The organism is Cuspidothrix issatschenkoi CHARLIE-1 (genome assembly GCF_002934005.1).
GTDB classification, from domain to species: Bacteria; Cyanobacteriota; Cyanobacteriia; order Cyanobacteriales; family Nostocaceae; genus Cuspidothrix; species Cuspidothrix issatschenkoi.
On sequence record NZ_PGEM01000013.1, the window covers coordinates 1 to 42,429 of the forward strand.

Here is a 42,429-nt window from a genome sequence, read left to right on the forward strand (position 1 = left end):
TGAAGTGCGGAATGTGGGATAGAAGAAGCCAAACTATATTTAGACGAAAAGGCCACACAGCTAAATGCTCATTCTAAAGCGAGTGATAAAGAAGGAATTATTTACAGATTTCCAGGATAAATAAAAGAAAGGATATATTCCTGATTTGTATAAAATTTATCTAAAATTAAATTTTTCTTATTCAAAGCTTAACTTTTGAGGTGTTCAGTGATAATAATTCACTTTTTGCTGCAACATAAAAATTCCCTCATTTCCTTAAAGTGAAAAGGTTTGGGGGATTATTTTTGACAACCCCATGAAAAATAGCGGCAATTCATCAATTACCGCTACTTTAGAACAGAATTTTTAGTATTTTCTGATTTTATCCACAGGGAAGATCAGAAAGTAATTCCACTGAATGTACTGGAAACTGCCAAAAGAAAACATAAAAATGCTTTACTTAACCTCTATGTAATAGAGTGGCAGATCCAGTAGTCTTCATTTCACGGTTTTGCCCGTATTTTTTATTAAATTTTAGTCCTAGACAGCAGTTAAGGTTGTAGTATCTACAACCAAAGTTGACCACTGGCTAGATTCTGAACTCCATCAGCATGACTTAATGGTACGTTGCTTTCATTATCATAAAAAGTAGAGATGTGATAAATCACACTACAATCTTTATCAATAATTTCAGCTTGTGAACTGGAGGCGTGAGACCTAGAATTTTAGACTCTTGCCAACAGATTTAGATTTCACCATTAACCTGCATTTGATGAACTTGATCCGCTAACTCTTGGCAGTTTTGATCATCTAACTTATCAATTGCCAACATTCCCATGAGAATAACCTCTTTTAAGGTTAAGCGAGTTGAATGTGCCTGTTTTTGCACAATCTCCTTGATGATGGGACTTACACCGATTGCTGTACTAGCTCTAGCCACAGAATTAAAGGAAACATTAATGACTTCGGATAAATCTTAGCACTTTTTGCGAAGTTATTCTACATTCCCAGAATTGATCTGTTTTAGTTTCGATAAATCTTTATATGTCTAATCCAAACTATAAACAGCAAACAGATTTACTAATTCTGCAAATATAACTTTCTGACGATGAGTATAACTTAGTTGTAGCAAGCACTTTGAGTATTTACTTATTTTGCTGCATATAACTCTGTATCTGAAAATACAAATATAAATACTAGGTTAAAATATAAGTTTTTTATACTTTTTATTTTTTAAGTAAGTGTAAATAAACGTATTTATAGTTTATAACTATAATCTTTATAGAATAAGCATTATAATTATTTTTTCTATTTTTTTTTTTAAACAAATATTTATACTGATGTAATGAATTATTAAATTTTCTTATCAATAGCAACATAAATGGTTTGTAATTGTCATCTACCAAAAGTGGTAGACGCAAAAATGAGGTAATTAACAACATATACGAATTTAAAAAACAAAGGTGAGGCATAGATTAATAAAAGCCTATAAAGCTTATTTAGAAAGAGTTTTAAAATTAATATCGAGAAAAAATAGCATTTATTAATCATAACTATAATCTATAACTTATAGGTAAGTCTATCGGATGCAGTTAGACTTGTTAACAATGTTAAATCTTATGAAGTGCTATTACAAAAGTTAATACAAGTTCAATCTTTCTTGATTAAAAATATACAACCTTGTTTTTTCTAGTTAAAATAAAACTAGTAGCGATTAAATTAGTTGCGACAGAAAACGGCTAGATAAGTCTAGCAAAAGTCAAGCAACTAACTCAGTGTCTAGACTTTTTCCAGCCACAGTAGGCAATTTGACATTTTTAGTTGTCATTAAACTTTATTGCAGCGAAATTTTCCTGAATTTACTGACTTAACCCTGTCATAAGAAACAGCAGTGAATACCCACAAGGAATAAAACAACGATGAGTGAACCTTATCTGTTGGCCGCCGGTTTATTAACGGGATTGGTAATACCAACATCAGCACTCCCACAGATAGCTGATATCCCAGACGATTCTCTATCCTCACCCTTGCTAGATTTAGTAGCGGGTTTCCAATCTTATGAGAGTGAAAAAATCTCCCATGGGCAAGTTGCTGTGCCTGAATTTAGCACTGATACTCAAAAATCAGTAGGAAAAGGAAAAAGTTTTGCTAAAGTTGATAACTCATTACCAGAATTTAGTGGACAAAGCTTGTTTCCAAAAGAACAATTATCGGTCATTTCCAAAAATATCCCCAGTTTGGGTATTTTCTTGTCAGAATTTAGACAGCAACGCCTATCAACTGTTAAATCCTCATTTAACTTCAATTCCCAACCTACTAACACTAAAATTAAGTCACCTGTTTCTGGTAGTGAATTCTATCAGCAAAGATTAGCACTTCTCAGAAGTGGTCAAATTTATACCCGGGCAGAAAATGAAGACAATTTAGAATTTTCCTGGGAGTCTAATAAAACATCTCAATTAACTTATCAAGATTGGAAAAGCTTACTAGCTATGGAAGCTAAAGCTATTACTAAAGGTCAAGGTGCAAATCGTTTGAGTATCTTGGTTGGTGATTCTTTGAGTTTGTGGTTTCCTAAAGAAAAACTACCTACGGGTAAATTATGGTTAAATCAAGGTATATCTGGAGATACTTCCGAGGGTGTATTAAAAAGATTGTCGGCGTTTGCAACCACTCGACCAGATGTGATTTATGTAATGATTGGGATTAATGATTTACGTAAAGGTACAACTGACAAATCAATTTTGGTGAATTCTTCTCGTATTATTCGCAACTTACGTCAAACTCATCCCAAAAGTCAGGTTATTGTCCAATCTATTTTACCTGTGCGTTCCCAAAAAATTCCTAATAGTCGTATTCGTCATATTAATGCTCAACTTGCTATCATTGCTAAAAAGCAACGAGTTGATTTTCTCAATGTTCACAATTGGTTTACCGATATTGATGGTAACTTACGTCCTGAATTAACCACAGATGGATTACATTTATCTCCAGCAGGATATCAAGTCTGGCAATTTGCACTGGAACAAATAGAATATAGAGTTGCTCAAACTTACAATTGATACGGCAGGAGTACAGGAGTCAGTCAGTAGGGGCGAACGGCCACGCCGCGCTATCAGAATTAAGGATGAAGGATGAAGAAGATTTTTCTTTTATCTTCCCTGTTCCCCGTTCCCTATTCCCTGAATCCTTACCTTAAGTAATTGGACAAAAATATTTACAGTCATTGCGAGCGAAGAGAAGCAATCACAACCCTTGCGATTGCTTCATTTCACTTCGTTCTATGTAGCTAACGCCATGCTGCGCTAACTCAATGACATTGTGTAATTAATTCTGTCTCACTACTTATTACCAATTATGTTGTTTTCACTGACTGCTGATAGTTGATTAAGAATAATCAAAAACTACACGGCCACCAGCACGCCAGTCAATATGGACGAAACCCCGGTGCATACCGCGTCCTAACCCTGTGCAATCAGAAGCACGACAAACTTCAAATAGTCGTTTCATATTGCCATCCACTGGAGAGATATCTAAGGCTAGTCCTTTGATATGTTGAGATGTACGAGAGCCACCTACTCTGACGTTCTCGGCGGACGGACGATAACCAGAATTAATGCGGAGTGGACTTCCATAGGTTTGGCGAATTTTACCAAATCCTTTCGTTGCCTTAATGATATTGGTAACGATTTCATTGGACTCTGGAACTCTGGTACATCCTTGAGTAAATTCTCCCCATGTCAGAGGGATACCTTCAACTATTAATTCCCGTTCATAAACAATATTTCCATTTGGTAACTTCAGAGTTTTACCAGTCTTATTACCTAGACTTGATTCTGGTAGAGGTTCTGCTTTGGTCTCTTGTATTTGTTCGCTCACACCATGATCTACTGCGATTTCCAGTAATGCACTGGCAACAGATGGGCCTATTAGTTCAGGGGAATCCAACCATATACTCTCTTTGAATTTGGCAAATCCTTCGATGGTTAATTTGCCAACTTTACCATCAATATCACTGGGGTAAAGACCTTTGCGTTTAAGTAGGGTTTGGATTTCTATAATAGTGGCAGCATCAGCATCTACAAGTTTAAGGACTTGGCCTGATGACTGGATCTTAGTTAAATTGACGAAATCTTCTACAGAGTCTGCCATTGAGTGTAGTCCCGATATTTCTTGTTATTACTATATTCATTAGAAAAGTCCCAGTAATTACTGGCAAATTCTCTTAAAAATATCATACTATGAAAATTAATTTATACCAATAGATAATATTCTATATGTTGCAACACTTTTTATCTATGTTTTAGGATTGTATCTTTCCTATTGCCTAATTTTGTCAATATAGTTTATGATACTTGTATAGGAATTACACAAAAGAAAGAAAAAATCCGGACACTGCAAACCCTAGACCCAGCCCTGATAATATTTATGCGTAAGTGTTGTTTTATGCGTAAGTGCTGTTATATCAATAAACAGGGCTGAGGCAAGAGGGAACAGAAGAGAAAAAGGTTTTTTCTCCTTCTTTATTTCTGCTTTCTAAATCCTAACTCATGATTTGAACTATGACTTATAAATCTCTAGAAAATGATAATGATATTCCTGTCAATAATGGTAATTCTCATCCCGCAGATGAACATGAAATATTATCTGTAGACAGCAATGACAAAATTGAAGTGTTTACGGCCATTAATCAGAGTTTTAGTTATATCAACTCAATTGATGATTCTATCCAAAGAGAATATAAAATGATTCAGGAATGTAAACGTTTAGATATTCCGTTAGAGAGTTATCGCCGACTTTTAGAAGAGTACCTCAGAGCTAATGAGGATGCAAAATTAAATAATAAATTGTTGAAGCCTGTTAAATTCATGGATCAACGATTGGGAGATTTTGTTGCTTGGTGTGAACAAATTTCTCTATATAAATTATCTGTAGTTGTGGGACAGGCAACTCTATTATTAGCAATGGGATCTTATGTTATTGATGCACCTCAACGTCAACAACAAGAATTAAATGATGCGAAAAAAATGATTTTAGATAATGTCAATTTACGCTACAACGAAAGTAGAATTGATGCATTTGAATTTCTCAATCAGAATTGTACATCAATTGTTGGTATTCAATCTCCTAATGCTGATATATCTAATATAGCATTAAATAAATGTTATCAGTTTCATATAGATTTTGAGAATTTTTTGAAGAAACCAACACTTTTTCATTATAAAGGTGCAAAGTTGAGTTATGCCAATTTAGCGGGAGCAAATTTATCTGGGGCAAATTTAGAAAAAGCAGACCTATCTGGGGCAAATTTAGAAAAAGCAGACCTATCTGGGGCAAATTTAGCAGGGGCAAATTTAGCAGGGGCAAATCTGAAATATACGAATTTTCGCCGAGCTAATTTAGAAGGTGCTAATTTAGAAGATGCAAATATTCAGTACAGCTTTTTGAGTCGCGCTAACCTGAAGAATGCTAATCTTTCTGAAGCTAATTTACAAGGTTCGGACTTATTGTGGGTTGATCTTTCCCAGGCTCAACTTTATTATACTAATTTATCTCATACTCTATTAAGTCGAGCTAATTTGCAGGGTACTGATCTTTACCGAACAAATCTAGAAAATAGTTTATTATCCTATGTGGATTTACAAAAAGGGGCAAATTTACGTGGTGCTAAACTCACAAATGCTAATTTAAAAAATGCTTATTTTTCATCAATTTCCCAACTGGAAAGAGCTAATGATTGGCAAACTGCATTGGTAGATTTTAATTGGCAAGAAAAAATTGTCAAACCTCGGAAATTACCTAAAATTGGGGTGGTTATTCCTTCGCTGGATAGTATATTTGAATCTTATTTAGAGGGGTTGTCGTCAGTTCCGGGAGTTGAAGTAATCACAATGTATTCTGATGAAACTGTAGAAGGAGAAGCTAAAACTATCCAGAATTTAGCTAAGGAAGGAGTGGATGCTATTGTGGTACGGCCACAAGAACCAGAAGGATCTGTTTCTGCTATTAAAGCAGCATTTCAGCAAGGGATAATCACCATTACTATTGGTGACTGTATTGATAGAAATTCCGAATACGTATTTGGTTGTTATGAAAGTGACTCATTTAAAATGGGTTATGAATCTACTCAGGCATTACTGGGGTATATGAAACAGAAGTATCCTGAGCAAATGATTAATGTGGGACTTGTAGATGGTACAAAATTGGGAAGAGTTTATCCCTATTTCCAAGGATTCAAACAAGCTATGGAAAAGTCAGGAGTTCAATGGCAAGAAGTTGCTTCTACAGATGCTATTGATGGGAAAGATATTAGTAAAATTAAACAAATGCTGCAAAGTTATCCGCAAATTAATGTTATTTGGTCGGGTTCTGATAGAACTACAGATATAGCCATCCAAGCTATTCAGCAATTAGGTTTAAACAGTAAAATTAAGGTGTTTGGGATCATGGATTTGACTCCAGAAAAAGCTAAGATGCTAGCAGATCCAACAAATCCTTTACAGTCAATTATTGATCAATCTCCCACTGAAGCTGGTAAGAAAGCTGCAGAGAGAATTTTGCAAGTGATCAACAGAGAAAATTTAGAATATCAATATCAACTCATCCCCTATAGACTGATGAGTAATTCTAACTAGGGTGAATTGTCAATTATTAACGTCATGATTATCAAAAATAAAGGGTAATTGCTAGGAGTTCAGGAGGAAAGAGAAAGGAAGAAGAAGATAATTTTCCCTCCTGCTCCCCTCCCCCTACTTCCCATCACCTTTCACCTGTCATCTTGCGAGTATATCTGTGTTTCACACCTACAGGAAAATATTCAGCATCACCAGTAGATTTTAATTCTACTAAAGGAGTTTGATATTCTGGGGGAACATAATTCGCAAATTCACTATTTAAACGCAATAATTGACTGAGAATAGAATTAGTAATAGATAATCTTTTCTCTTCTTGATTTTCTACACCTGGTGCTAATTCTACTACCACAGATAAAAGGCGATTTTTGTCTACATCTTCCTGAACTTGTAACACAAACTTACCCGTTACCCATTCTCTAATAGTTGGTTGTTCTAATCCTACTGTGACATTTTCAGGATAGATGTTTGCACCAAAATAGGAAACTGTAAAATTAGAACGACCGAAAATATAGACAAAAGGTAATTGATGAATTCCCCGATGATCCTTTAATTCTCCAAGAGGATCAAAACCCCAATTTGCTAAAAATTCGATCATGTCTGCGTAAGTAATTAAACCACCCTGATCGAAAATGCTATATCTAATTAAAGGAATACCATTGTTACCAGAAAATAGTAAATTTCTCTCTTCAACTTCAAAAAACCGACTACTAGGATCATATTGCACTAAAGTGGGTAAACGAGACTCCCCAAATAATGCTTTAGCGGCTGCTGGGGTGGCTGCTAAAAATCGTCGAATACTTATACTTAAAGGGGTTTCATTCCCTAAAACTCCTGCATCTGCTGTTCCATACATAGAAGCAAAATCATAGGCAGGATTTTCAGAACCTATCCTGTGGGCGACTAAATTGCGCCATTCTTCACTAAATACTTCTCCCGCCATAACTAACTTAGTTTGATATTGTTGCCACTGCATACCATTAGCAATACCTGTATCAATCACATCCTTGAGAAAGGGTGGATATCCTAATAAAATAACTTGTTCAAAATTACCGCCTAATTCCTGAACAATTCGCAAAATTTCAGTTTTATGATTGCCTGGAGTAATAACAGTAATCGGATAACCTTTAGCAGCTAAATGACGACAACAATTAGTAGTAAATATTCCGCCTACCCAAGTTCCTAAAGCAAAACAAACCACGGCTAAGGTAGTTTTATCATCTGCTTGAAAACTATCATAAAAAATTTGTTCAAACCGGGTGGCTATTTCTAGTTCATCTGTCAAGGAACGTGGCCAAAATGTAGATTTACCTGTAGAACCAGAAGAGGCAGCGATAAAATCACAGTTTTCTAATTTGCCGTGATAACATAATTGAGATAAAGGATATTTTGATATATAATTTTCCTTATTTACTTTTGGTAATTTCTGAAAATCTGCTAAACTTTGAATACTCTGTGATTCAATTCCCTGGTTTGCTAAAAATTCCTGATATGCAGGTACATTATTAGCTACATTTTGAAATAAGTTGATAACAGTTGCTGCTATCTGATCATCAGAATATGGTTGCAGTTTTGACTCTAAAGGAAGAGAGACAAAATTTGTTAGTTCTTGAATTACTTTTTGTGTTTGTGATTCTGGTTTCATCATATAAAAATCTGATTGAATTTGTGAATCTTACCAGAGTTAGATCCTCTGAGATCGAATATTTTTATTTATCAAGGGTGCTTTTTATTTTATATTATTTTTTAATAAAAATTAATATATAGTTGCTATTGTATTACAACATATATAGCAGTATGCACTTGAATGAGACAGGACTTTCAAATCTCTTCCCTGTTCCCTGCTGTAAACAAAAACCCCGAATCATTAAAAATTTGCGTAAATAGTTTCGATCATATTGTATAACTTGATTAGGCTTAATTTATCTTCTACCATCATGCAAGTATATTGCAGTCAACAGCACGTAAATAGTGGTAATTATCGTTTTTGTACTCATTGTGGTGAAGCATTACCTTTGACTGTGGGACAAGTTATTAATAATAGGTATGAAATTGGGCGTATATTGGGACAAGGTGGCTTTGGACGCAGCTATTTGGCGATTGATAGACAAAAATATGGGAAAATCTGCGTTTTAAAGGAATTTGCGCCCCAAGTTGCCAAACCGCAAGATTTACAAAAGGCCAAAGAACTGTTTGAACGGGAAGCAAGTGTTCTGAAGAAAATCCAACATAATCAAATTCCTTGTTTTCACGCTTATTTTCAGGCAAAGATTGGGACTAAAGATTTTTTCTTTTTAGTCCAAGATTATATTGAGGGTGATAATTATTACCAATTATTTAAACAACGCCAAAGTGAGAGTAAGTCCTTTAGTGAGGAGGAAGTAATTAATTTACTCCATAATATTCTGCCTGTATTGACTTATATTCATTCTCTGGATATAGTTCACCGTGATATTTCCCCAGATAATTTGATTTTACGCAAAAGTGATAATTTACCCGTGTTGATTGATTTTGGTGGTGTGAAACAGTTACCAGCTTATCAGGGTTTGTGGCAGACGAAACTGGTGAGAAATGGGACTGCATTAGGTAAAAAAGGATATGCACCAGAGGAACAGTTAACACAAGGGAAAGTCTATAAAAATAGTGATCTTTACTCTTTAGCGGTGACAGCTTTAGTATTAATTACAGGCAAAGAAACACATTTACTTTATGATAGTTATAATTGCCTTTGGCGTTGGGGTCAGGAAATTAGAGTTAGTCCCAAATTAGAAGCTGTTTTAAAAAAGATGTTGGCATATAAGCCAAGCGATCGCTATCAAAAAGCTGAACAAGTGATTAAAGATTTGCCTTTACCATCTATTTCATCTATACCAAAAACTATGCAAACTCCTAGTAATAATCCTCATCCTTATATTAGTAAATTCAAAACCCAAATAGTCGCGCCAGGTGTGCAAAAAGCCCGGAATATTGGTGGCGGTGTCCACAATAAAACGACGTTATTTGTACAGAAGATACCGATGCCTATATGGTTACGTCCTTTTGCTGTTAGCTTTATCATCACTTCAGGGGTAACTGTGGTAACGGCGGCGATGTTTGCTTTAGGGAATGTTGCTGTTAAAGGAATTGCCTCTATTAAAGTTCCACAAATGGAAATTCCCAAAATACCTAATATTGATAATCCTCTACTTGGAAGTAATAAACGCACAATTGAACAAGTTTTTACTCGTGTAAAAGAGTTAGAAATTTCTACGGTATTTTTTACTAAAACTGTTAATGAAATTTTCTATAATCAAAAGCCAGAATTAAAGCGACGTAAGTTAACTGCAAAGCCAGAAGATGCAGCTTTGCGGGAACAATGGAATCAGGCGGCTGATCACTTATTAACTAATTTAGAAAAGGCAAATTTAAGTGAAACAGCTAGAAAGAAAATAGGTAGTTATAGTCAAGAAGATTCCCAACGATGGGATCAACTAGCTAAAGCTGGAAGACTGGGTAAATATACATCTTTTCAAGATTTGCGTGCAGACACGTATCAAATATTTGAACCGTTGTTTCCTGGTCAAGAAAGGGGCAAACTCAATCAAGAAACTTTTTTGCAAATTTGGTATGCGATCGCATCTGATAAAGTAGGTAATAGATGACGCTTGACCGTTGACTGTTAAGAAAGAACAACTAACAAAGAACAACTGACAACTAACTAATGACTAATCTTTATTGTTCTCAAGGACATCAAAATCCAAGTAATAGTAGGTTTTGTCTTCAGTGTGGGGAGAAAATTATACAAAACTCTGTGATTTCTGGTTTACAACTAGGGCAAACCCTAGGCGATCGCTATACTATTATCCGGCAAATTGGCCAAGGAGGATTTGGCCGGACTTATTTAGCAGAAGATATTAACCGTTTTCGAGAAATTTGTGTTTTAAAAGAATTTTCGCCCCAAGTACAAACTCCCTATGTTGTACAAAAAGCTGAAGAACTGTTTCAGAGAGAAGCAAGTGTTCTTTATAAATTACAACATCCTCAAATTCCCCGATTTCGGGAACTCTTACGCATCAATTTTCAAGGTAAAGAAAGTCTATTTTTAGTTCAAGATTATATAGATGGAGAAACTTATAGTTCCTTATTAAAAAGTCGTCAACAAAGAGGCTTAAAATTTACAGAGGCAGAAATCCGCCAATTATTAGTGCAAATTTTACCAGTTCTGGAATATATTCACGCCTTGGGTGTAATTCATCGTGATATTTCTCCTGATAATTTAATGCTTCGCAGTGGTGATCAATTACCTATATTAATTGATTTTGGGGGTGTAAAACAAGTCGCCGCAACTGTAGCTTCTCAATATTACCAATCCGGGGCAATGCCATCTCCTGCTAATAGAACTTTATTAGGAAAAGTAGGATTTGCACCGCCTGAACAAATGCAAACCGGTGTTGTTTCTGCCCAGAGCGATTTATATGCTTTAGCTGTCACCATGTTAGTTTTACTGACAGGGAAACAACCCCATGAATTAATTGATACTTATAATTTAACTTGGCAATGGCGGCAGGAAGTGAGTATTAGTCCTGTATTTGGGCAAATCATAGATAAAATGTTATCACCAATGGCGAACCATCGCTATCAAACAGCAGGGCAACTTCTCCAAATCCTCAACTCCCAAACCTCTAATTATCAGCCAACTCAACCCCCTACCTCCGCAACCGTCGCCTTTTTTCGACCTAAACCTCCAACTCCCACTTCTGCACCTACAACCATCGCCAAAGATCCAGGTATTTGGACGGGAACAAATATATCTATTATGACTGTAGCTGCATTTACCAGTTTTGGCCTACTGGCTTGGGGATTTAGAAACCCCAGTGACAATACACAGAAAGATATAGCCACAATTATAGCTAGTTCTATGCCTACAAGTACACCTAAACTTGAGTATAATTATTCACCGGAGGAAAAACGACGTAAACAAAAATTGAGCGATCGCCGGGAAGAATTAGGTATAAATTATAAATTTTACGTAGCATTAGTTAACCAAGTTTTTCGGGAAAAAGATCCCAGTTTAGTGGGACGAGTTCTCAAAGATACTCCAGAAGATGAAAGCTTGCGGGCAGAATGGGATCAAACCGCCGCCACCCTTCTGGAAAAACTCTCAGTAATTACTTCTAACTCTCGCCGTCAACTGGGAAATTATACTGGTGATGAACGCGCAATGTGGCAATTTAAAATTAATCAAATCAATGTAGGTAGTCGTTCTTTGTATGATTTAAGCGATGCAGCTTTTTTCCATCAATTTCCTGAACAAAAGGGTAAAAAGTTTATCAAAGAACCCATTGGACAAGTTTGGTATGCTTTAGTTAAGGATAAACTTAACGACATTTTAAATCAAAGTGCAGTTGAAAAAATAGTTTTTGATCAAGGTGCAACAGGTAAAACAGTTAGCGGCACACTACAACCAGGAACAGGGAAAGTTTTCATCACCAGTCTAGGACAAGATCAAACTATGGAAGTGCAGCTAGAAGCAGATGAAAAAGCTTTAATATCCGTCTATTCTCCCTCTGGAAAAATCGTATTTTTAGAAGACTCTTCAGAACGGAATTTGTCGCAAACATTGCCAGAAAGCGGATTTTATGAATTTGTCATAGTTTCTACAGCCTCCGCACCCATAGATTATCAATTAACTGTCACCGCCGAAAATCCTCCCGAACCAGAACCCATACCCATCATACCCACACCCATACTCATACCCACAGACACACCTGGATAAGCTTCACCACAACCGAGAAAAACTCCAATTCGTGCTATTTGGTAATGGTAAGCTGTTATATCAGTAAGTTGGCGTTAAAAATTCTGAACTCCTAAACCCCTGCCTTAGTTCACGAATCTACATCTTGACAACAGCACTTTTTTTTCACATCGGGAACAGGATCATAACCGCCGGGATGAAAAGGGTGACAGCGTAAAATTCGCATAATAGCCATCCAGCCACCACGGAACGCCCCAAACCGTTCAATTGCTTGGATAGCATACAGAGAACAAGTAGGTTGAAAGCGACAAGTGGGGGGAAACAGGGGAGAAATAAACAAACGATAACCCTTAATTAGCCAAATGAATAATATTTTCATGTGCAAATCGCATAAAGTAGAATCAAACCTTGAAAATTATTTGTGAGATTATTCTTGAATACATTCCTCAGTTTAGAAACCCTTTTCCCATTATCCCTAGAAACTGCTATCGCTGGTGCTTGGGTAGGATTAATTATCTGCATTGCTTGGGTAGTTAGTCGTTTTACGAATAGCGAACCAGAAATCATTAGAAAAATCGTACATATTGGCACAGGTAATGTAATTGTCATAGCTTGGTGGTTAGATATTCCTGCCTTTGTCGGTATTTATGCTTCAATTTTAGCCAGTATTATTACTTTATTATCCTATAAATTTCCCATTCTGCCTGGTATTAATAGCGTCGGTCGTCACAGTTGGGGAACATTTTTCTATGCTGTCAGTATTGGTGTTTTAGTCGCTGTTTTTTGGCATTTACACCAACCCCAATATGCTGTTTTAGGAATTATGATTATGACTTGGGGAGATGGATTAGCCGCTTTAATTGGTAAACGCTTTGGCAAACATAAATATATAATATTTGATTCTACAAAAAGCTGGGAAGGTTCTTTAACAGTTACTTTAATTAGTTATTTCATTTGTGTCACTCTCTTATTACTGACCCAAGGTAATATTTGGCAAACTTGGATAGTTTCCTTAATTGTTGCCTGTATCGCTACCATTTTAGAGACATTTTCTTATTTAGGAATAGATAATTTAACAGTTCCTATCGGTAGTGCAGCCTCTGCTTATATATTAATGCAATTACTCTCATGATTTCAGGAGTCACCGAGTCACCGAGTCAGAATATTTGTTTGTACCAATAATCTAGACCGAAAACTCTGATTCATTCTGTGGCCTGAATCCTTACATTTTTATAATATACAAGATTCAGATCCAGATTCAGATCCCCGACTTCTTGAAGAAGTCGGGGATTTTATTGTTTTGCAACTATGGGAAATTAATTCTTAAATAATCATGGAATACTCTACTATCTTAGTGATCACAAATTATTTTGTCTCTATATTTAGAGGTAAATTTAAAAACTTGACTTTCTACCTGTAGATTTATGAATTATGAAGCAACAATGCTTATAGTTAAATTGTGAGGTGATAAAACCCTGGTTTTCAGTCATTGAGGCTAATAATTATGTCAAATCAAATCAACACATCCAGTTTATTTCTTACCTTATCCGATCAACAACAAGAGATCATAGCTGGTAGTGCTGACTTTGAACTAGCTGCGAGAAGGTAGCAGTGCTACATCCGCAGGTAAAGCTAATACCAGATTGACTGCGGGACAAGATTTCTTAGGTTTAGGCGCAGATCCTCCGGCGGGTATCGGAACTTTAGGTTCAGCAGTCCTACCCACAGATGGTGGAGATTTGCCTACAACTACACCTTCAATTATCGCCAGTGGAGGAGTGCTTTCCACCCCTTAACCGCGCAATAACCCGGGGTAAACCCTTTAATGACATTGAGAAAGTTTTATTTTTCACCATCTGAATGAATAAATCTACTTGTTTTTATTTTCGGCAATTTATTGTCTAAGATAGTTATTTTTCAATGGCATGATCTTGGTAATTGCTATCTTGGGCTAGAGTATTTCAGTTCTAACGAAAGGTATAATACCGTGAACTCCTTACAGAGTCAAAACAATAATCATAATTCTTCCTATCACTTCAATAATACCAGAACAGAGGATTTACATATACTAGAAACAAATGAATTTCTCCCCCAAATTGGTCAATGGATTCAGATTTGTGGGGGAATCATGATCACTATATTTGTAGTTGCTGTTAGTCTCACATCGGTTCTCTATTACAACGTCACTGTTAAAGTTCCGGCCACTATCAGACCCTTAGGAGAATTAAGATTAGTTGAATCTGCAATTACAGGAACTATCAAAAAAATCCTTGTTCAAGAAGATCAGCTAGTTAATCAGGGGCAAATCATTGCATATATTGATGATTCTCAATTGCAATCACAAAAAAGACAATTGCAAAATATCATTGAGCAAAATCAATTACAACTCATACAAATTGATGCTCAAATTAACCAAATTAATAGCCAAATTATTGCTCAAACTAACTTAAATGAGCGCACAATTAAAGCTGCCCAGGCTGAATTAATAGGAACTGAACGCAACTATATAGATCAGCAAACTAAAGCTAAATCAGAAATGACACAAGCTCAAATAACTATCAATTTAGCCAAAGAGCAATTAATCAGATTAAAACGAGAAAAGGTATTAAGAGCCACTATCCAAGAAGCAGAAGCAGCCTTAAAATTGGCAATTTTACAACGCGATCGCTTGCAAAATATAGCCACATCAGGAGCAATATCCCAAAACTTATTAGAGGAAAAAGAACAAGATGTAAAATCTGCCAAAGCTAAATTAGAGCAAGCTAAATCTAATGCTAAAAATCTCCAAGAAGAAAAAGAACAAGCCGTTAAATTAGCAAAAATAAATTTAGAAAAAACGAAAATTTCTCTCAATCCTAGTAATGCTAGTGTTACAGTAGCCCAGGAAAGAATTAAACAAGAAGAATCTAGAGGTGAAGGGACTTTAGCGGCTTTAAAAAAAGAACGAGAACTATTATTTCAGCAACGTTTAGAACTCCAGAAACAACAAATTCGCACCCGTCAAGAACTCCAACAAATAGAAAATGATTTGAATAAAACAGTGATTCGTTCACCAGCTACAGGAATATTAATGCAGCTTAAACTCCGTAACCCTGGACAAGTTGCACAACTGAGTGAAGCTGTAGCACAAATAGCTCCAGTGGATGCTCCTTTAATTATTAAAGCTCATGTTTCCGCACAAGATATTGACAAAGTAAAAACCGGTCAATCAGTGCAAATGGAAGTTTCCGCTTGTCCCTATCCAGACTATGGAACTCTCAAGGGAACTGTGAAAATAGTCGCCGCAGATACACTAGCAGATACACAAAATAATCCTATTATTAGTACCCCACAAATTGCTACATATCAAGTCAATATTCAACCAGAAAGTTTGTTTTTAGGTAAAGGAAATCACCTATGTTATCTCAAATCTGGTATGGAAGGTCGTGCTAATATTATTTCCCGTCAAGAAACTATACTACAATTTATCCTCAGAAAGGGCAAATTAATCACCAATTTCTAACTAAAATAGGACTTACACAAAATATCTCTCAAACCCTTATTTCTCTATGAACTCTATGCCTGGAGTGGTTCGTTTTTCAGTAAAAGTGTAGGTTGGGTTAAGCCATAGTTCAACCCAACAAAGGTATTAATAAAGTTAGGTTTCCTTACGTCAACCCAACTACTCAATTCTTATTATTAACTATGTTGAATATTTTCAAAAATTATCAAAATATCCCCTGTATTTTACAGTTAAGTGAGGAAGACTGTGGCGCAGCTTGTTTAGTATCTATTAGTAAACATTATGGACGATTTATAAGCATGATCAAAAGTAGAGAAGCCGTAGGAACTGGACAATTAGGGACAACATTATTAGGTTTAAAACGAGGATCAGAAAATCTTGGTTTTAATGCTAGGGCAGTCAAAGCTTCCCCAGAAATTATAGATAGAATTACAGAAATTACATTACCTGCAATTATCCATTGGCAAGGCTATCATTGGGTAGTTTTATATGGTAAAAAAGGTCAAAAATATATTATTGCTGATCCTGCTGTGGGAGTACGTTATCTCACCAAACAAGAATTAAGTGATGCTTGGAACGGGGTAATGTTATTATTAGAGCCAGATCCAGATCGCTTTTTTGAACAACCCCAAGAAGAAAGCAAAGGAGGAATAACTCGCTTTTTTCACCGCATTTTACCTTATCGTGGCTTACTAACTCAGGTATTAATGATTAATATTGTTCTGGGTTTACTAGCATTAGGAACTCCGGTTTTAATTCAATTACTCACAGATGATGTTCTTGTGCGTGGAGATACGCAATTACTTACAGTTATTGTTTCCGCAGTTGTTGTCATGAGTTTATTTAGTGGAGGTTTGCAAGCATTCCAAGCTTTAATGATTTCTCATTTTGGACAAAGATTACAATTAGGTTTAGTCTTAGAATTTGGGCGCAAACTCCTACAATTACCCTTAAATTACTATGAATCTCGACGCAGTGGAGAAATTACTAGCAGACTTCGAGATATTAGCGAAATAAATCAATTAGTATCCCAAATTGTCATTGTTTTACCTAGCCAATTTTTTATTGCTATCATCTCTTTATGCTTAATGTTATTTTATAGTTGGGAATTAACAATAGCAGTGTTATTAATCGCCGTCTTAATGACTTTATCTACCTTGCCTTTTTTACCCGTTTTACAACAGAAAAACCGCACTCTTTTAGTTTTAGGTGCAGAAAATCAAGGGGTGTTAGTAGAAACATTTAAAGGCGCACAGGTAATTAAAACTACAAATGCTGCTCCTCAATTTTGGGATGAATTTCAAAGTCGGTTTGGTCGTTTAGCTAATCTGGCTTTTAGTACCATTCAGTTAGCAATAATTAACGGAACTTTGGCTAAAATTCTTTCTACCATTGGAGGTGTCATCTTACTAGGATTCGGTAGTTTGTTAGTTATTAAAGGTAAATTAAGTATTGGACAAATGTTAGCTTTTAATGCACTGCAAATTAATGTCTTAGCTTTAATTAATTCCTTAGTTGGTTTTGTAGATGAATATTTTCGATCCCAAACCGCAGTTTCTCGACTTTTAGAAGTGATTGATGCAACTCCAGAAGTTATAGGTGGTAGTCCTAAACCAGTTGCTCAAATTTCCAGTCATGCAGATATTTATTGTTCCCATATTAAATTTCATCATCCTGGAAGAGTAGAATTATTAGATGATTTTTCTTTGCAAATTCCGGGAGGAAAAATCATTGCTTTAATTGGTAAATCTGGTTGTGGTAAAAGCACTTTAGCTAAACTTTTATCTGGGTTATATGTACCTGACTCCGGTAACATTCGTATCGGTTTTTTTAATATTCAAGATATTGCTTTAGATTGTTACCGACAACAAGTAGTATATGTCCCTCAAGAACCGCATTTTTGGAGTCGTTCAATTATCGAAAACTTTCGTTTAGGATCACCTAGTATTTCCTTTGCAGAAATAGTTCAAGCTTGCGATATTGCCGATGCAGATGATTTTATTAGTCAATTACCTAATAAATATCAAACGGTTTTAGGCGAATTTGGGGCAAATCTTTCCGGTGGACAAAGACAAAGATTAGCGATCGCTCGCGGCATTCTCAACAACCCTCCCATCCTCATTTTAGATGAAGCTACTGCTGGATTAGATCCTATGAGTGAAGCTCACGTCTTAGATCGTCTTTTAGAATATCGCCAAGGTAAAACCACAATTTTAATTACCCATCGTCCTAGTGTCATTCATCGAGCTAATTGGATTGTTCTCATCGAAAAAGGTCAAGTGCAAATTCAAGGAACTCCTGATACTTTTTTATCAAAACCTGGAGAACATTTGCAATTTTTAAATGTATAGATCAACGTAGCAGTGTTGAATCCTACAATAAAACTTTACAGTGTTTGGGTTTGTCATAAAATAGCTAGAGTTAAATTTAAAAATTTTCTTGTAGAGGCATCCAGTAAAAAGAAAGAATTTGATCTAAATAGATATCTTCCACCGGATTCTGTTGTGGTGCATTTGGGGCAAATCTCAAGCAGGTAATCAGCCATTGTCCTAGTTTTAACCCATCAATCCCCATTTTAAAAAATGCTTTTTTATAGGTACTAATAAAGCCAGATGAGACACCTAAATGTAAATATCAGCGTTGCTGAAAGTAACAGATAAGGAAGTAGCTGTTTAAACATATCCGCTGATGTATATAGCATAATAACAGAGCCAATTCCCCGACCAATTAAACTGGTAACAGATAGTATTAAAATCTGTAGTCGCGAGATGAGCAAATTGTGACGATATGCATCCGCACTGGATATGGCTGCAATCCATAAAGCAGTATTATTTGTAGCATTAGCTGTAATAGGTGATATACCAGTAAATATTAAGGTGGGAAATGTAATAAAACTACCACCTCTCGCTATAGCATTAAGTGGACTGGTAATGAACGCGGTACTAAAGAGAAGCAAGCTATGGACACGTGTTAAATTGTTGGGCATTTTAGATCTACTTTTGCGGAAGAATATTTGCTAAAAGACTTGTTTTTTAGTAAAAACTATGGAATACTTCTAATATACAACGCTAATCCGATAGATTAACAGTAGTTAATTTAAAATGTCGGTAGTTTGTCAGTAAAAAATGTAAATTGTAGGAGTGAAATTGCTTCACTTCTATCTTTGGCTGTCATTCAACTTGTAATTTTTGCAATTAACCAAAAATTCAAACAAATCCCAATCAAGGAAAGGACTAAATGAGTAACTTACAACTTTACTTTGCTAAAGCCTCTACTTTCTCCCAAAGAACCCGTGTAGTGTTGCTGGAAAAAGGAATTGATTTTACACCCATTGAAATTGGTAATGGTGCTTACTTCTTAGGAGAGAACTTGAGTTTAGTAAATATTAGTTTCTATCCTTAGTTTGAAAGATTACTAGTTTTAGAAAAATTCCGTAGTTTTACTCTACCAACAGAAACACCCAAGTTGAAGCAATGGTGGAAAAATTTGGGTCAACGGGAATCTATTCAATAAGTTGCGAATCCTAGAGAATTCTATGTAGAGAGATTTGCCAAAATTCTTGGTTTAACAGTCACAACGGCGTAAAATGTAGTTTTTGAAATTACTTTAATATTACTGCTAATTAAAGTAATTTCACTAAAAATAAATAGTTCAATTAAATACGAAAAAGGGTGAACATGATGTTTAAAAGGTTCTCTTTCAAAAGTTTGAAAAAACCTAAGTTATTTGCTTTGGTGACAGTGTTTTTTGCCTTTGTAGTAAGTATTCCCTTATTACCTTTGCCAGTGTTATCAGCTAATTCTCGGGCTAATATTCAGTTTGTTTCGCCAAATTGGGTAGCTGAAAACGTCAAAGATTCTAACCTCAGAATTTTAGATGTACGTAATTTTCCTCTCGACTATATAGAAGGACATCTTCCTAATGCTGTAAACATTGCTGATACGGCTTTTAGAGGTCCAAAAGAAGGATTGCCGGTACAATATTGGGACAATCAAAAACTAGGGGAAATATTCGCTAATTCTGGTGTAACAAATAATAGTCGTGTTCTTGTATATTCAGATGGTAGAGATGTTTTAGGTGCAACAATGGTTGCTTATTTACTAGAACGTTCTGGACTAAAAGATATCGCTGTATTGGATGGTGGCTATGCAGGTTATAAAACTGATCAAGATGTAACTAAAGAGTTTCCTAAATACTCCGTCGGTAAATTCACAGTTCGGGATAACCCTTCAGTGCGTGTGAGTTTAAATGATGTGAGAAAATTTATTGGTAAATCAGGAATTGTTTTTATTGATCCTAGACCAGAAAAATTGTTCCGGGGTGAAGAAAATATTTGGATACGCAATGGACATATTCCTGGTGCGCGGAATATTCCTTGGGTAACATTTACAGATGCTAAAAATCCTCACAAATTAAAGTCATTAGATGAGATTAAGAAAATTCTGGCAGATAAAAAGATTACTCCTGAAAATGACATTATTGTTTCTTGCAGTACAGGACGGGAAGCTACATTACAATATGTGGTTTTAAAGCATCTGCTTAATTATCCGAAAGTCAGAATTTATGAAGGTTCTTGGACAGAATATAGCACTCAAAAAGATTTACCAGTGGCTACGGGAGAGGAGAAAATAAGTTAGCGGGACTTAGGCAAAAAACACTTTTGAAATATCCTCAAACGTATATCCCAAAGGGGTTTTACATCGTTTTGATTGGTTTGTTGTTATATCTGGGTTACAGGCATTTTTGGGTATTTAATGTATTTCCCTTACCCCGGAAGGATTTGAGGCTTATTTCTTCCTCAAAAGTGTTTAAGTCCCTTTATAAGAAGACAAGTTAAAAGTCTTTTGACATGAACTCATAATCTATGTTAATTTCTGCCTCTTTTCCACAAAAATTTGAAAAATAAATCCATTAGATATGCAAGTAATTTTGCTAATCACTGCTGCAATTTTCATCTTTAGTCCAGTATATGTATTTGCTGCTAATAATCTCGATCAAGATAACTTGGTCAGTTGTAGAAGTAGTAAAGACCAACCTCCCAATGATTCTACAAGCGATCGCTCAGGAGCTTAAGCTATGTATGCGATCGCCCATCCAAGTAGTAGCTAATCCTACAGAACTTTATGTAGACAGATTGGACAAAATTCTTGGTTTAAAAGTTCCAATTTATAGGTACTAATAAAGCCAGATGAGACACCTAATATTGGCATTATCTCTTCATGTTTGTATCCAGATAGGAGCATTTTTACTGCGGTAGCCCGCTTGATTTCACGGGGTTGGTTACTATTTTTGATAAAATCTGCCAATAACTGCATCCACATCCTCACATCTACACCTCAGTTTTAAACGTTACTTTTTATCTATATCAGTATTTTCTCATTGACCTACTCCTTCCTGAGTTCTGCAAACAAAAAGACCAGCCCCTCCCACAGGGCTAGTCTGCTAAAAAACGTTGTTCGCGTTATCTTCTCAGTAGAGTCAAAACCAAATTGCACGTTCCCAAAATTCGACGGGCAACTTTTCTTAACAAGATTGTAGCAGCCAGTACAGTTTTTTAATAAAAAAATCTTAAAAAATATATATCCTAGGGTGAGTGGGTTTTCTGTTTTGGAGTAGATGCAACATCATCTATCTTCCCTATCAACCGTCATCAGTCAACCGTTAACCATTAACAACTTGCGGTTTCCCCCAAATAATCGTTTCTTGTTTATAAACTACAAGTCCGGGTTTAGTGCCTTTGGGTTTATACACGTACTTGGGTAGGGTATAAACTACTGGTACTTGGTCACTTTGACGGGCGCGACTGAAATAAGCCGCTAGATTTGCTGTAAATTGTAAATCAGTTTCTTCGGCAACTGTACCCGGTTCTAACCGCAGCAGGACATGACTACCCGGAATTTCTTGGGCGTGAAACCATAAATCATAGTCTCCAGCCACACGAAATGTTAATTGATCATTTTGGATGTTATTGCGACCAATGAGGACTTCAAAGCCGCTAGGACTGCGATAGCGATGAAAATTAGTGCTGGGTGTCTCACTGCTACGGCTGCGATATTCTAGGTCTTCTAGATATTTTTGTCCAATTAGTTCATCCCGAATTTCTTCCAAGGCTTGTAAATCTTCTGGAGTTTGGTAATGGTCTAGCTGAGAAATTGCCGCTTCTACTTGTTCAAGATAGTTAATTTCCCCTTGCACTGCAAATAGTAAGGGTTCAACGGCAGCGCGGGCGCGTTTGAGTTTTTGGTGCTGTTTATAAAGCTTTTGGGCATTTTGGACGGCGTTTTTATCTGGCAAAAGAGCGATCGCAATTAACTGTTCAGTTTCAAAATCTGGTAAACTAATTTCCTGCATTCCTGGTTGCCAATGGTGCAGATTTGCCATTAATAAATCAGCTTTTTGACGATATTCTTCAGCTTGATCTGATTGTTGCAAGCGATCGCTAAAAGTTCGCGCTTTAATCCTTAATTTACCCAGAATATTCACCAATTTTTGACTCAATTGATGGCGCAGTTGTACAAATACCTGTTCATTTAATTGATCAGTATAATAACGGCAAATCAATTCTTGAATATTTTTGGCAGGTGAGACTCCACCCCAACCCATCACTGTATATCCATTTTTAGTCCAAGCTGGTTGGAATTTACCCACATTTAAAACTTGTAACCATTCTTGCCAACGTTGAAATAAATTTTGCCAATCTTCGGAAGTTAATGCGTCTGTGTTGGTATCTGGTGGGATGTTTGCCGCTAACAGCATCGTATCTAACAAAGCCGCACTTAAACCACTATAACTTTTGAGTAACTGGCGTTTAATTCCTCCTGGAACTAAACTTACCCGTTCTTGCCAGCGTTCCAGAGATTCACTTAAATTGGGGATTTTTCCCGTCAATTTTGGTGGTGTTTCATAATTTTGTCCCGTTTGAATGGGTCGAACACTTGATTGTTGCTGACTAACTTGATGGGCGGCTGTGATAATCTCATGATTAGCATCAGTTAAAATTACATTACTATATTTGCCCATTATTTCTGCATAAACGTGATAAAGTGCATCCTCTCCGGGACGACGGGCAAATTGTAAATCAATTACCCGTTCCCAGGGAGAAATAGCTTCAATTCCAATTAAAGCCAAACCACCTAATTGATGTCTTAACTGTTGGCTAAATGTAAAAGTATCTGGGGTGCGTGGTGGTGGTTCACTAATGCAAATATGGGCGGCTTGGGGATGCCAAGAAATTTCTAACCAACCCCGTTGACTTAAGGTGCGTAAAGCAATGGTAATGGTAAAGCGATCTCGCTGATATACCTGTTCTGTCCGTGCCGGCAACCAGTCAGCACGAATCTCGCCACAAGCAGCAGTTAAAGCAGTAAAGTCCAGGGGTTGCAAAACGATTACCCCTTTTTCTCTACAAAATTACTTTCTTCTCTAGGATTTTGTTGATTCATCCTTTCATCCTGGATATCCTGATTCTGATAAAGAATATTAATTTAACATTTTTTGATTAAAACTAATGTAAGGGTTTAGCAGTGCTAAACCCCTACTAGGTTATTCATATTTATTTTAAGATAGTTCTTCCTTATCAGTCTTATTATAACTTAGATTGAATGTTATACAGGATATTAGACTGACAAAAATTACACTGACTTAAGTAGGTTAGCGTTAAAAATTGTCGTTGGGGCAAGATTTTACTTTTCTTCACATACCTTTAAATTTTTCGATTCACCTACTTATATTAAAGCATTTATGTCTATAACTGAAATTCAAAGCCTAATTCAGGATCTGCGTTCAGGCGATCGCATCAGGTATCATGGTGTAGATTGGGATATAGAAGACTACAGTACCTATCGAGATACGGAAGGTTATCAAACTGATGAATGGTTACTCAAATCATCGGGGGGAACTGAATATTACCTATTGCGAGAGTATGATCCTCAACAACCATCAACCTCTGTCACTTGGTATATTTCCAACCCAGTCCATAATTGTCGTTTATTAGCAACAGGCTCAAAAGAAGATGGTATTGTTGAATCATGGGATGATTTCGCCGAAAATAGAACGAGTTTTCAATGGTTTCAACCGCAAATTCAGCCCGCAGTTATGCAAAGCCAAGAAAATATATTACCTTTTCTCTGGGGAAAAATGCAAACAGATGATATCCCCTATCCAGAATTGCAAATTTTTTATAAATCTTATTATTTTGAGTCTCGCACTCAGAGTAAATATGAATCAACAGACACAACCCTATGCCGCATTACTTGGGATTATTGGGATCAAGATCATCTCACAAACTTAGCTATTGAAGCATTTCCCAATGGCAAAATAGATATTTATTTAACTAAAATAGTTAAACTTGAAGAATTTTCTCATATTCAAAAAGGAGTAGTTAAAAAATCATCTAATTTTAATCCTGATCTCTTGATTGAATCAGTCATGGCTGTAATCATCCTTGTTGTCGGCGTTTTTATGATGATATTTGGATAAATTTTTATGTCTAATTCTTTATTTATTGACCGAGAAAATGATCATATTGCCTTTTATATCAATGGAGAATTACAGTTTCATAGTCAAGATGAAGCAATTTATCATGAATATTTAGTAATTCCTGCCATAAAACTGGCAATTTCTAGATTTACTGACACAGATTTACGAGTTTTAATTTGTGGTGGTGGGGATGGATTAGCAGCTAGAGATATATTAGCTTTTCCCCAAGTCAAACACATTGATTTAGTAGATTATGATCCAGAAGTTTTAGAACTCGCAAAAACAGTATTTAAACCTTATAATCAAGGTAGTTTAGAACAAGAAAAAGTCACTATCTACACACAAGAAGCATTTGCATTTATTTCCCGACTTCCAGAAAATTATTATCATGTAGTTATTTCTGATTTTACCTATCCCAACACAGCAGAAGAAACCACTATATACAGTCGGGAATGGTTTCAAAAAATCAATCGTGTGCTGATTATGGGTGGATTAACTTCCATTAATGCAGTTTCTCCTAATCATAATACAGAGGGTTTTTGGTGTTTATATCAAACCTTAATATCTGCGGATTTATTTACTAAACCTTTACAAGTAGATATTCCCTCATTTCATGATCATGGTTATGGCAAATGGGGATTTTTCTTAGCATCATCCCAGGTAATTCAAAGAGAAGAAATAGAAGAAATTTCTCTCCCCGATCATCTGCAATATCTCAACTCGAAAAACATCATTCAGGCATTTATTTTTACAGAAGAAATTGCTAGAAATCGGCATAGTTGCATGGTAAATACCATAGAAAATAAACAGTTATTTTATTATTTACTCAATCGGGTACACAATTCTGCTATAGAATTAAATTCAGAAGTAAAAGAACTGATCAATTTCCTAGATATCAACGAAGAAACAAGTACAGAAGTAGGTAATATTAACGCTCTAGATTTAGAAACAGTAGCTAAATTTTGGTTAGAGAATATTTACACTCAACTAGATGCACAAAACCCATCAGTAGATATTAACCAATATATCCCCGTTCGTCATCGCTACCATAGTCCAGAAATGGCAATATCATGGTTAGCACATATCCAAGATTTATTACTAGAAATAGATTATCAACGCTTATTAAAAACTATCTTACAAAGAGCGCAAGAACTACCTCCACACATCACTAATGAACTCAAAAATTTAGCAGAAAAAATCAATTCCCATCAACCATTAAGCAATTTATCACCAAAAACTGTTCAATTTATCACCCTATTATCAGTCACATTATTAATGGCTAACTTAGTATCACCTGATTCAGTATTTGCGAAAGGTTACTATTCTGGAGATTCAGATTCTAGTAATAACGATTATACTACTTCTAGTGGTGATAATAAATTTATTGGATTTATCTTAACAATTATTGGAGGAATGTGGTTAAAAAATATATTTTCTCGCTCAAAAAATAAATAAATATATTTAGCATAATCCTATATGATTTCGCAAAATCAACAGTCAATTATTACAGAATTAACAATCAGAGAATTAACCAAACAAGATCAAGAAAATTGGCAAACATTGATCAATAATTCTCAATTTAGCTCCTTTATGCAAACTTGGACTTGGGCAAATTTTAAAGAAATAGAAGGATACAAAACCTTTCGCTATGGCTTATTTTTAAATAATCATTTAGTCGGTGGTTGCATTTACTATTTATATCCCCATACCAACAAAGCTAATTTATTAATTGCTCCTGGAAGTCCGATTTTACCAGAAAATAACCCAGAAGCAGGGATGAATTTAATCTTAAAAACAGCCGAAAAATTAGCCCAAACCCTTGGAGGAATAGCTTTCCGTATAGAACCAAATTGGCAAGAAAAACCGCCTTATCTTCAAGGATTTGTTCGCGCTCCTGCTGACTTATTACCCAATGAAACCTTACTAATTGACTTACGCCCAAATCATGAACAAATATTAGCCGCAATGAAGCCAAAAGGACGGTATAATATTCGCATTTGTCAACGCTATCAAGTTAATATGGAATTTAGTCATAACTCCCAAAATATTCCTGTATTTTATGATTTATTTTGGGAAACTTCACAGCGTCAAAAGTTCTTTGCTGAACCCTATGGATTTTTTATTAATCTTTGCCAAACATTATTTACCGCGCAGATGGCAGAAATTGGTTTAGCTACCTGGAAAGGAGAAATATTAGCTGCAATTTTAGTGGTATATTGTGGAAAAAATGCTACTTATTTATATGGTGGCAGTAGCTTATTACATAAAAAAGTTATGGCTAGTTATGGCTTACATTGGGAAGCAATGCAAAGAGCGAAAATTCGAGGTTGTCAGTTTTATGATTTCTATGGATTTAGTAGTGAATCTAATCATACCTATACTAAATTTTCTCAATTCAAAAGTAAATTCGGAGGTAAAGTGAGAAAAAATATTGGCGCACATGATTACTTTTTTTATGATCAATTGGCTGATACTTTAATTAATTTGTTGCAAACATTAATAGAAGATAAAAATGAATGACTTGATCATCCCAGCTTTAACTCAAGCGGGAATTATTATTATAGAATTGTTAGTCGGTTTTGGATTATTTTGGGTAGGACAATTTGCCTATCAGAAAGTATTTAGACGGCAGATGGAATTGAATTTAGAACTATTTGTTAAAGATAATCCTGCTGTTGCTATTGCTTTAGTCGGCTATTATTTTGGAATTGTGATTGGTTTAGGAAGTGTTTTAGGACAAAGTTCTATAAATTGGCAAGATAAAGCCATCAATTTAGTTACCTATGGTGCAACTGTAATTTTATTCATGTTAGCTGGTGCATGGGTAGGAGATAAATTCATCCTGCGTCGCTTTAATGCTGAACGGGAAATTATTCAAGATAGAAATATGGGTGCAGGTTTAATTGAAGCTTTTGCTTATATTTCTGCTTCTTTTCTTATTGCTTGGTGTTTTTAGAGGATGTATTTTTGAACGAACCGCAGAGGTGCAGAGTACATAGAGAAAAGAATTGTATTAAGTTGTAACTCTCGAAGGTAGAGTTAATTACTAATGGATAAATAATGCCAATTACCCAATTTATCATCATTACTAATTTCTTGACTGAGGATTTTGGTTAAAAATATCGCTTTTTCTAAGTTATCTGTTTGGTAATCACAAATGTGAATATCAATTGTTACTTTTGCTGTTTCTGTCCAAAAGTGTAATGCTATATGAGATTCTGCTAACAAAACTATAGTGGAAATTCCTTGAGGTACAAATTCTACACCAAGTTCACCAACAACTGTTAATTTAGCAGTATGAGCAGCATTTTTTAAAACATCAATAAAGTCTTTTTTATCCCAATTTAAAACTGCTGGAGAAGCTGACAAAATTGCCGAAAAATGATGAGATTTAATCACTTTAGAGAGAAAATAATTACTCGCAACTATTAGATATTAACTTATGTTTGTTTCATTGTCTTAGGACTTACGTAAGATGTGGGTTCTTTTTGCGTAAGTCCTGTGTCTAAAAGAGGTATATAGGAATTATGCACAAGTTACGAAAGAACCCGAAAGAATAAACCACGAAGGTACGAAGAACGCGAAGACAAGAGGTTTTGAGAGATATTTTCCATCAGTTCTGGTATAGTAGGCGGTTGATTTGCGAGTATTCCTAATATTCAGATATTCTCGTAAAAGTAAGAAACGTATGAGGAAATAAGTGAAAGTTTTAGTTATCGGTAATGGGGGACGGGAACACGCTCTAGCGTGGAAACTGCTGCAATCTGATAAAATTGAGCAAGTTGTTTGTGTTCCAGGTAATGGGGGTACAGCAAGTATGCAGGGTTGTCAAAATTTGTCTTTAGCAGTAGATGACTTTGCAGGTATTAGCAAATATGCGATAAATAATGATATTCCTCTAGTCATAGTTGGTCCAGAAGTACCATTAGCGGAGGGAATTACTGATTATCTGCAAAGTCAAGGCTTAATGGTATTTGGACCCAGGAAAGAAGGGGCGCAGATAGAAGCAAGTAAGGCTTGGGCTAAAGCATTAATGGCAGAAGCCGGAGTTCCTACTGCCAAAGCTGCGGTATTTACAGAGGCAGCACCAGCAAAAGCTTATATTCAATCTGAAGGTGCGCCCATTGTAATTAAAGCCGATGGTTTGGCTGCTGGTAAAGGTGTTACAGTTGCCCAAACTATTACCCAAGCCGAAGAAGCAATTGAGGCAATTTTTCAAGGACAGTTTGGTGCGGCTGGTAGTTCCGTGGTGATTGAAGAATGTTTACTAGGACAAGAGGTATCAGTTTTAGCTTTAACTGATGGTTTAACCATTCGTCCGTTATTACCTGCTCAAGATCATAAGCGCGTTGGCGAAGGTGATACAGGAGAAAATACGGGAGGTATGGGTGCTTATGCTCCCACGCCTATCGCCACGCCAGAGTTAATGGCACGGGTACAAATAGAGGTATTAGAAAGAACTATCACGGCCTTGAAATCTAGGGGGATTGACTACCGAGGTATTTTGTATGCCGGGTTAATGATTACACCCGATGGCGATTTTCGAGTTTTAGAATTTAACTGTCGCTTTGGTGATCCAGAAACCCAGGTAATTTTACCGATGCTAGAAACACCTTTAGAAGATTTAATCTTGGCTTGTATAGAACAGCGATTAGCAGATATGCCCCCCATTGCTTGGAAACAAGGCGCGGCGGCCACGGTGGTAGCGGCTTCTGGTGGTTATCCCGGAGCATATACCAAGGGTAAGGTAATTACTGGCTTTGCAGCAGCAGAAACAGCCGGTGCAATTGTGTTTCATGCTGGGACAAAGTTAAATGCAGCCCAAGAAATTGTTACGGATGGCGGTAGAGTGTTAAATGTGACTGGTTTGGGTGCAGATTTCCAGCAAGCGATCGCTCAAGCTTATGCAGGTATCCAACACATTCAATTTGATCAAATGTATTATCGTCGAGATATTGGTCATCGAGTTTTAAAATAGACCCGTAGAGACGTTCCCCGAAACGTCTCCATATTGTTGATTCATCATCCAAATTTTCTGGTTCTTGTATCCCAACCCTCATCACAAATAGATAAAACTTTGTAGACTGAATTTATATAGTTCTTTATAGTTCTTAATTAAAACCGGTGCAAGAAGATTTTCGATTAATTGTTGATTTGGTTGCAGTGTTTGCTGCTGCGGCTTGCGGTGGACTACTAGCAGCATTGTTAAAACAACCAGTTTTGCTGGGATATCTCATCGGCGGTATGGTTGTCGGTCCCTCTGGACTGAGACTAATCAAAGAACTGATTCAAGTCGAAACATTAGCTCAGTTTGGGGTAGCTTTTTTATTGTTTGCCTTGGGTGTGGAATTTTCCCTAGCGGAACTTAAAAAGGTTAAAGCGATCGCTCTCGGAGGAGGGGCTTTACAAATTATCCTCACCATTATCATTACCGTCTTAGTCTGCGGTGTCACGGGTGCTTGGGGAACTTTACCCGCTAAAGGTGTATTTTTGGGGTCAATTTTGTCCTTGTCTTCCACCGCCGTGGTTCTCAAATGCCTCATGGAACGCAATGAAACTGAAACACCCCACGGACAGGTAATGCTGGGGATTTTGGTCGTCCAGGACTTGGCACTGGGATTAATGTTAGCCGTACTACCCGCCCTCCATGAACCAGGAGAAGCCATTGGTATCGCTGTAGTCATGGCATTGGTGAAAATCGGTTTATTTGCTGCTGGTGCGGTTGTGGCTGGTATTTGGTTAATTCCCCCTTTATTAAGATTATTAGCCAGCACGGAAAGCAAGGAATTATTTTTATTAGGTGTAGTCACCATCTGTTTAGGAATTGCTCTATTTACAGAATCTTTGGGACTATCCATTGAAATGGGGGCATTTGTCGCCGGTTTAATGATTTCTGAAGTGGAATATGCCGATGAAACTTTGAGTATTGTTGAACCATTGCGTGATATATTTGCTAGTTTATTTTTTGCTGCCATTGGGATGTTAATTGACCCGGTGTTTTTGTGGCAAAATCTCGAATTAATTCTCGGATTAGTAGCTTTGGTTTTTATCGGCAAGTTTTTAATTATTACCCCTTTAGTGAAGTTATTTCGCTACCCTTTAAAAACAGCTTTAATTGTCGGGTTGGGATTATCACAAATTGGGGAATTTTCCTTTGTGCTTGCTAGTGAAGGGCAAGCTTTAGGTTTAGTTTCTCGGCGGATATATTTACTAATCTTAGGAACTACCGCAGTTACTCTGATGTTAACCCCTTTTATCTTGCGGTTAGTACCATTTTTATTTGATTTCGCTGAATCTATGCCTTGGCTTAAACCCTACTTAGTAGATGATCAATCCCGTGATTTTTCTGAAGATTTACCCCAGAAAAATCATGTAGTTGTTTGTGGTTATGGCCGACTGGGTAAAAATTTGGTGAAGTTATTACAGCAATATCAATTATCTGTGGTCGTAATTGATCAATCAGAAAGTCGTATTCAACAGTTAAGGGAAGCAGGAATACCTTATGTTTATGGTAATGCAGTCAGTCTTCATGTATTAGAAACTGCGGGTGTAAATCATGCTCAAGGAATGGCGATCACCCTCCCCGATCCTGCTAGTATTCGGCTATGTTTAAAACGGGCTTTGGAAGTATGTCCAGAATTAGATACAGTTGTCCGTGCTACTCAAGATAAAAATATTGAAGTTCTTTATCAATTGGGAGCAAAGGAGGTAGTGCAACCAGAATTTGAAGCTAGTTTAGAAATAGCTACTCATCTATTAATTACTGTGGGTTTGTTACCAGAAGTGGTACAACAGAAAATGCAGCAAATTCGCCAAGATCATTATTTAGATTTACGCCCTCAAAGTTCACCGGCTGAAGTTTCCCAATATTTACAAAAAGTCACCCGTGATCTCAATCGTCGTTGGTATGATTTACCAGCCGATTCCCCTTTAATTGGTATGACTTTAGAAGAGGTGAATATGCGTTATTTAACCGGGGTAAGTTTAATGGCTATTCGTCGCACCGATGGGGAAGAAATTGATTATCCTAATAGTCAGACTAGATTACTTTTAGGCGATCGCTTATTAGTAGTCGGATCAGTCGAGGAACTAAATGCTTTAACCGAATTTGCAGAGGGTAAAATCACTATTAAGTAGTTAGTACCGCAGGACGGAATTAAAAATTACAGCAGTTTGCGAAGGTATGAGGTACACATTTTGCGGGCAAGATGCCCGCACCACAAAAGTTTGATTATGGTTGTACCTCATTTGAATGAAATATGCTGTATCATTGGCATTTTGGAGGATTAACCCCTCTTTACGCTACCCTATCATCCAAAGGTTTCATATAGGCGATCGCCTGTCTCCAAACTGTAATTTGCTCATTGTTGCCATCTAAAACACTTATGCAATTGTGGTCTTGCCAAAAGATCCTACCAGTGATTAAATCACCAGTTATTAACCGGAATTCGACTGTGATTTTGTCTTTAACACACCTTTGCACTTGGCGGATGCTAGGTAGTGACGTATCAAATTGATTAGTTATCATAGTTGGTTGATTGCTACTTGATGATTTGTGATTGCTTATTAAAAAATGACTAATTCCCCAGTTTTTGAATAAAATTAATGAATCTTTGATAAATTATTTCCACAAGACAAAATGGCAATCGAATTTACTAAGTATCACGGACTCGGTAATGATTTTATTCTCATTGATAACCGTTCCTCATTGACACCAGTATTGACACCAGAGAAAGCGGTACAGTGGTGCGATCGCCATTTTGGCATCGGAGCAGATGGTGTTATTTTCGCACTTCCTGGACAAAATGGCACGGATTACACCATGCGAATTTTTAACTCCGATGGTTCAGAACCGGAAATGTGTGGGAATGGGATTCGCTGTTTAGCGGTATTTTTGACGGAGTTGGAAGGTATTTCTCGCACCAAAGATAAATATCATATTCATACCTTAGCAGGTGTGATTACACCCCAACTCACAGATGATGGTCAAGTCAAAGTAGATATGGGTGAACCCCGATTATTAGCGGGAGAAATTCCCACCACTATCACATCTAGGGACTCACAAGTCATTAATCAACCCTTAGAAGTAGCCGAAAAAACTTGGGATGTTACCTGTGTAAGCATGGGCAATCCCCACTGTATCACCTTTGTGGAAGATGTTGCGGCGATTAATTTAGAAGGTATTGGCCCCCAATTTGAAAGTCATCCCGTATTTCCTAAAAAAACCAATACGGAATTTATTCAGGTAGTAAATCGTAACTATTTGAAAATGCGTGTTTGGGAACGGGGAGCAGGAATTACCCTCGCTTGTGGTACAGGTGCTTGTGCATCCTTAGTAGCAGGTGTATTGAATGGTAAATGCGATCGCACAGCTATTATAGAATTACCCGGTGGACCCCTAGAAATCGAATGGTCAGCAGTTGACAACCGGATTTACATGACAGGAACTGCTGAACGGGTATTTACAGGTAAATATTAAATTCAGCCTGGTTTGAGTTGTAAGTTATACAAGGTTGGGTTGCGCTGTCGCTTAACCTAACACCAATATTTGTCATAAGACAACTGTAGTCAGGAGTCAGGAGTCACCGAGTCAGGAGTCACCGAGTCACGAAGAAGGAAGAAGGAGCTTTATTTTCTGTCTCGACTTTCCCTCCTGCTATAACCATCAACTAACTCTCGCTAATTGTCACAACACTATAACTGCCGAAGATTTTCAAGACTTCTGTATAATTTTGTAACTCTTCTAAAGCAGATATCATGATCTGTGCATTCACATCCGCTTCTATGTCCAAATAAAATAAATATTCTCCTAAAGAACGTTTTGTAGGACGGGATTCAATACGACTGAGGTTAATACCTAAGTGGGCGAATACTTGTAATGCTTTAACTAACGCGCCTGGAACGTTAGCTGGTGCGCTAAAGGCTAACGATGTATGAGTACAAGCACTGATATTATTTTCTTCTGACCTTACCACCCAAAACCGAGTACAATTTTCTGGATAATCATTAATTCCACTGGCAAGAATCGGTAAATTATACAATTGTGCCGCCCGACTGGAGGAAATAGCTGCCGTTGTTGTTTCCTGTTCTAATCTCTGTAATGCTTCAGTGGTAGAGTTACTAGGAGTTACCTTAACATTTGGTAATAATTGTGATATCCATCCTTGACACTGAGCTAAAGCTTGGGGATGAGAATAGACATTTTTAATGCTATCTAAACTTTTAGCAAAAGATATTAATGTATGCTGAATTGGTAGAATTAAAGCTAGGTGAATTTTCAAATTATCGAGTTGCCATAAGGTATCTAATGTCATGTTGACACTGCCTTCAATGGAATTTTCCACGGGAACAACAGCTATGGCTGCTTCTGATTTAGCTACAGCTTGTAATGATTGAGATATGGTAGGATAGGGGCAGAGTTCAAAACTTTTTAGATTAGTAATTTCTTGATGGTTGTTTAACCAGGTGAGATAAGAAAGAGCCGCTTGTTCGCTATAGGTCCCAGGCGGTCCTAGATGGGCAATTTTGAGAGTCATACTTTTAAATTTGACGGTCTTGGCCAATAATTAGTTAATAACTTAATTTTTTACAATTTAAAGAAGATTGTTAAAAGATATTACAATTAAAAAACAAATGGTTTAATTTGCTCATGGTTACCAAGTTTATTGCCTGTCAATCGGTGGAAATTTCCGTTCCCAAGCAATCTATTCCTATTCACCATTACTTACGTCAACCCCAACGTTTAGTAAATGCCCTAGCTGACAATTCCCGAATTCAGCAGTTGTCTGAGGAGGTATTTCGATTGAAAATGCGTCCTTTGTCTTTTATGTCACTGAGTATTCAGCCGACTGTGGACATGAGAGTTTGGGCGGATACGGGTGGAACGATTTATTTGCGATCGCTCGGTTGTGAAATTCTTGGTTTTGAGTATATTAACCAACGTTTTGCCCTAAATTTAAAAGGCTATCTTTCACCAGTTCAACTCAGTAGTGGGATGCACCTCCAAGGAAAAGCTGATTTAGAAGTTTTGGTAGATATACCTCAACCATTTTCCTTTACACCCAAATCAATTTTAGAAACTACGGGTAATGGATTACTCAAAAGTGTGTTGTTGACTATTAAGCAAAGATTGTTACATCACCTTTTGGCAGATTATCGTCATTGGGTAACTTCTCAAACTCAAAATACAGATAATCACATTCCTGAATTACCAATGTTAAATTTTGAGTAGTTTCAGATTGTACTCAAGAAATGGGAATCCAAAATATTAAGAATTCAGGAGTTCAGTAGTTAAGGAGACAGAATTAATTTTCTCCCCTGTTCCTCTCCCTGTGTTTGGCAAGGACGGAAAGAGCGACGATGTAAAGGAGAAGGCCCATGTTTTTGGAGAGCCAGCAAATGCCGCTGGCTTCCATAACCTTTATTCTTTTCTATATCATAGATAGGATATTTTAATGCTAAACGTTGCACCAGATCATCCCGCCAAACTTTGGCTATGATACTGGCTGCGGCAATATTAAGCGATCGCTCATCACCTTTCACAATTGTTTCCTGTGGTATGGGCAAGTTCTTGACTAATTGATTACCATCAATTAAACACAGTTTAGGTGTTACCTGCAACTTCAAAACAGCACGTTTCATTGCTAAGAGAGTTGCCTGTAAAATATTCAACTCATCTATTTCCGCAGTTGTAGCATAACCAATTCTCCAGTCTAAAGCTAGATTCATAATTTTTCCAGCTAGTTTAGTTCTGCGAGAACTAGATAATTTTTTGCTGTCGTTGATATTATCTAGCATCAGTAGAGATAAAGCCTCTACTGGCAATATCACTGCTGCTGCTACCACAGGACCAAATAAAGCCCCTCTTCCTACCTCATCTACACCCACAACCGCACCCTGAATATCTGAGTAGGTAGAAAACTCTAACCAACTAGAACTATTCTGGGGTGCTGGTTTCATTTCTCCCATGTCTGAACTAATTTTTTTGATTGGTTTGATTTAGATGATCAATGAATCTGGTGAAACGTCTGAACTATGATTTTTTTGATTGGTTTGATTTAGATGATTAATCCTTAAAATCATTAAAATCACAGTCCAAAATCCAAAATTGTCTTAACTTCAATCTTGGCTAAAACTATCCCCATCTAAAGCTGATGAACGACGACGACGACGACGATTAGGTACAGATGCAGAACTAATATTTGTTTCTATTTCCGTTTCTGTTGTTTTTTCTGTTTCTGTTTCTTGGGTAACAACTGTTAATTCTGGGACTATTGTTAATGGTGGGAAACTAGATTCTGGTTCCGGGGAAAATGTTGGTGTTGCGGGTGTAATACTGATAATATCAGGAGTTGTTTTTGCACTAATAATTGGTTCGAGACTAGATGGAATTGATTCAGGCGGTAATTCTCCCGGTTGCACAACATTAATAATTACTGATCTTGTGCTTTTTCCTTCTCGATCTAACTTGAGTAGGGGAGAAATTCCCATTTCTGCATAAGTATCTTGTTCTTGTGCTGACATTTCGACATTAATAACTTCTGGAGGTTCTACCTTAATCGGTTCTAGTTTCACCTTTGCCCGTTCTGGTCTTTCTGTCCAACCAGATTTATTAATAGTAGGTGGAGATATTTCTGATATTGGTAATTCAGTTTCTTCTGCGTCTAAATCTAAATCATTAATAAAACCGAGAGGATTATTAACTAACCGGGGTTCGTCTTTACCGCTTGCTCCATTAATACCTATGCGACTGCGACGGGTACGGGTGCGTCGCTTGCTATCATTTAATTCCTGATAACTAGGATGATTAATTAGATGTAGGGAATTAAATTCCGGTTCGGTCTCAAAGCTATCACCAAAGCCATCATAGGAATCTCGCGGCATTACTGGGGGAATGCTACCGCTATCAGGTATGCGGGTGACTGGACGTGGTTCTTTTTGCGGCATGGGTACAAACCGCTCTGAGATGTCCGCTGTGGGAATGGGTAAACGGTTTTCTGGTTCTCCCGGTAATCTGACATTATGCCCTAAACCACCACAAGCTGCACAGGGTTCGCCAAATAATTCATAAATGTTTTGTCCCTGACGTTTGCGGGTAAGTTCCACTAAACCGAGTTCTGTGAGTTGGGCAATTTGGGGACGGGCTTTATCGGCTTTAAGAGCTTTGTTAAAATGTTCCAAGACTTGCATTTGATCACGTCGAGATTCCATATCAATGAAATCAACTACGATCACACCGGCAATATTCCGCAAACGTAACTGACGAGCAATTTCTGTTGCTGCTTCGCAGTTTGTCCAAAGTACGGTTTCTCTAGCTGTAGCAGAACGGGTGAACGAACCGGAGTTAACATCTATGACTGTTAGGGCTTCCGTGGGTTGGATGATGATATAGCCACCAGATGGTAAGTCTACTCTGGGTCTGAGGGCTTCGCGGATGGCGGCATTGATGCGGAAGTATTCTAAAATTGGTGAGCGATCGCGATGATGATCAATTAACAATCCTTGGGGTGTTTGGCCACCACTCCAGTTTTGTAGATATTGTTTCACCCGTTTTAAGCCAGTGCTAGAATCAACCACTATGCGATTCACATCACTACCATACATATCTCTGAGGACGCGCTGGATAAAGTCATCATCCCGATTTAGCAAGGCTGGCGCACGAGATGATACAGCTTCTTGCTGGACAATTTCCCACTGCTTTTGCAGCACTTCTAAATCTTCAATAATTGCTTCTTCTGGTTTGCCTTCTGCCTCTGTTCGTACCAACAAGCCCATACCTGCTGGTTTAATTAAAATTGCTAATGCTCTGAGACGATTACGCTCATTTTCGTTCTTAATCCGTCTTGATAGGTTAACACCTTTACCGTAGGGCATCAGCACTACATAACGTCCTGGTAAGGTAATGTTACCAGTGAGCCTAGGTCCTTTTGTTCCTGTTGGCTCTTTCATCACCTGCACTAATGTTTTTTGTTGTGGTGTCAGCAGTTCCGTAATTGCTGCTGCACTACGTTTAAGCCGCAATGGTCCTAAATCAGTGACGTGAATAAAACCGTTGCGTTCTGGATCGCCAATATTGACAAAAGCCGCATCTATCCCAGGTAAGACATTTTCTACTACACCTAGATATATATCACCAATTTGATGATGACCCGTAGCGACGACGAGTTCTTGTATTTGATCTTCAGAAAATACGGCAGCAATTTGATGCTGCTCCGCGATGATAATTTGTTTTGGCATTCAATTTCCTCAAAAACTGGCAGCACCGATGGTAATTACAAGGAAGTTCTCTGTTATCCTGTTTGCCTACAGTTGCTGCTACAAGGTGCTACGAGTAATAAAAATTTCCCATTTGAGTAGCTCTGCTGGGATTTAGAGAGCTAATGATACTGTAGTTGCGCTTTTACGCGAGATTATTAGTGAATAGTTGCATATAGTTTAAGAACTTAAATTAACCCACCTTGGTTAATTTCCCATACTATACGCTGCTATCTAAACTTTGGATATCCGTAGATATCTGCTAGTTAGCTAACTTGTCATCAGTAAAGTTAATTATGCCTAAATGGCACAAACTTTATACAAACTTCTGATAGCTCTGCTGATCTTCGGTATTGAGAAGCAAAAGGCAAGCTCTTGATGATGATTGATTCACGAGGTAGTTAAAGAGAGAGATTTGTAATCAGTACCAAATTTTTTCTGGGACACAATTTTAGAAGTTGCAGTCCTGCGAGTACGAGGTTAGTGAATCAATTCATGCAATGCGATGCCAGAAAATTTCTCTTAATTGTCATTTTAACGCAACCTTGCTAAAAATCAATTGCCACAAGCTGCTAATTTTGAGCAACTACCACATATAGTCTTGGATTGACGGTGGAAGTGCTGTATTAGCAAGTTAGGCGATTAATAGACGGCTGCGGTGGATGTGCAAGAGGTGAAATTCTTGATTAGCAACTATTGTCAACATAGACAGGATTTGCTCAGGACGCAAGATCACACCGTTAGGGCGACAGCTACCCAAGTAACGCAACACGGCTGTTGAATCTGATTCACGGCTAGATGGGGATATCAGTTCTATTTCCCACAAGCGATCGCGCAGATTTATTAATTCCTGCTTGCCGGACTTAGTGGTATGTGCTGACAAAATCTCCTCTCGATGTGTAATAGTCTCAATCCAACTTTGCCATTGTGTCAGTTGTACCTCAGTTTGGGATGTAGATACCGTGAGTAAATACTCCGCCGCCTCCAGAGATTGGTTAGCAGATGGAGATTTGATATCTATTTCTACCACATTATATACAGGAATGTCAGTAGGTAGTTGGTTTACTAATTGAGTATGAAAAGTTTCCACATCAATGGGTTGAGTGAATTCAAAATCAGCAATTTCCCCATTACTGGTAGCACCTAAAGCCAAGGCACTGGCGAGAGAAATCCGTGGACCAGGATGAAAACCACCTGTGAAGGTGATAGGTAAACCTGCACGACGGATGACGCGATCAAACAACCGCATCAGATCCAAGTGACTGACTAAGGACATATCCCCTTGTTTACCAAACCATACTCGCAATCTTTGGGTTTTGGTCGTGTTAGGGACAAAATCACCGGCAAAGTTGGGAATAGACGGTGGTGCAATGACAATATTATGACCGAAATCAGTCCCACAGACTCCACAATGAGAACAACCTTCAAAAGAGCAGTCGGGAATAGTTGCAGCTTCTAGAGCGCGTTTAAGATCGTCCTGTAGCCACTTTTTATCTATGCCAGTATCAATATGATCCCAAGGCAAGGGAATATCTAGAGGTGAGATGGTTTCTTGTTCTTTGTTGCTGAGGGCAAATAGATTCCATTCGCCATTTTCGACTTGACGATATTTCCAGTCTAGACCGGCTTGGGCGATGGCTGTTCCCCAAGCTGTAAAGGCTGTTTCCACATTATCAAACCAGGCATCCATCCCTGCACCCAGTTCCCATGCTCTGCGTAACACTTTCCCCAAAGTGCGATCGCCTCTACCAATAAAGTCTTCCATGGCGGAGATACGAAAATCCGTGAAGTTTACTTTCACATTCCGCATTTTGCGAAATTCTTGGCGCAGTAGTGCCTGTTTTCTGGCAAACTCCGTTGTAGAAACTGAATGCCATTGAAAAGGGGTATGGGGTTTAGGGGTAAAGTTAGAAATGGTCAGTGTAAAATTGATAGCTTTTCTACCCTTAGCCCAACATTCTTGTTTTAACCAGCTGATGGTTTCCGCAATACCCAAGACATCGGCATCTGTTTCACCGGGTAAACCAATCATAAAGTAGAGTTTGATTTTATCCCAGCCTTGTTCCCAAGCTGTTTTTACACCCCGTAATAATTCTTCATTGGTTAAACCTTTATTGATAATATCCCGCATCCGTTGAGTACCTGCTTCTGGGGCAAAGGTTAATCCGCCTTGGCGCGTTCCTCCCAAGATGTTGGCGATATTTTCATCAAACCTATCTACTCTTTGACTGGGTAAGGTGAGGGAAATATTATCATTTTTTAACCGATTTTTAATTTCCATTCCCACTGCTGGCAGAGCTAAATAGTCGGAACAACTCAAGGATAACAGGGAAAACTCATTGTAACCCGTTTCCCGCATTCCTTTTTCGATCGCTTCTATCACTTTTTCTGGTTCCACATCCCGTGCAGGTCTAGTCAGCATTCCAGGTTGACAAAAGCGACAACCACGGGTACAACCTCGACGAATTTCAATGGTTAAGCGATCGTGAACTGTTTCTACGTAGGGTACTAACCCAATAGAATAGGCGGGAATGGGTGTGGCTACACGACGGAGAATCTTTTTGGGGACATCTGGACGGAGGGGATAGACTGCCCCACCTGCACCCATTTCATAAAACTGTGGCACATATACACCAGGAATTTGCGCCAAGTCCAATAATAGTTCTTCTCGATGCAAGTCTGATTTTTTCCCTTCTTCCAAAACTAAACCAATTTCGGGCAGTAGTTCCTCACCATCACCCAAAACTATGAAGTCGAAAAAGTCTGTATAGGGTTCGGGGTTAGATGTTGCTGTTTGTCCGCCGGCAAAAATTAGGGGATAGTTACCGTTTTGTCTTTCGGCACTTGTGAGAGGAATTCCTGCTAAATCTAACATTTCTAAAATGTTAGTACATCCTAATTCATAACTGAGGCTAAAGCCTAAAATATCAAATTCTGTTAATGACCGTTTGGATTCTACAGCAAACAGAGGTATCTGGGTGCTACGGAGTTTGGCGGCTAAATCTGCTCCTGGTAAGTATGCGCGATCGCATAACTGTCGAGGCTGGGCATTCAGAATATTGTATAATATGATATGCCCTAAATTTGATGCTCCAACTTCATATACTTCTGGATATGTCAAAACCCAGCGAATTGTTGCCCTATCCCATGGTTTATGAACTGCTAAACGCTCATTACCCAGGTAACGGGCAGGTTTTAATATATCCGATGTGATTAATTGTTCAACTGAAACAGCCACTTTGCTATCTTCTAGCTACCTTAAATTTAGAGCTAAATACCTCCAAGATTAGCATTATAGCAGGTAATAACCTAAGTGGCTAGTTATAGCAGAAGGCAAGAAGCAAAAGTGAAACCATTGCTGTGCGAAAATTACGTCAGATCATATTTCTTTCAAATTTCTGGGCTTTTCCATCCTTAAGATATCCTTGAGGACGAATCACCGTAATTGCGGGAGGCATTAAACCAGCTACCATAGTCACATCTTGATCAAAGCTGTTGATTGTGCAAACTACCATTTTCATTGAAGTTGACACTCCCCGGTCTAAAGACGCGGGGATTATACATTCATCGTCAAAACTTGGCTTTTCCAGGTTTGCACCCTTACGGGTTCGCCAGTCACTCATGGGGGAAACCCCCAAGACCGCGCTGGCTCACCAAGTAGAGTAGAGGCTTCAACTCCTGTAGCCTTACTTTGGGGATGCCCTCCCCTAGTTTCGACTTCGCTCAACTCCAGAGCTTTTGCCAGATTTAAAATATTAATTGCTGCATTTGTATCTCTGTGCAACTCGCACCCACAACTACATTTATGGGTAGGAGTTGATAGAGACTTTTTGACAATTACGCCACAACTAGAACACTTTTGAGAAGTGTAATGTGGTGCTACAGCTATAGCAACTTTGTCAAATTTAACCGCAAAATATTCAATCCATTGCCTGAACAAATACCAACTAGCATCACTAATTGATTTTGCTAGACAATGATTTTTTACCATATTTACAACCCTTAAATCTTCGTAGGCTACTAAGTCGTTAGACTTGCATACGTTGCGCGCTATTCTCTTAGCGTGTTCATTCCGTTGCCTACTTACTTTTAAGCTGGTGTTGTGGTAGCTGGTAAAACCATTTTTTCTGGCAAAGGAGTTTTACAAGGTGCAGTTTTATCTGGGGCTTTGGCTAATCTTTACCTGACGGAATTTGACCGTTTATGTCTGAGTCATGGGATTAACTTGGTTCGTTATGGTGATGATTTTGCTATTGCTTGTGAAAGTTGGTTACAAGCTAATCGCATTCTTGACCAAGTTACTAAACGTCCACCCACTGACCCAATTAATAGTTTGCTCAGTTTGGGTTATACTTTATTAAGTCAGCAAGTTTATTCCTTTGTCCAAGCTGTAGGTTTGCATACTCACTTTGGTAATTTGCACGTTCCCCGTGATAATCATCCTGCTTTGGTATCTGATTTAATGGAGGAATTTCGCGCCCAAGTGGTTGATTCTTTTGTGAGTTATTTGGTGAATAAAAAGATTTTAACTCCAGAAGATTTTACTCCTCCTGATGAACGTGGTGGTGTATACTTACATCCAGATGCTTTGAAGAAGTTTCTCAAGCATTGGGAAGAAAAGTTACAAACTGAAGTCACCCATCCCCACACGGGTTATAAGGTTGTTTATCGTCGCTGTATTGAGTTACAGGTGCGAGAATACATTGCTTGTTTGATGGGTGAGGTGGAAGTTTACCGCCCTATGGTTTGGGAAAAGTAACACCATGATACCATTCGTGGGATAGACACAATGGCTGAAACCCTGATTCTTTCGTTCTATCCCACGAATAACTCTCCTAGTAAGGGTTTGA

At 37.5% G+C, this 42,429-nt stretch carries 33 protein-coding genes and 4 pseudogenes; 22 read left to right on the forward strand and 15 right to left on the reverse strand.

From position 1 onward, the window contains the following. Positions 1-724 precede the first annotated feature (724 nt). Positions 725-919: a hypothetical protein gene (locus CUN59_RS01800; protein WP_015083627.1), complete on the reverse strand. Its 195-nt coding sequence runs from the start codon at positions 917-919 to the stop codon at positions 725-727. 979 nt (positions 920-1,898) lie between these two features. Between CUN59_RS01800 and CUN59_RS01805 the strand changes: the two genes are divergently transcribed. Then, positions 1,899-3,041 carry an SGNH/GDSL hydrolase family protein gene (locus tag CUN59_RS01805; protein ID WP_104386231.1) on the forward strand — a complete coding sequence of 381 codons (1,143 nt, stop codon included), beginning with the start codon at positions 1,899-1,901 and terminating at the stop codon, positions 3,039-3,041. Positions 3,042-3,366: 325 nt separating this feature from the next. Here the strand turns inward: CUN59_RS01805 and CUN59_RS01810 are convergent, their stop codons facing one another. After that, positions 3,367-4,131 (reverse strand): D-Ala-D-Ala carboxypeptidase family metallohydrolase, encoded by a 765-nt coding sequence (locus tag CUN59_RS01810; protein ID WP_104386232.1) that lies wholly within the window; start codon positions 4,129-4,131, stop codon positions 3,367-3,369. Positions 4,132-4,541: 410 nt separating this feature from the next. Here CUN59_RS01810 and CUN59_RS01815 point away from each other — a divergent pair, with 410 nt between their 5' ends. Then, complete coding sequence (locus tag CUN59_RS01815; RefSeq protein WP_104386233.1) at positions 4,542-6,614, forward strand: pentapeptide repeat-containing protein; 2,073 nt, start codon at positions 4,542-4,544, stop codon at positions 6,612-6,614. 124 nt (positions 6,615-6,738) lie between these two features. Here the strand turns inward: CUN59_RS01815 and CUN59_RS01820 are convergent, their stop codons facing one another. Then, positions 6,739-8,256, reverse strand: a complete 1,518-nt coding sequence (locus CUN59_RS01820; protein ID WP_104386234.1) for a phenylacetate--CoA ligase family protein — start codon at positions 8,254-8,256, stop codon at positions 6,739-6,741. A gap of 292 nt (positions 8,257-8,548) precedes the next feature. Here CUN59_RS01820 and CUN59_RS01825 point away from each other — a divergent pair, with 292 nt between their 5' ends. Together CUN59_RS01825 and CUN59_RS01830 are read left to right on the forward strand one after the other, a co-directional pair. Continuing rightward, positions 8,549-10,252, forward strand: coding sequence for a serine/threonine-protein kinase (locus CUN59_RS01825; RefSeq protein WP_104386235.1), 1,704 nt, complete (start codon positions 8,549-8,551; stop codon positions 10,250-10,252). 59 nt (positions 10,253-10,311) lie between these two features. Continuing rightward, a complete protein-coding gene (locus tag CUN59_RS01830; protein ID WP_104386236.1) occupies positions 10,312-12,366 on the forward strand; it encodes a serine/threonine-protein kinase in 2,055 nt (684 codons plus the stop codon). Positions 12,367-12,475: 109 nt separating this feature from the next. Here the strand turns inward: CUN59_RS01830 and yidD are convergent, their stop codons facing one another. After that, on the reverse strand, positions 12,476-12,724 hold the full coding sequence (yidD, locus tag CUN59_RS01835; RefSeq protein ID WP_104386237.1) for a membrane protein insertion efficiency factor YidD: 249 nt from the start codon (positions 12,722-12,724) through the stop codon (positions 12,476-12,478). Positions 12,725-12,766: 42 nt separating this feature from the next. On the opposite strand from yidD, the gene CUN59_RS01840 reads away from it, so the two are divergent. The 5 genes from CUN59_RS01840 (at position 12,767) to CUN59_RS01855 (ending at position 18,198) form a co-directional block, all read left to right on the forward strand. Next, positions 12,767-13,477, forward strand: a complete 711-nt coding sequence (locus CUN59_RS01840) for a diacylglycerol/polyprenol kinase family protein (protein WP_243406833.1) — start codon at positions 12,767-12,769, stop codon at positions 13,475-13,477. 372 nt (positions 13,478-13,849) lie between these two features. Further along, positions 13,850-13,954: a hypothetical protein gene (locus tag CUN59_RS22730; protein WP_497706901.1), complete on the forward strand. Its 105-nt coding sequence runs from the start codon at positions 13,850-13,852 to the stop codon at positions 13,952-13,954. 34 nt (positions 13,955-13,988) lie between these two features. After that, positions 13,989-14,141, forward strand: coding sequence for a hypothetical protein (locus tag CUN59_RS21840; RefSeq protein WP_243406834.1), 153 nt, complete (start codon positions 13,989-13,991; stop codon positions 14,139-14,141). Between the two features lie 191 nt (positions 14,142-14,332). Continuing rightward, the gene (locus CUN59_RS01850; protein ID WP_207765347.1) at positions 14,333-15,847 is read left to right on the forward strand and encodes a beta-barrel domain-containing protein; all 1,515 of its coding nucleotides are present in this window, start codon (positions 14,333-14,335) and stop codon (positions 15,845-15,847) included. A gap of 182 nt (positions 15,848-16,029) precedes the next feature. After that, positions 16,030-18,198: a peptidase domain-containing ABC transporter gene (locus CUN59_RS01855; protein ID WP_104386238.1), complete on the forward strand. Its 2,169-nt coding sequence runs from the start codon at positions 16,030-16,032 to the stop codon at positions 18,196-18,198. A 100-nt stretch (positions 18,199-18,298) separates the two neighbouring features. Here the strand turns inward: CUN59_RS01855 and CUN59_RS22565 are convergent. Both CUN59_RS22565 and CUN59_RS01860 read right to left on the reverse strand, forming a co-directional pair. After that, positions 18,299-18,406, reverse strand: a pseudogene (locus tag CUN59_RS22565) (IS630 family transposase); the annotation flags it as partial. Positions 18,407-18,446: 40 nt separating this feature from the next. After that, the gene (locus CUN59_RS01860; RefSeq protein WP_104386239.1) at positions 18,447-18,833 is read right to left on the reverse strand and encodes a sulfite exporter TauE/SafE family protein; all 387 of its coding nucleotides are present in this window, start codon (positions 18,831-18,833) and stop codon (positions 18,447-18,449) included. A 251-nt stretch (positions 18,834-19,084) separates the two neighbouring features. Here CUN59_RS01860 and CUN59_RS22570 point away from each other — a divergent pair, with 251 nt between their 5' ends. The 3 genes from CUN59_RS22570 (at position 19,085) to CUN59_RS21265 (ending at position 20,920) form a co-directional block, all read left to right on the forward strand. Continuing rightward, the gene (locus tag CUN59_RS22570) at positions 19,085-19,249 is read left to right on the forward strand and encodes a hypothetical protein (RefSeq protein ID WP_438501798.1); all 165 of its coding nucleotides are present in this window, start codon (positions 19,085-19,087) and stop codon (positions 19,247-19,249) included. A 305-nt stretch (positions 19,250-19,554) separates the two neighbouring features. Further along, positions 19,555-20,484, forward strand: a complete 930-nt coding sequence (locus CUN59_RS01870) for a sulfurtransferase (protein ID WP_243406835.1) — start codon at positions 19,555-19,557, stop codon at positions 20,482-20,484. A gap of 280 nt (positions 20,485-20,764) precedes the next feature. Then, positions 20,765-20,920, forward strand: coding sequence for a hypothetical protein (locus tag CUN59_RS21265; RefSeq protein ID WP_165790140.1), 156 nt, complete (start codon positions 20,765-20,767; stop codon positions 20,918-20,920). 588 nt (positions 20,921-21,508) lie between these two features. Here CUN59_RS21265 and CUN59_RS01880 read toward each other — a convergent pair. Beyond that, complete coding sequence (locus tag CUN59_RS01880) at positions 21,509-23,230, reverse strand: Rqc2 family fibronectin-binding protein (RefSeq protein WP_104386242.1); 1,722 nt, start codon at positions 23,228-23,230, stop codon at positions 21,509-21,511. Between the two features lie 357 nt (positions 23,231-23,587). Between CUN59_RS01880 and CUN59_RS01885 the strand changes: the two genes are divergently transcribed. From CUN59_RS01885 to CUN59_RS01900, 4 genes are read left to right on the forward strand one after another with little or no spacing between them, the layout of a single operon-like run. After that, positions 23,588-24,325 carry a DUF4178 domain-containing protein gene (locus tag CUN59_RS01885; protein ID WP_104386243.1) on the forward strand — a complete coding sequence of 246 codons (738 nt, stop codon included), beginning with the start codon at positions 23,588-23,590 and terminating at the stop codon, positions 24,323-24,325. Between the two features lie 6 nt (positions 24,326-24,331). After that, a complete protein-coding gene (locus CUN59_RS01890; RefSeq protein ID WP_104386244.1) occupies positions 24,332-25,780 on the forward strand; it encodes a spermine/spermidine synthase domain-containing protein in 1,449 nt (482 codons plus the stop codon). A gap of 21 nt (positions 25,781-25,801) precedes the next feature. Next, positions 25,802-26,845: a lipid II:glycine glycyltransferase FemX gene (locus CUN59_RS01895; protein WP_104386245.1), complete on the forward strand. Its 1,044-nt coding sequence runs from the start codon at positions 25,802-25,804 to the stop codon at positions 26,843-26,845. Further along, positions 26,838-27,281 (forward strand): DUF350 domain-containing protein, encoded by a 444-nt coding sequence (locus tag CUN59_RS01900; RefSeq protein ID WP_104386246.1) that lies wholly within the window; start codon positions 26,838-26,840, stop codon positions 27,279-27,281. The genes CUN59_RS01895 and CUN59_RS01900 overlap by 8 nt, the downstream gene beginning before the upstream one ends. Positions 27,282-27,364: 83 nt before the next feature. On the opposite strand, the gene speD is transcribed toward CUN59_RS01900, so the two are convergent. Then, the gene (gene speD, locus CUN59_RS01905) at positions 27,365-27,724 is read right to left on the reverse strand and encodes an S-adenosylmethionine decarboxylase (RefSeq protein ID WP_104386247.1); all 360 of its coding nucleotides are present in this window, start codon (positions 27,722-27,724) and stop codon (positions 27,365-27,367) included. A 301-nt stretch (positions 27,725-28,025) separates the two neighbouring features. Between speD and purD the strand changes: the two genes are divergently transcribed. Then, the gene (purD, locus tag CUN59_RS01910; protein ID WP_104386248.1) at positions 28,026-29,303 is read left to right on the forward strand and encodes a phosphoribosylamine--glycine ligase; all 1,278 of its coding nucleotides are present in this window, start codon (positions 28,026-28,028) and stop codon (positions 29,301-29,303) included. A gap of 146 nt (positions 29,304-29,449) precedes the next feature. Beyond that, complete coding sequence (locus CUN59_RS01915) at positions 29,450-31,462, forward strand: monovalent cation:proton antiporter family protein (RefSeq protein ID WP_104386249.1); 2,013 nt, start codon at positions 29,450-29,452, stop codon at positions 31,460-31,462. A gap of 160 nt (positions 31,463-31,622) precedes the next feature. On the opposite strand, the gene CUN59_RS01920 is transcribed toward CUN59_RS01915, so the two are convergent. Then, the gene (locus CUN59_RS01920; protein WP_104386250.1) at positions 31,623-31,853 is read right to left on the reverse strand and encodes an Hfq-related RNA-binding protein; all 231 of its coding nucleotides are present in this window, start codon (positions 31,851-31,853) and stop codon (positions 31,623-31,625) included. A gap of 111 nt (positions 31,854-31,964) precedes the next feature. On the opposite strand from CUN59_RS01920, the gene dapF reads away from it, so the two are divergent. Continuing rightward, positions 31,965-32,804, forward strand: a complete 840-nt coding sequence (dapF, locus tag CUN59_RS01925; RefSeq protein WP_104386251.1) for a diaminopimelate epimerase — start codon at positions 31,965-31,967, stop codon at positions 32,802-32,804. A gap of 190 nt (positions 32,805-32,994) precedes the next feature. On the opposite strand, the gene pheA is transcribed toward dapF, so the two are convergent. Further along, positions 32,995-33,861, reverse strand: coding sequence for a prephenate dehydratase (gene pheA, locus CUN59_RS01930; RefSeq protein ID WP_104386252.1), 867 nt, complete (start codon positions 33,859-33,861; stop codon positions 32,995-32,997). Between the two features lie 113 nt (positions 33,862-33,974). Between pheA and CUN59_RS01935 the strand changes: the two genes are divergently transcribed. Then, positions 33,975-34,556, forward strand: coding sequence for a DUF1997 domain-containing protein (locus CUN59_RS01935; protein ID WP_104386253.1), 582 nt, complete (start codon positions 33,975-33,977; stop codon positions 34,554-34,556). A 59-nt stretch (positions 34,557-34,615) separates the two neighbouring features. On the opposite strand, the gene CUN59_RS01940 is transcribed toward CUN59_RS01935, so the two are convergent. The 5 genes and pseudogenes from CUN59_RS01940 to CUN59_RS01960 all read right to left on the reverse strand — a co-directional run. After that, entirely contained in the window at positions 34,616-35,293 is a 678-nt protein-coding gene (locus CUN59_RS01940; protein WP_104386254.1) for a ribonuclease HII, read from the reverse strand. Positions 35,294-35,443: 150 nt separating this feature from the next. After that, a complete protein-coding gene (gene rne / locus CUN59_RS01945; protein WP_104386255.1) occupies positions 35,444-37,561 on the reverse strand; it encodes a ribonuclease E in 2,118 nt (705 codons plus the stop codon). Positions 37,562-38,213: 652 nt separating this feature from the next. Beyond that, entirely contained in the window at positions 38,214-40,817 is a 2,604-nt protein-coding gene (locus CUN59_RS01950) for a TIGR03960 family B12-binding radical SAM protein (protein ID WP_104386256.1), read from the reverse strand. A gap of 136 nt (positions 40,818-40,953) precedes the next feature. Continuing rightward, positions 40,954-41,202, reverse strand: a complete 249-nt coding sequence (locus CUN59_RS01955; protein ID WP_104386257.1) for a hypothetical protein — start codon at positions 41,200-41,202, stop codon at positions 40,954-40,956. Continuing rightward, a pseudogene (locus CUN59_RS01960) lies at positions 41,199-41,678 on the reverse strand (RNA-guided endonuclease InsQ/TnpB family protein); the annotation flags it as partial. The gene CUN59_RS01955 and the pseudogene CUN59_RS01960, both read right to left, overlap by 4 nt. A gap of 3 nt (positions 41,679-41,681) precedes the next feature. Between CUN59_RS01960 and CUN59_RS22575 the strand changes: the two are divergent. Then, positions 41,682-41,825 (forward strand): annotated as a pseudogene (locus tag CUN59_RS22575) (hypothetical protein); the annotation flags it as partial. Positions 41,826-41,870: 45 nt separating this feature from the next. Next, positions 41,871-42,338: pseudogene (gene cas1, locus CUN59_RS01965) on the forward strand (CRISPR-associated endonuclease Cas1); the annotation flags it as partial. Positions 42,339-42,429: the final 91 nt, after the last annotated feature.

Excerpts from the sequence above, each read along its gene's own strand:
- CUN59_RS01940 (WP_104386254.1), bottom strand. The coding sequence starts at position 35,293 with ATGGGAGAAATGAAACCAGCACCCCAGAATAGTTCTAGTTGGTTAGAG.
- CUN59_RS01815 (WP_104386233.1), top strand. The coding sequence starts at position 4,542 with ATGACTTATAAATCTCTAGAAAATGATAATGATATTCCTGTCAATAAT.
- CUN59_RS01920 (WP_104386250.1), bottom strand. The coding sequence starts at position 31,853 with ATGATAACTAATCAATTTGATACGTCACTACCTAGCATCCGCCAAGTG.
- CUN59_RS01935 (WP_104386253.1), top strand. The coding sequence starts at position 33,975 with ATGGTTACCAAGTTTATTGCCTGTCAATCGGTGGAAATTTCCGTTCCC.
- CUN59_RS01825 (WP_104386235.1), top strand. The coding sequence starts at position 8,549 with ATGCAAGTATATTGCAGTCAACAGCACGTAAATAGTGGTAATTATCGT.
- CUN59_RS01855 (WP_104386238.1), top strand. The coding sequence starts at position 16,030 with ATGTTGAATATTTTCAAAAATTATCAAAATATCCCCTGTATTTTACAG.
- CUN59_RS22730 (WP_497706901.1), top strand. The coding sequence starts at position 13,850 with ATGTCAAATCAAATCAACACATCCAGTTTATTTCTTACCTTATCCGAT.
- CUN59_RS01805 (WP_104386231.1), top strand. The coding sequence starts at position 1,899 with ATGAGTGAACCTTATCTGTTGGCCGCCGGTTTATTAACGGGATTGGTA.
- pheA (WP_104386252.1), bottom strand. The coding sequence starts at position 33,861 with ATGACTCTCAAAATTGCCCATCTAGGACCGCCTGGGACCTATAGCGAA.
- rne (WP_104386255.1), bottom strand. The coding sequence starts at position 37,561 with ATGCCAAAACAAATTATCATCGCGGAGCAGCATCAAATTGCTGCCGTA.
- CUN59_RS22570 (WP_438501798.1), top strand. The coding sequence starts at position 19,085 with ATGAGTAACTTACAACTTTACTTTGCTAAAGCCTCTACTTTCTCCCAA.
- dapF (WP_104386251.1), top strand. The coding sequence starts at position 31,965 with ATGGCAATCGAATTTACTAAGTATCACGGACTCGGTAATGATTTTATT.
- yidD (WP_104386237.1), bottom strand. The coding sequence starts at position 12,724 with ATGAAAATATTATTCATTTGGCTAATTAAGGGTTATCGTTTGTTTATT.
- CUN59_RS21265 (WP_165790140.1), top strand. The coding sequence starts at position 20,765 with ATGCAAGTAATTTTGCTAATCACTGCTGCAATTTTCATCTTTAGTCCA.
- CUN59_RS01830 (WP_104386236.1), top strand. The coding sequence starts at position 10,312 with ATGACTAATCTTTATTGTTCTCAAGGACATCAAAATCCAAGTAATAGT.
- CUN59_RS01860 (WP_104386239.1), bottom strand. The coding sequence starts at position 18,833 with ATGCCCAACAATTTAACACGTGTCCATAGCTTGCTTCTCTTTAGTACC.
- CUN59_RS01820 (WP_104386234.1), bottom strand. The coding sequence starts at position 8,256 with ATGAAACCAGAATCACAAACACAAAAAGTAATTCAAGAACTAACAAAT.
- CUN59_RS01810 (WP_104386232.1), bottom strand. The coding sequence starts at position 4,131 with ATGGCAGACTCTGTAGAAGATTTCGTCAATTTAACTAAGATCCAGTCA.
- CUN59_RS01890 (WP_104386244.1), top strand. The coding sequence starts at position 24,332 with ATGTCTAATTCTTTATTTATTGACCGAGAAAATGATCATATTGCCTTT.
- CUN59_RS01885 (WP_104386243.1), top strand. The coding sequence starts at position 23,588 with ATGTCTATAACTGAAATTCAAAGCCTAATTCAGGATCTGCGTTCAGGC.
- CUN59_RS01895 (WP_104386245.1), top strand. The coding sequence starts at position 25,802 with ATGATTTCGCAAAATCAACAGTCAATTATTACAGAATTAACAATCAGA.
- CUN59_RS01900 (WP_104386246.1), top strand. The coding sequence starts at position 26,838 with ATGAATGACTTGATCATCCCAGCTTTAACTCAAGCGGGAATTATTATT.
- CUN59_RS01955 (WP_104386257.1), bottom strand. The coding sequence starts at position 41,202 with ATGAGTGACTGGCGAACCCGTAAGGGTGCAAACCTGGAAAAGCCAAGT.